Genomic DNA, 47600 nt, shown 5'->3' with positions numbered 1-47600 from the left:
GGAAATCGTCACCATCCTGGCCATCATCGCCTTCAGGGGAATCCGGGCGTCGTCCGACAGGAGTTCGACTTCGACGCGGAAGCAGCGGGAGACTTCTTCGCGCGCGGTCATCCGGTTCGGCAGGAGGATGGCATCCGGTCCGTCACTTTGGGGGAAGTCCAGGCGCATGAGGCGGTCGTGCTGCGCATCGAGACTGAACACCGACAGCGCAGCGCCCGCCGCGATCGCTTGGCTACCATCCATGCAGCACCTCCGATGGTTTATCAGGTATCAGATTTCCGTCGGTTAAGGTACTCAACAGGACGGCGAGTGACCTTGATCAACAGCAAGAAGGCGCCGGGGAGAATGAATGCTGCAACAAGCGCTGATTTGCCCGGTTCGATGGTTCTCGATGCAGACCGGTAGGTGCGTTCAAACAATTACAGTCGAACCGCCGGCGCTTGTGCGTCCCGATTCTGCCGTCCCGTCGATCCTCGGCCCATTGTGAGCCGCAGCGCAGATCGAATATCCGGCCGGCTCGCCTTGCCTTCCGTGCCCGTCAGGAAGGAATTCCAACCGAGGCGTTTCCGGTCCTGCCCCTTGGTCCGCAAGGTCAGCGGCTTGAGACACGGCTTGTCCAGCAAGAGCCTGACTTCATACTGGATGGAGGGCACGGCAAACAGGCTGACCATGTCCTTCAATGCCGCGTGAGACCGGCCATGCGGCAGGAAAGCCTTCGCCGTTTCCTCATCCAGCGGGCCGATATGGAGGCGGACACGCAAGTCGTTGCGCCACGTGCGCGTACCCAGCGCGGCGCCGAAGCCGAGGGTGGGATCGGTGACGCCAAGCGTGCTGCGGATCGCCGCCGGCAACGGGTCCCAGGCGCCGACGAATTCTTCGAGGCGCACGGGAACGCCGAAATAGTCGCCCAGCACACGTTCCACGGTCGAGGCGGCGATCGGGCGCGTCCGGAGCAATCCAGCGTAGAAGGCGGCGGCTTCCGAAGGAATCGAATCGAAGGGCCGCGCTGGCCCGAAACTGGTGGACCGTAGGCCGCCCAGTGCGGTCAGCAGCGGCAGCAGATCGTCCTGGGCGCGCGTATTCAGGCCATGTTCGACACGGTATTTGCCCCACGCCTCGTAGAACAGGCCGACGGCCCGATTCGAAAACAGATCGATGAACGGCTTCCAGCTTTCGTCGGTGCCCGGGCCCGTCCTCGCGGCGGCGCGTTCGGTGTCGTGCAGGGGCAAGGTGCCGTTTGCGCCAAGCAGTCCGATGAATGCGGAGGTGATGTGAATGCGAGGTGTCCCGGCAGCCTGCGCCGATTCGACCCGCATGCTTTCGATCTCGCTCGCCGGAAAAGCCAGCGACAGGCTGTTACGAAAGCGCAGCACCTGGTCGAATGCCTGGCGGTACGGGATGCCCTGTTGGCGCAGCGTCCGCACGAGGATGTTCAGCAGTTGCGCGAACCGGTAGCGGTACGGTGCCGCGATGAGGCGCTCGATCATGACAGGGGCATGCTGCCGCTTCGCGGTTTGCATCGGAACAGCTCCTCTCCGGTGTGGTGTGACAGGATCACCAGCTCGATAAAACTGTTCATCTGAACATACAGCGCAAAGAACTGGTCGATGACCTGCACGAACAGGTGCAGGCCGGCGCCGACGAAAGCTTCTTCGTCGATCGTCAGGCGCACCTCGGTTCCGTGCGCGAGGGACGACCCGCGCTTGTGCCTGATCCACGCGGTCGCCTCGGCATGTTCAAGTCCGACGACGCCGGCGATCTGCCGCCGCGATACGGCGGACCCGGTAACGTCGTACAAGGCGAGCATCTCGCGCAGGCCGTCGGCCCCTTCTTGCGCCAGTGAGTGATGGTTGAGCGTCAGGTGCGAGATGAGGCGCCAGTGGATGCCCTGGCCATTTGCCAGGCGATGCGGACGCGTGGGCCGGCGCAGGAAACGTATCCGCACGCCCTGCGTCGTGCCGGGAATGGACAGGTCGCCGTCCACCGCTCCGCATTTCAACAGGCAGGGCAGGTCGCGGTTGGTGCAGGTGAGGTCGATCGACAGCGTCGCCTGCTCGACCGCGAGCGGCGCACCGTCGGTATCGACGAGCGAGATGACTTTTTCGTGGCCGGGGCTGGTGACTGCCAGCGTATCGTCATGGCGCACTATCCAGTAGCGTCCCTTGTGCGCATCGCTTTCGCCATGCCGGAGCGCATAGAACGGGCGAAATTCGATCGGCGCGATGTCCTTGCCCTGCTGCCGCACCATGTGGACCCGGTCGACCGAATACACTTCATACCCCGCCGCATGGGCGGAATGCGCAAGCACGCTGTATTCCGCAGTCCGCTGGTCGTACCGGATCGGGACCCCGGGCTGGCTGAACAGGTTGACGACCGGGGTGCAGCCGGTGAGCAGGCTGTGCGCCGACAGGCCGGCGAGCATCCTGGCCTGGTCCGAGCCCGGCGCTACGCCCGCCAGCGCCAGGTGCAGCGTGAAGCGCGTGCAATCCGGTGGAAGCCGGGCGCGGAGGGCGGCCAGGTCGACGTCGACGAAGTTGAATTTCTCCGGAAAGGCGAAATACTCGGCAAGAATCCGGTAGGCGCGGTGCGAGCGGGCATCGAACGGGATCAGGGCATCATCGTCGGCAAAGCCGACCGCGGCGATCGGTATCGCGGCGAGCGGTATCCATGCCCCGTCCGCTCCTGCCTGGACGCAGGCCGACACCGTGCGCATGAACAGCGCATCGCGCAGCGCCGCGCGGAACGAAGCGTCGCCGTCGAGATAAATCCTCAAGGGCGCCGGCGTGCCGGTGGAACCGGCGGACGTGAATTCGATACCGATGGCCGCCGCCGCGCCCGGCGGGAGCCGGGTCGACGCCGGCGCATGGATCACCGTATCGAACCAGGCCGACGCAATCGCTGCCGGAGACGGCGCGACGTCATAGGCGGTCTGGAATTTGCAGTTCACGCCGCGGACCGGCGCCGACTCGAGCAGCGTCCCGCGCGGGAATGTCGCGGTGCCGGGGTCGGCGTCGTCGGTGGCCGGGAGGACGCGCACGATCGCGCAGGACGGAAACGGCCTGAGATAGTGCGGAAACAGGAGATTGAGCAGCGCCTCCGTAAATTGCGGATACGAGTCGTCCAGCCGCTTCGACACCCGGGCGCACAGCAGGGCGACGGACTGGATCAGCCGTTCGACATGCGGATCGTCGCAGGCTTCTCCGCCGAGCTGCAGCTTGGCCGCGACCTTCGGATAGCGCTCGGCGTATTCGCGGCAAAGCTGCCGCATGGTGACGAGCTCGCGTTCGTATTGGGCAAACAGTTCATCCATGGTGGCGGACCTAAGGCGCGCTGCGTACGCTCTGGATCGAATAGCGCTGGAGCGATGGCTGGAACACGGCGTTGAAATGCATCGGATCGGCCACCGGCGCGTTCTTCAGTTGGGCCGTGATCACGAAGTCGACCCGGTTGATGGCGCCTTTCCTCGGCTGCAGCGTCGCCGTCACCTTGTCCAGCCGCGGCTCATGCCGTTCGATCGCCTGGCGGACCGCGGTGCAGATGCGTTTCTGGTCCGTGTCGCTCGTCATGCACATGCCGGCGAAATCGATCAGGCCATAGTTCACGATGGATCCGCCGACCTCGGGATAGCCGGTGAGCGCATCGGGGAGCAGGGCGGAGCGGGTGTTGAGGAGCGCTTCCAGGTCGCGGGTGATGCTTTCCTTCCAGTCGTCGCTCTTCCTGGCGGGCGCGCGGGATGCGCGCTGGGGGGCGTCGTCGTCGGCATCCAGACGGTCGAACAAGCCTGGCGTGAAACTCTGCATGCTGTTTCCTTTCAAGCCGTCTCGAAGCTGAGGAAGCGTTCATTATTGCCGTCTTGTCGAAAACAAAGTTGCGTCCTGTCAACGGACCCGGCGAGGACAAGCGCGGTCGCGGTTGATGCGCCAGATCAACAATCTCCGCGCAATGCCCGCCATGCTTTCTGGAATGAACGTTGAACGAGGAGGAAGCGATGAGCTTGGGAGCGAAGATCTTGTGGTCCGAAGGGCTGACGCTGGGCCCCCAGCATTTCCAACGACAGGACCTGTACCACGAGACGCGGCTGCTCAGGATGGCGTCGGCGCTCAATCCGAACTTCTGGGGTGTCCGCCTGCTGCAATGGAATATGGATGGCCTCGGCCACAACCTGCTCGAAGCCCAGGCCATGTCGCTGATTTTCCAGGACGGGGAAGTCTACGAGGCGCCCGCGACGGACCTGTTGCCGGTCCCTGTCGACCTGACCCAGCTGCCCCCGGAAACCAATACCTTCACGATCTACGCCGCGCTCCCGACCATCCGGCCGCACGGCGCCAACGCGGAAGAGGGCGGCCGCTACGCATTGGCCGAGTCCGAGACATCCGACCTGTTCAGCGACGCGGTGCCGATCGACGTGCCGTTCCTGAAAAAGCGGATCCGGCTCCTGACGCACGCCGAGCCGCGCGATGGACACGTCAGTTTTCCCGTGCTGCGCATCCATCGCGACCCGCGCGGCGGTTTCGAGGTCGATCCGGCGTTCGTCCCGCCGTGCCTGGCGATCGGTGCCGCCCGCCCGCTCCAGCAGCTGCTCGACGGCTTGATGAGCGCACTGACTGCCAAGACCGTATCGCTCCATAACGCGCACCGGAAGACGAATGCGTCCACCTTCGAGGTGCATGCGGGCGATATCACCTCGTGGTGGATGCTGAACATCATCGGCACCGCGAACGCGTCCCTGCAGCATTGCGCGCGCTCGCGCGTGCAGCATCCCGAAGCCCTGTACGAGAAGCTGCTGGCGCTCGCGGGTGGATTGATGACGTTTTCGGACAGGTACGCGACGGTGGACCTGCCGGCCTATGTCCACGCCGATCCCGGCGTCACGTTCGCACAGCTCGATACCGTGATCCGCGACCTGGTGGACACCGTCATCTCGGCCAGGTACTTCACCATTCCGCTCATCGCGGAAGACAATCGGCGCACTCACTACCGGGGCACGCTGGATGCGTCGAAACTGACCCAGGACACGCAGCTCTGCCTCGCCGTGAGCGCGGACATGCCGGCGCTCGAACTGGTGGCGGCCGTACCGATCCGGTTCAAGATCGGGTCGCCCGACGACATCGAACGGATCGTGGCATCGGCACTGCCCGGCATCGCGCTGACGCACATGCCGCAGGTGCCGGCGGCGGTGCCGGTCCGTCCCGACACCTATTATTTCTCGGTGTCGACCAAGAACGGACTCTACGAAAATGCGCTGAAAGCGGAAGCGATCGCGATCTATGCCCCGGCCGGGATGCGTGAACTGAACATCGAATTGATCGCGTTCACGCAGTAGTCCCGGTGCTTCGTCACCCGCGCATGCGCTTGTGCAGGCGCGCGAAGCTGATGGCCGCGCCCAGCAGGGCGATGGCCGCCGCCGCCGCGAGGGCGTAGCTGGTGCCGTGGTGCTCCGACAGCACGAGGCAGCCGGCCACCAGCGCGGCGCCGCTGGCCTGGCCCGTCAGGCGCGCCGTCGCGACGATGCCGCTCGCGCCGCCGGCCCGTTCGCGCGGGGCGCTGCCCATGATCGCTTTCATGTTCGGCGCCTGGAACAGGCCGAATCCGGCGCCGCAGACGGCCATGCGCCATGCGATGCTGAACGTGCTCGGCGCATCCGGCATCCACAGCAGCGCCAGCATGCCGGCGCACAGCACGAGCAGGCCGATCCCGGCCATCAGGCCGGACGGGTAGCGGTCGGACAAGCGGCCGGAGATCGGTCCCATGATGCCGACCAGGACCGGCCAGGGCGTCAGCAGGAAGCCCGTCTCCACGGGCGAACGGCCGAGTACCTGCTCGAAGTGGAAGGGCAGGGCGACGAAGGCCAGGCTCTGGACGGCGAACGTGCACACGGCCGTCAGCGCGGACAGCGCGAACAGCGGCCGCGCCAGCAGGTCGGTCGGCAGGATCGGCGCCGCATGGCCGCGCTGGCGCCGCAGCAGCAGCGCGAAGCACGTGAACGTGCCGGCGGCTTCCAGGGCCAGGCGGACGGGCGCCGCGCCGTGGGCCGCATCGCCCAGCAGCAGGATCAACAGGCCGAAGGCGCCGGCGTTGCACAGTGCCGCGCCGGCATCGAAGTCGTGCGCGGCCCGCGCATTGTCGGGCAGGACGCGCCGTGCGAGCAGGAAGGCAGCCGCGCCGATCGGGACGTTGATGGCGAACAGCCACGGCCACGACGCGAACGCCAGGATCATCGAGGCGACCGTGGGCCCGACGGCGAACGCCACCGCGACGACGAGGGCGTTCAGGCCGAAGCCCTGGCCCTGCTGGCGCGCGGGATAGATGGCGCGCATCATGGCCGTGGTCACGCCCATCAGGGCGCTCGCGCCGAGACCCTGCAGCAGGCGCGCGGCCACGAGCAGCGGCAGGTTCGTCGCCAGTGCGCAGAACAGCGACGCCAGCGTGAACAGCGCCAGGCCGGACGTCGCGACGCGCCGGTAGCCGATGCGTTCGCCCAGCGCCGCGAACGGCAGCAGGGTGGCGACCATCGCCAGCTGATAAATGTTCACGATCCAGACCGAGGCGGCGGCGCCGGCATGCAGCTGGCGGGCCAGTTCGGGCAGGGCCGTGTTGGCGATCGCCGTGTCGAGCGACGCCATCGACACGCCCGTCATCAATGCCGTCATCGCCCAGCGGCGGCGCGCCGGCGGCAGGCCGTCGGCGGGGACGGCGGCGGGTTGCGGCGTCACGCCGGGGGCGGCGCCGCGGGCAAGTACAGTCTCGCTCATCTCAATCCCTGACGACGCCCGACGGGCCGACGCGCTCGGCGTTCGGCACGTCCGAGATGCGGATGCGGATCAGGTGGCGGCGCTCGTCGGTGTAGGTCGTGCGGCCGTGCAGCATGTTGTGGTTGTCGGCCAACATCAGGGTGTCGGTCGGCAGCTGGTCCTTGAAGCGCACGGCCTGGTGCTCGGCCACGTCGTTCATCAGCGCCAGCGCGGCGTGCAGCTCGGGCGTGCCCAGGTCGGGGCGGGCAGCGAGGCCCTTCATGATGGAGTCGTAGCGCCAGCGCATGGTGAAGCGCGTGCCGGGACGCGTGGCCGGCCCGAACACCAGCGCCACGTTCACCTCGACGTTGTTGTCGCCGGCCGCGTAGATGGCCGGCACGCGGAACGGCACCGGCGTCGTGCTGAGCAGGTCGAACGCCTTGCGGCCTTCCTCGGTCTTCTGCAGCGCCAGGTAAATGTCTTCGCCGTCGACCAGCAGCGAGTGGCCGCCGTCGCAGCGCGCCGCGTTCACCACGTACAGGATGAACTGTTCTTCGGGCATCGGATAGAACGACGAATCCGTGTGCATGTCGGCGCTGCCGATGCGCTCGGAAAACGTGGTGAAGCGGCCGTCGATTTCTTCGAGCGGGCGGGCGCGGACGTCCCAGGCCACGCGGCCCGTGCGCTGGTCCGTCGAGGTCGGGTAGCCGAGCATCAGCGTGATCGCATACAGCGCGGCATTGCGGCGGTCTTCCGGCAGATGCGCCAGACCCAGGTCGTACAGCACGACGCCGTGCGCGTTCAGGCCGCGAATGCCTTCCGCCAGATGGGCCAGGGTCGGGACGCGGGCCAATTCCTTGCGCAATTCGATTTCGTCGGGATGCGCATAAAAGCCGTTGTTATTAAATCCATCGAAACGATTCGACAATATTTCGAAAATGGAATCGAGATCGGAATCCCACGAGAAAGCCAGTTTTGCAAATGCAATCTTGCCAAGATGAGAAATGGACGTAAGCATCAGGAGCTCCAGAAGTTGCCGGAAGGAAAGGTCCGTATTCTAAAAGATATCAGGGCTACACATCGTTGTTTTTGTGTCTTGAAATAACTTTATTTCAAAAATATAAGTAACGATCGGACTGTCGCAAAAACTCGACAAGAATGGAAAAGGAGGATGTGTAGACATCTCTCGTCGGGTATCATGGTTGATGTGGGGAAACATTGTAACATGAAAGTCAACATTTCAAACGGTAACCATGAGATATTTATCAAGCCTGCGTCTCGCTACGAAATTGGGAATTGCATTTGCCGTCGTGCTGGCGCTGACGGCACTCGTCGGTGCTGTCGCGATCTGGCAGCTAACACAAGTTAATGACACGTCGATGAAATTGTCGGAGCACTGGATGCCGAGCATCCGTGTCATCGAAGACATCAAATCGCAGCTCGCCCGTATTCGCACCCGCGAATTGCAATACATCATTTCCAACGAACAGTCGGAAATGGATAAATACGACAAGGTCATCGCGAAAGACCTGATCGATCTGCACAAGATGCAGGACGACTACGTGAAACTGCAGGAATCGGCCGAAGAAAAGCAGATGTACGCGCAGCTGCTCGAGATGTGGGACCGCTACATGATCGAGGACGGCAAGATCCGTGCGGCGGCGCGCGCCGGCGACGACGCGCTGGCCAAGAAGCTGATCCGCGGCGAGTCGAACAAGCTCATCGTCGCGCTGCGCGGCCACGTCGACAAGATCGTCGACATGTACACGGAAGGCGGCCGCGCGGCGGCGGTCGAGGGCAATGCGCGCTACACGGCGTCGCGCGTGTGGATCCTGTCGCTGGTGCTCGGCAGCGTCGTGCTGGGCGCGGCCGGTGCCGTGTTCATCACCGGCTGGCTGATGCGCCGCCTGGGCGGCGAGCCGGATTACGCCACCGAGATCGTCACGCGCATCGCCGCCGGCGACCTGTCGGTGCGGGTGGAGACCCGTGCCGGCGACCAGGCCAGCCTGTTGTACGCGATGAAATCCATGCGCGACAACCTGGCGAAGATCGTCGGCGACGTGCGCGGCGCGACGGCGACCATCTCGCAGGCATCCGACGAGATCGCCGGCGGCAACCTGGACCTGTCGTCGCGCACCGAGCAGCAGGCCAGTTCGCTGGAAGAGACGGCCGCGTCGATGGAAGAGCTGACGTCGACCGTGAAGCAGAACGCCGAGCACGCGGGCCAGGCGAACGCGCTGGCCGACACGGCGGCGGGCATCGCCCAGAAGGGCAGCGCCGCCGTGGCGCGTGTCGTCGACACGATGGGCTCGATCCACTCGTCGTCGCAGAAAATCGTCGACATCATCGCCGTCATCGACGGCATCGCGTTCCAGACCAATATCCTGGCGTTGAACGCGGCCGTGGAAGCGGCGCGCGCCGGTGAGCAGGGCCGTGGTTTCGCCGTCGTCGCGACGGAAGTGCGCAACCTGGCCCAGCGTTCGGCCGCGGCCGCGAAGGAGATCAAGGAATTGATCGGCAGCTCCGTGCAGCAGGTCGAGGCGGGCAACCTGCTCGTCAGCGAAGCCGGGACGACCATGAACGAAGTGCTGAAAAGCGTCGAGCGCATGCATGCGATCATGGCCGAGATCAGCCACGCGAGCCGCGAGCAGAGCGCCGGTATCGAACAGGTGAACCAGGCGATCACGCAGATGGACACGGTGACCCAGCAGAACGCCGGTCTCGTGCAGCAGGCCGCCCACACGGCCCAAAGCCTGCAGGAGCAGGCAGCCGCGCTGGACCAGCTGGTCAGCGTGTTCCGCCTCGAAGCGTTCGATGCGCCGCGCGAGCCGGAGCATTATATGGGCCGGGCAATCACGCCGGCGCTGGCGCGCGCCTGATTCGGGACCAGTCATGAAAAACGGCAGCCCGCGGGCTGCCGTTTTTGTTTGCCGGAGCGGCGGAGCGGCGGAGCGCCGGCCGCCGGCCCGTGCGGATCAGCGCATCTCGCCGATCATCTTCTTCAGCTTGCCGGAATCGGCGCAGAACGCGCGGATGCCTTCGGCCAGCTTCTCGGTCGCCATCGCGTCTTCGTTCAGCATGAAGCGGAACGTCTTTTCGTCGAGTGCGATCTTGTCGATGTCGGCGTTCGGGTCCGTCACCAGCTTGCGCTCGACCGTGCCTTCGGTGTCGGCCAGCTTTTGCAGCAGGTCCGGCGAAATGGTCAGCAGGTCGCAGCCGGCCAGTTCCAGGATCTGCGACGTGTTGCGGAAGCTCGCGCCCATCACCTCGGTCTTGTAGCCGAACTTGCGGTAGTACTGGTAAATGCGCTTGACCGACTGCACGCCCGGATCGTCCGCGCCCTGGTAGTCGGTGCCGGTCGATTTCTTGTACCAGTCGTAGATGCGGCCGACGAACGGCGAGATCAGCTGCACGCCCGCTTCGGCGCAGGCCACGGCCTGGCACAACGAGAACAGCAGCGTGAGGTTGCAGCGGATGCCGTCCCGCTCGAGGATCTCGGCGGCGCGGATGCCTTCCCACGTCGACGCGATCTTGATCAGCACGCGCCCGCGCTGGATGCCGGCGGCTTCGTACAGGGCGATCAGTTCGCGGCCCTTGGCGACCGTCGCCTGCGTGTCGAACGACAGCGCGGCGTCGATTTCGGTGGACACGCGGCCCGGCACGAATTTCAGGATCTCGGTGCCGAACGCGATCAGGAGGCGGTCGACGATTTCCTCGGTCGACGCGTTCGGGAAGTCGGCGATGGTCTTTTCCAGCAGCGGACGGTATTCCGGCTTCTGGACGGCTTTCAGGATCAGCGACGGGTTCGTCGTCGCATCCTGCGGCGCATAGGCCTTGATCGACTGGAAGTCGCCGGTGTCGGCCACGACGGTGGTGTACTGCTTGAGCTGTTCGAGTTGGTTCATGATGCGGAGAGAGAAGGGTTCAGGCGGTTATTGTATCTGGAATCGTAGGGTGGGCACCCCGTGCCCACCAAACGCCGATACATCAACAATCGGTCGCATCCAGGAATGCCGTGACCATTTTTTCCAGCCCCGCCTTGTCCTCGTCCGAAAACCGGTCCAGCGACGGGCTGTCGATATCGAACACGCCGACGAGCCGGCCGTCCTTGACGAGCGGGATGACGATTTCCGAATTCGACGCCGAATCGCACGCGATGTGGCCCGGGAACGCGTGCACGTCCGCCACGACGATGGTCTCGCGCCGGGCGGCCGTCGTACCGCACACGCCGCGGCCGAACGGGATGCGGGCGCAGGCCGGCTTGCCCTGGAACGGACCGACGAGCAGGTCCTGGCCGGCGCCCGATCTGGCGGGCACGGTGAGATAGAAGCCGGCCCAGTTCAGGTCGGCGAGCGTGTCGTACACGAGTGCCGAGAACTGCGCCGCGTTCGCGGTCAGGTCGCGCTCGCCCTCGAGGATGCTGGCGACCTGGCGTACCAGCAGGCCGTAGTCGGGACGGGTGCTGCGTTCGGGATTGATGTGCATGGGGACGGATGCTGCGTTGTCGAAAACACGTATTTTACGGCAGCGTGCGCCGCCGCGCTGGCCGGAAAAATAGATGGCAGTTGACATCTATTTCGAAAAATGGATTATGATTGACATCCATATTAGGGGGAAATCATGCGAGTCAATCGAATCCAGGCGGAGGAAAACCGCCAGGCCGTCATCGATGCCGCCAGCCGCTTGTTCCGCGAACGGGGCTTCGACGGGGTCGGCCTCGCCGAGCTGATGGCCGCGGCCGGCCTCACGCACGGCGCGTTCTATAAACAGTTCAAGTCCAAGGACGACCTGATCGCCCAGGCCTGCGACCGCGCGCTGGAAAAAGGCATCGACGGGTGGCGGCGTGCGGCGGCGGACGCGGGGGAGAGCGCCTACGCGGCCCTCGTGCGCCGCTACCTGACGCCGGGGCACCGCGGGCGCCCCGGTTCCGGCTGCGTCATCGCCTCGCTCGGCCCGGACGCGGCCCGCCACGGCCCCGAACTGCCGCGCCACTTCGAGGCGGGCGTCAAGACCTTCGTCGACATCCTCGACGGCGCGCTGCGCAGGAAGAATCCGGACGCGACCCCGGACGACGCGCTCGCCGCCTTTTCCACGATGGTCGGTGCCCTCGTGCTGGCGCGCGCCGTCGAGGACGACGCCTACGCCCACCGTATCCTCGACGCGGCCACGGCCCGTCTTCTCGACTAAGGACTCCCATGCTTTCCACATCTGTCGCCCGGTGGATGGGCCGCCGCGGCCTGCACTACGGCTGGCTCGTCGCCGCCATCACCTTCCTGACGGCGCTGTCGTCGTCCGCCGCCCTCGGCCTGCCGGGCGCCCTGCTGAAACCCCTGAGCCATGAATTCGGCTGGAGCGTCGACCAGATCTCGACGGCGCTGGCCGTGCGCTTCGCGCTGTTCGGCCTGATGGGGCCATTCTCCGCCCTGTTGATGGAACGCTTCGGCCTGCGCAACGTGATGGTGACGGCGCTCGCCGTCATCGCGGCCGGCCTCGGTCTCGTGCGCCAGATGACGGACTTCTGGCAACTCGTGCTGCTGCTCGGCGTGATGCTGGGCGTGGGGTCCGGCATGACGGCCCTCGTGCTCAACGCGGTCGTCGCCAACCGCTGGTTCGAGCGGCGCCGCGGCCTCGTGATGGGACTTCTGACCGCCAGCTCGGCGACGGGGCAGCTCGTGTTCCTGCCGGTCGGCACGTGGCTGATCGAACATGGCGGCTGGCGCACGGCGCTGCTGCCGGTGATGGCCAGCTGCGCGCTCGTGGCCGTCATCGCGCTGCTGTTCGTGCGCGACCATCCGCAGGAACTGGGCCTCGTGCCGTACGGCGGCGACACGTCCGTAACGCCCGTCGTGCCGGCGCGCGCACCGGTGTCGATCCGCACGCCGTTCACCACGCTCGCCAGCGTGCGCGGCGACCGCGTGTTCTGGGTCCTGTTCGGCAGCTTCTTCATCTGCGGCCTGTCGACGAATGGCCTGATCCAGACCCACTTCATTTCGCTGTGCGGCGACGCGGGCCTCGGCGCCGTCCCCGCCGCGTCCGTGCTGGCGATGATGGGCACGTTCGACCTCGTCGGCACGATCCTGTCCGGCTGGCTGTCCGACCGCTACGACAGCCGCTACCTGCTGTGCTGGTACTACGGTGTGCGCGGGCTGTCGCTGGCCTGGCTGCCGTCGGCCGATTTCACGCTCACGGGCCTGTCGCTGTTCGCCATGTTCTATGGTCTCGACTGGATCGCGACCGTGCCGCCGACCGTCCGCCTGGCCGCGCAGGCCTGGGGCAAGCGCGCGCCGATGATCTTCGGCTGGGTGTTCGCCGGCCACCAGCTCGGCGCGGCCGTGGCGGCGTACGGCGCGGGCCGCATCCGCACGCTTGCGTTCACCTATTCGCCGGCCGTGTACACGGCGGCCGCGGCGTGCGGCGTCGCCGCGCTGATCGTGCTGGCGGGACGGCGCCGCGTGGCCGCCCCGGTGCCGGCGGCCGAGGGTGCCGTCAACTGAGCGCCATGCGCGCGCGTCCGGCGGCGTCCAGCTTGACGGTCGCGAGCCGCGCACCGATCCGCACCTTCACCGACTGGCCCGGCTTGCCGCGCAGCGCGAGCCGCGTGGCGCGGCCGCCGGCCCAGTCGACATCGACCTCGATGCCGCCGCGGGCGCGCACGCCGTGAACGGCACCTTCCGGCCACGCGCGCGGCAGCGCGGGCAGGATGCGGATCTCGCCGCCCCACGATTGCACGAGCATTTCCAGGATGCCGGCCGCACCGCCGAAATTGCCGTCGATCTGGAACGGCGGATGCGCATCGAACATGTTCGGATACGTGCGTTCCGGGGCCAGCAGGCCGCGCAGGATGCCGTACGCGTGCTCGCCGTCGCCCATGCGCGCCCACAGCGCGAGGCGCCACGCGGTGGCCCAGCCGGTCGACATGTCGCCGCGCGTGTTCAGCGATACCTTGGCCGCCTTGATCAGGTCCGGCGTGTCGCGTACGTTGATCTGCTCGCTGGGGTAGACGGCGTACAGGTGCGACACGTGGCGGTGATGCTGTTCCGGCGCCTGCGCATCCCAGTCGTCGAGCCATTCCTGCAACTGGCCCTGGGCGCCGATGCGGTCGGGCGCGAGGCGTGCGCGCTTGTCTTCCACCGCCTTGCGGAAGTCCGCATCGGGGTCGCGCAGCCGGTCGTGCGCGGCGAGGGTCCACGCGAACAGGTCGCGCACGATCTGGCGGTCCATCGCCGGCCCCGCGCACACGGCCACGCCCGGATGGTGCTCGTTCTCCGGCGAGATCGACGGCGACGTGACGAGGCCGCGGCCATGCGGATCGTCGACGAGCACGTCGACGAAGAACAGCGCCGCGCCTTTTAGAACGGGATAGATGCGGGCAAGGAACGCGTCGTCCGGCGCGTACTCGTAATGGTCCCACAGCGTCTTGCACAGCCACGCGCCGCCGCAGGGCCACATGCCCCAGTTCGGGCCGTCGATGGGCACGGCCGCGCGCCACAAGTCGGTGTTGTGGTGCGCGACCCAGCCGCGCGCGCCGTAGGCGTCCTTCGCGACGTCCGCGCCGCTGACGGCCAGCTCCTCGACCATCGCCACGAGCGGCTCCACGCACGGCGCCACGTTGGCCGCTTCCGCCGGCCAGTAGTTCATCTCGGTGTTGATGTTGATGGTGTACTTGCTGCCCCAGGGCGGATTCGTCCCCTCGTTCCAGATACCCTGCAGGTTGGCGGGCTGGCTGCCCGGCCGCGACGACGAGATCAGGAGATAGCGGCCGTACTGCAGGTACAGCGCCGCCAGCGTCGCCAGCGACGCATCGTCGGCCCGCGGGACGGCGGCGATGCGCGCATCGGTGGGACCGGCGCCCGCGTCGTCACGGCCGAGGCGCAGGGACAGCCGCGAGAACAGCGCCCGGTGCGCCTTGACGTGGTCGGCGCGCAGGCTGGCGTACGTCTTGCGCGCGGCGGCATCGACGCGCTGGCGCACGGCCTGCACGGGGTCGCCGTCGAGGGCGCGGAAGTTCACGAAACTGGTGGCGGCGCCGACGAGCAGCGTGATCTCGCGCGCGCCGCGCACGCGCAGGCGGTCGCCCGCGGCGTCGACCTTGCCGTCACCGACCGCCAGCACGCGCACGGCGTAGCGCAGGGCGCCCGCGACGCCGGCGTTGTCCGCGTTGCGGCCTTCGACGAGCAGGGCGCGCGGGCCGTCCGGACGGATCGACAGGCTCGCGGGGCGCTGCGCTTCCAGCAGCTCTTCCTTCACGTCCCAGGCGGCGCCCACAGGGGCGGCCTGCTGCGCGTTCGAGCCGTCGTACGTGGTCTCGCCATACTTGACTTCGCGCGGATGGCGGTAGCCGACGTCGAAGTCGAGTGTGCCGCCGGTGGCTTGGAGATGCAGCACGATCACCTGGTCGGGCGCGCTCGAAAAAACCTCGCGCACGTGGCGCGCGGCGCCGCTCGTGAAGCGCGTCGTGGCGATCGCGGTGTCGAGGTCCAGCGAGCGGCGGTAGGCCTGCACACCATCGATGCCGTGAAAGTCGAACAGCAGGTCGCCGGCCGCGCCGTAGGGCATCTGCGTGGCCGGCTTCGCGATCATGTCCCGCGCCACCAGGTCGCGCGCCTGTTCGAATTTGCCGTCGTCGATCAGCGCCCGCACGCGGGGCAGCGCGGCCTTGAATCCGGGATTGTCGAAGCGGTACGGGCCGCCGGCCCACAGCGTGTCCTCGTTCAGTTGCAGGCGTTCCTGCAGCGGACGGCCATACACCATGGCGCCGAGCCGGCCGTTGCCGACGGGGAGAGCCTCGACCCATTGGCGCGCCGGGCGCTCGTACCACAGCGCCAGCTTGTCCTTGTCGCCTTCCGTGCGCGCCACGACGGTGGCGCCGGCCAGGCCGGGGATGCCGGCCGCGGCGGCCGCGAGGCCCAGCGTGCCGAGCACCCGGCGCCGGGCAGGGTTGACCTGTTGATGACCTGCCTTGTCCAATGTGATCTCCTGGTTATTATAGTGACGATTGTTTATTATAAATAAAAATCAATTCAGGAGATTTTTTTTTTCGTTACCGGGTGCTGGTCCGGTAGTGCGCGCGCGCTTCGCACACGTGCCGGTGATGCTCGTCGGCCCAGGCGACCAGTCCCTTCATCGGCACGAGGAAGGAGTGGCCCAGCGGCGTGAGGTCGTATTCGACGCGCGGCGGGACTTCCGGATACAGCGTGCGGCGCACGAAGCCGTCTTCTTCCAGGCGCTTGAGGGTCAGCGACAGCATCTGCTTGGAGATGTCGCCCAGTTCGCGCATCAATTCGTTGAAACGTTTCGTGCCGCCTTCGAGGGCGTCGAGCACGAGGAGGCTCCACTGGTCGCCGATGCGGTCCAGCACGTCGCGGATGGGGCAGGGTTGTTCGAAGCCGCCGTGCGCGGCAAGAAGATTCGTTTTGGCCATGGTGTGCAGAGGGTAGCGGTCAGTTCGCGCTGACCTGATCACGCCGCGCTGACTTCTTGTGCGGCACGCGCAGCCTAGCATAAGATGCCTCGTCGGTCTCGTTTTTAGACCTGTTCTCAACCACAGACTTAGGGAATCCCATATGGCACGCATCGCCCTCATCGGCGCCTCCGGCAACGTCGGCACGCGCATCCTGAACGAACTCGTCTCGCGCAACCACCAGGTCACGGCCATCGTCCGCGATCCGTCCAAAGTCCCGGCCCGGGCCGGTGTGACCGCGGCGCGCGGCGACGTCGCCGACCCCGCCGGCCTCGCTGAGGTGCTGAAGGGCCACGACGCCGTGATCAGCGCCGTGCGCTTCCTCGACAGCGAGCCGGACGCGCTGATCGACGCCGTGCGCGCATCCGGCGTAAAACGTTATCTCGTCGTCGGCGGCGCCGCCAGCCTGTTCGTCGCGCCGGGCAAGCGCCTGCTCGACCAGCCCGATTTCCCCGCCGCGTACAAGGACGAGGCGACGAAGGGCGCCGCATTCCTGGACGCGCTGCGCGGCGTGAGCGATCTCGATTGGACGTTCATCTCGCCGTCGGCGATGTTCGTGCCGGGCGAGCGCACCGGCACATTCCGCCTGGCCAAGGACGAGCTGCTGGTGAGCGAGAAGGGCAGCACGATCTCGTATGAAGACTATGCCGTCGCGCTGGTCGACGAGATCGAGAAGCCCGCGCACGTGCGCCAGCGGTTCACGGTCGGGTATTGAGATCGACGGCGACGGTCATCCGATACGGCCGGCTCGACCTCATCGATGCATGACAAGCGCATGATTTCATGGTGACGAGCAGATGACGGCGCCCCCCAGCTTCAGGCCCGGCCGGGGCCGTTCGACGTCGTGATCGTGGGCGGCTGACCGGGAGCGGTCACCGCCACTGTCTTCAAATGGTCGATGAGCCATCGGCCTGCCGGCCCTGGTGGGCTCGATGCCTGGTGGCAGGCGGAAATGGCAAACGCCGTTCCGGCGCTTGGCAGCTCGTCCACATCCAACACTAGCAATGTGCCATCGGCAATGTCCTTTTCTACCATGTGTAGAGGCATCCCTCCCCATCCGAGTCCGTCCTTGAGGAAGGCGTGCTTGGTCGACAAGTCGGCCAGCCGCCAGGTGTGCGGCGACACGACGCCGTAGTCCCGTCCGGCCAGCAGGTCGGACCTGTCCGTGAGCACAAGCTGAACGGCTTTCGCCAGCTCCTCTCGCGGTATCCGGTGACCGAATCGTGCCAGCGGATGGCCCGGCGCGGCCACCGCGACGAGGGTGATTGTCCCCAGCCGCTCGCTGACAAGCGACGGGAACGCCATCGGCAGGGCCGAGAGAATGCCCAGGCTGCACCGGCCATCGAGCACGGGTTGATAAGCGGCGCCAAGGCCTTCGACGAAAATTCGTAGCGGGGTGAGCGGAAATTTGACCGCGAATGCCTTTGCGGCGCCGCTGATGACCGCTGTCGGGAAAAACACGTCGACGACGACCGTTAGTTCGGGCTCGAGACCGGACGCCATCAATTTCGCACGCGCCTTCAGCGTATCCACGCCGGCGACGATGTTGCGCGCGTCGGCGAGCAGCAGGCTTCCCTCGGGCGTGAGTCTGGGGAACCGGCCGGAGCGGTCGAACAGCACCACGCCGATCCGGGCTTCCAGGCTGCCCACCCACCCGCTCACCGCCGACTGGACGCGATTGAGCTTTCTTGCTGCGGCGGAAAAGCTTCCCTCATCCACAGCGGCAATAAAGGTCCTGAGCTGGTCCAGGGAGACGCCATCGAGCATGTATTTTCCCATCTCAAAAATAGATAGATTGCATCTCAATATACCGTCTTCTCACGATCGCTTCCAGTCTTCATGATTCAGTTCGATGCAGCACGGTGCGGGTACGCGTCGGCTGCTTATCCATCGGAACGACTCCACGGAAGAATGCACGACATGAACAGATTGAATGGAAAGACCGCCGTCATCACGGGCGGCGCGACCGGCATCGGCCGCGCGGCGGCCAAGCGTTTCATCGAGGAGGGCGCCTTCGTCTTCATCTTCGGCCGCCGGCGCGAAGCGCTCGACGCGGCCGCGGCCGACCTCGGACCCAATGCCCGCGCGGTGGCGGGCTCGGTCTCCGATCCGGACGACCTCGACCGGCTGTACGCGGCGGTGAAGGCCGAGCGCGGCACCCTCGACATCGTCTTCGCCAACGCCGGGGCGGGAAGCCAGCTTCCGCTCGGCCGGATCACGGCCGCGCACATCGACGACATCTTCGACACCAATGTGAAGGGGACGATCTTCACGGTCCAGAAGGCGCTGCCGCTGATGGGCGCCGGCGGTTCGATCATCCTGACCGGTTCGAGCGCCGGCACCACGGGCGCCCCTGCGTTCAGCGCCTACAGCGCGAGCAAGGCGGCGGTGCGCAACCTGGCGCGGACCTGGGCGGAGGACCTGAAGGGCACGGGTATCCGGGTCAACGTGCTGTCGCCCGGGCCGACGGCGACCGAACTGGCGAAGGAAGCGCTGGGCGCGGAAGGCATGAAGGTCTTCGCCTCGCTGACGCCGCTCGAGCGCATGGCCGATCCGGCGGAGATCGGCGCGGCCGCCGCCTTCCTGGCGTCGCAGGACAGCAGTTTCATGACCGGCAGCGAGGTCGCCGTCGACGGCGGCCTCGCGCAAATCTGACGCGCCCGCAGGCGTGATACACCCAAGGAGAATATATGAGCTACGCAATTATCGGTTTCGGCAAGATCGGCCACGCACTGGCCAGGGCGTTTGCGCGCAAAGGCATTGACGTGTCGGTTGCGACCACGCGGGACCCGGAAAGCTTTGCGTCCGATGCGGCCGCGATCGGACCCGGGGTCATTCCCAAGAAACTGGAGGATGCCGTCAAGGCGGACGTCATCTTTTTGGCCGTCCGTTTCGGAGCGCACCAAGACGTCGCGAAGGCGCTCCCCGACTGGCAGGGGAAGACCATCGTCGATGTGACCAATGCCTACGGCGTGCCCCCCGAGGAACTGGGAGGTGTGCCTTCTTCCAGCTTCGTTGCGCAGGCCTTCAACGGCGGGCGACTGGTCAAAGGCTTCAACCATCTGGGCGCTACCGTCCTCGGGCAGGATCCGGCCGTACATGGTGGAAGGCGCGTCGTGTTCCTGGCCAGCGACGATGACGCCGCCGCAACCGGGATCGCTTCGCTTGCGGAAGATCTCGGTTTCGCACCGGTCAAACTGGGTGCGCTGGCGGAAGGTGGACTGCTGGTGCAGGGACGCGGAAACAGCTGGGGTCAACTGATCTTCAAGGACCTCGTCAAGTTCGACTGATGAAGCGCGGTCGCTCGTTCGACGCGATCCTGCGTCAAAGCCAGCAATACGGCGCACATCGCCTTGACGGCGCCGCAGATGCTGTCAGGCGTTCCTGGCCGGCGCCCACTCGTCGAGCCGCCGCCCCTCCGCGCACGCCGCGATCAGCCGATCGAGCCGCGCGGCCCGCGTCTCCGGCTTTTTCGCGCTCGTGACGACGTGCAGCATGCGCTTGCGGTAACCGGGCGGGCACGCTTCGAAATAGGCCCACGCGGCCTTGTGGCGCTTGAAGCGGGCGAGGTCCGCGGGCGCCAGTTCGGCCGGAGATTCGCGCTCGTGCGAATACACGCGCGAGCGGTCTTCCGAGCGCAGGGCGAACGCCGCTTCGCCCGCGGGCGTCATCAGCCCGAGTTCGCGCAGCCGTGCGACCTTGTCGATGTTCACCGCGCTCCAGATCGAGCCCGGTTTGCGCGGCGTGAAGCGGATCGTGTAGGTCGCATCGTCGACGCCCTTGCGCACGCCGTCGATCCAGCCGTAGCACAGCGCCTGGTCGACCGAGTCGGACCAGCGCATGCACGGCTTGCCCGTGCCGACCTTGTGAAAGCCGACGAGCAGTTCGCGCGCCTCGTGCGCGTGCGCCGCGAGCCAGGCGCGAAAAGCGGCTGCGTCCTCGAAGAAGACGGGGGCCGTCATCCGATGAAGGAATCGAATTGCAGGTCGAATTCCTGCAAGGCCTTCTGCGCGTTCTGCATCTTCTTGCGGAATTCGGGTCCGCGCTGCAGCGCGAGGCCGACCGCGAGCACGTCGATCACGACGAGGTAGGCCAGGCGCGCTGAGATCGGCGTGTACGGGTCGATCGCGAACACGAGGTCGATGGGAATCAAGAGGCTCGCCATCTCCGCGAGCGGCGTGCCGGACGGCGCCAGCACGATCACTTCCGCGCCGCCGCGGCGCGCCAGCTTCGCCGAGCGCGTGAGCGACGGGTTGTTGCCGCGCTGCGAGATCGCGACGAGCGCATCGCCTTCGCGCAGCAGCGCGGCCGCGATGGCGTGGATCGCCGGATCGGTGTACGCGACGGTCGGCACGCCCGAGCGGAAGAATTTGTGCTGCGCGTCGGCCGCAACGAAGCCCGACGTGCCCTGGCCGTAGAACTCGATCTTGTTGGCGCGCGACAGGATGTCGAGCGCTTTCTGGATCAGTTCCGGTTTCAGGTTGTTGCGCAGGTCGAGCAGGGTGTTGATGGAGCGGCTGCAGATCTTGTTGACGAGGTCCGCGGCGAGGTCGTCCTGCGCCGGCTGCTCGGTCGCGCCGGGCAGCGCGAGCGCGAGGCCTTGCGCGAGCTTCAGCTTGAACTCGTGCCAGCCGTCGTAGCCGAGCGTGCGGCAGAAGCGCACGACGGTCGGCTCCGACACCTGCGCGCTGCGCGCCAGCGCCGTGATGTTCTGGCTCACGGTGGCGCTGGGCGCGGCCAGCACGGCGAGCGCCACCTTGCGCTCGGACTTCGACAGCGAGTCGAGCTGGGTACGGATCGAATCGAGCAGCACGGTGCGTCCTCAGTCTTCCGGCAGCGCTTCTTCGCGCCACTGCAGGCCGTCGCGGCCGATCAGCGCGGAAGAGGAGGCCGGGCCCCACGTGCCGGAGGTGTACGGGACCGGCGTCGTGTCGTCCTGTTCCCAGTATTCGAGGATCGGCTCGACCCATTCCCACGCGGCTTCCAGCTCGTCGCCGCGCATGAACAGCGTGAGCTGGCCGCGCAGGACGTCGAGCAGCAGGCGCTCGTACGCTTCCATGCGCGGGGACTTGAACTGTTCGCGGAAATCCAGTTCGAGCTCGGCCTGTTTCAGGCGCATGGAGTCGCCCGGCGTCTTGGCCATCAGGTTCATCGACAGGCCTTCGTCCGGCTGCAGGCGGATCACGAGGCTGTTCGGCTGGAAGCTCGACGTCGGCTGGTTGAAGATCGAGTGTGGAATCGGCTTGAAGCGCACGACGATCTCGGCCAGGCGGTCGGCCATGCGCTTGCCGGTGCGCAGGTAGAACGGCACGCCGGCCCAGCGCCACGTGTCGATTTCGGCCTTCATCGCGACGAAGGTTTCCGTCTTCGACTGCTTGGGCGCGCCCGGTTCGTCGCGGTAGCCAGGCACCGCCTGGCCGTCGACATAACCCGAACGGTACTGGCCGCGCACGATGTTCTGCGACAGCGTCGTCGGCGTGAAGCGCTTCAGCGAGCGCAGCACCTGCAGCTTGGCGTCGCGCACGGCATCCGGCGCGATCGACGTCGGCGGTTCCATCGCGACGATGCACAGCAGCTGCAACAGGTGGTTCTGCAGCATGTCGCGCAGGGCGCCCGAGTTGTCGTAGTAGCCGAGACGGTTGCCGACGCCGATCTTTTCGGCGATGGTGATCTGCACGTCCGAGATCCATTCGCGGCGCCACAGCGGCTCGAACAGGATGTTACCGAAGCGCAGGGCCAGCAGGTTCTGCACGGTTTCCTTGCCGAGGTAGTGGTCGATCCGGTAGATCTGCGATTCGGCGAAGACCTTGCCGACGTCGGCGTTGATCTGCTTGGCCGACGCGAGGTCGCGGCCCAGCGGCTTTTCCAGCACGACGCGCGAATCCGGCGTTGCCAGGCCCACGGCGGCCAGGTTCTCGCAGATTTGCGCGAACAACTGGGGCGGCGTGGCCAGGTAATAGACGCGCGTGATGCCGGCATCCTCGCGCAGCGCCTCGACGAGCCCCGCATAGGTCGCCACGTTGCCGGCATCGACGGCGACATAGGTGATGCGGTCCAGGAAGGTCTGCCACGCGGCGGCGTCGACGTTTTCCTTCACGTGCGGCTTCGCATGGGTCTCGACCATGTCGATGAACGCTTCCTGCGACATGGCATCGCGGCCGACGCAGATGATGCGCGCCGTCGCGGGCAGGTCGTTGCACACGTCACGGGCATACATCGCCGGCAACAGCTTGCGCATCGCGAGGTCGCCGCTGCCGCCGAAGAAAACGAGATCGAAATCGGAAAGAGCCATGGTGTTTGTCGAGGAGTGAAATGCTGTAAATTTACTACACAATTATTGGCTGCGCAAGAAAATTTACTACGTAAAGGGAGGGATTTGAAACTTATGGTGCCACATCTGTCCGGAGGTGGGCGCGAGGGATTTGGTGGGCTCGGGGAGCCCACCCTACGGCTACGAACCTGGTAGGGGGGCTCCCCGAGCCCACCATGCGCAGCCGAAAAATCAGCCGCGGTATTCGGCCTGTTCGATGCCGGGCACGTCCACGGCAAACGCGAGCACCTTGCCGCTGTGCGGATACTTTGCCAGCTCGTCGTTCGAGCGGCCCTTGCTGGCGCTGGTGACGTACAGCGTGCGCAGGTCCGGTCCGCCGAACGCGACCGACGTCGGGCAGCGCACCGGCAGTTCGATTTCCTGCAGCAGCTCGCCCGTCGGCGACAGCTTGACGATGCGGCCGCCTTCGAACATCGCGGACCAGTAATTGCCCTCGCTGTCCACGGCCGCGCCGTCCGGACGGCCGCCGTAGTCGGCCGCCTTCTTGTCGTCCGAGAAGGTCACGAGGTTGCGGCGGTTCGATGCCGTACCCGTCCTGATGTCGTAATCGTAGGCGTCGACGCGGTGGCTCGTCGTGTCGGAGTGGTACATCGTCCTGCCGTCCGGGCTGAAGGCCAGGCCGTTCGAGTTCGTCATGCCGCCGGACCAGGCCAGGCGCAGCGCGCCCTTGTCCAGCACGTACATCTCGGCCTTCGGCTGGTCGCGCGGCTCGTACATCGTGCCGACCCAGAACCGGCCGGCGGGATCGACGCGGCCGTCGTTGAAACGCACGATGGCCGGGTCGTACGGCGCCGGCGCGATGTCCGAGAGGTCGCCCGTCGTCGTGTTCAGGTAGACGAAGCCGGCGCGCGTGGACAGCACGAGGTTGTTGTCCTGGTCGACCGCGATGGCGGACGGCTCCGTGTCCGTGTTCCAGCGCGAGTACTTGCCGCTCGACGGATGCAGGCGGTGCACGGACTTGCCGTCGATGTCGACCCAGTACAGCGCGGATTCGATCGCATGCCAGACGGCCGATTCGCCGACGAGCATCGGCTCGTCATGCACGATGTGGAATTTTTCGCTCTTCATGGAACGCTCCTCAGACGGCGGCCTTGGCGCGCGCGATCAGGCCGTTGGTCGAGCCGTCGTGCTGCGCCGGCTGCGCGGCGCCGTTCAGTTCCGCTTCGATCTTCTTGGCCAGCACCTTGCCCAGTTCGACGCCCCACTGGTCGTAGCTGTTCACGTCCCAGATCGCGCCCTGCACGAACACCTTGTGCTCGTACAGCGCGATCAGCGCGCCCAGCGTGGCCGGGGTCAGGTATTCCATCAGGATCGTGTTGCTCGGACGGTTGCCCGGGAAGGTCTTGTGCGGGACCAGGCGCTCGATCTCGGCGGCATCCTGTCCGGCCAGGTCCGCACGTACCTCGTCCGTCGTCTTGCCCTTCATGAAGGCTTCCGACTGCGCGAAGCAGTTGGCGAGCAGCGCCGCGTGGTGGTTCTGGAATTCGTGCGCCGGACGCAGGGCGGCGATGAAATCCATCGGCGTGACGTCCGTGCCCTGGTGCAGCAGCTGGAAGTAGGCGTGCTGGCCGTTCGTGCCGACGTCGCCCCAGATCACGGGGCCGGTCGCATAGTCCGTGATGGTGTCGCCGGCGCGCGTGACGCGCTTGCCGTTGCTTTCCATGTCGAGCTGCTGCAGGTAGGCGGGGAAGCGGTTCAGGTCCTGGTGGTACGGCGCGATCGACACCGACGGGCAGCCCAGGAATTCGCGGTTCCAGAAGCCGACGAGGGCGAGGATCATCGGCAGGTTCTGCTCGATGGGCGCGGTGCGGAAGTGCTCGTCCATCGCGTGCGCGCCCGCGAGGAAGTCGGCGAAGTAGCCGTAGCCGACGCACAGCGCGACGGGGAGGCCGATCGCCGACCAGACGGAGTAGCGGCCGCCGACCCAGTCCCAGAACGGGAACATGTTGTCCGGATCGATGCCGAACTTCTTGATCGCTTCGACGTTGGTCGAGACCGCGACGAAGTGCTTCGCCAGCGCCTGTTCCGGTGCGTGCCTGAGGAACCACGCGCGCGCCGTGTTCGCGTTCATCATGGTCTCGGCCGTCGTGAACGTCTTGGACGCGATGATGAACAGCGTCGTTTCCGGATTCACGCGCGACAGCGCCGCGTCCATGTCGTGGCCGTCGACGTTGGAGACGAAATGCATGGTGAGGCGCGGATGCGCGAACTGGCGCAGCGCCAGGCAGACCATCTTCGGGCCGAGGTCGGAACCGCCGATGCCGATGTTGACGATGTCCGTGATTTCGCGGCCGGTGTGGCCGAGCCACTGGCCGTTGCGCACGGCGTCGCTGAACGTCCTGATGCGGGCGAGTACGGCATGCACGTCGGCGGTGATGTCCTGGCCGTCGACCGTGATCTGCTTGTCCTGCGGCGCGCGCAGGGCGGTGTGCAGGACGGCGCGGTTTTCCGTCAGGTTGATCTTGTCGCCGGCGAACATGGCGTCGCGCAGGCGCTCGACGCCGCGCTCGCGCGCGAGGCTTGCCAGCAGTGCAAGCGTGCGCCCGTCCAGGCGGTTTTTTGAATAGTCTAGGAACAGCCCGGCCGCTTCCGCAGACAGGCGCTCGAAGCGCTGCGGGTCTTGCGCGAACAGGTCGCGCATCTGCCATTGCGTGGCGTCTTGGGCGTGGGCCTGGAGGGCCTGGTAACTGGCGATGCTGGTCAGGGATGGTTGGCGCATGATGATGGACTTGGACGGTATGATGTCATTTTGTGCAGGTTATCGAATCATACAGGAAGCAGGCGTAAATTCACTACACAAATCCATCGTGCCGCGAAGGCGCGGATGAGCAGGCGCCGCCAGGACGCGCGCGTGCACGAGGCGTTTATCTCCCAGAAGCCAAGCGAATAACGAGCGGTAATCCGCATTTCGTAGTAAAATTTCAGAAATCCAATTCACAAGGAACAGATCATGGCGCTGCACCCCGTAGTAGAACAGGTCACCAACCGGATCATCAAGCGTAGCCGGCCGTCGCGCCAGGCCTACCTGGCGCATCTCGATGCGGCGCGCGTGAAGGGCGTGCAGCGCAGCGTGCTGGCATGTACGAACCTGGCGCACGGTTTCGCCGCGTTCCCGGCCAACGACAAGCTCAAGCTGCGCGAGGCCAAGCAGCCGTCGGTCGCCATCGTCTCCTCGTACAACGACATGCTGTCGGCGCACCAGCCGTTCGAAGCCTACCCCAAGGTCATCAAGGATGCCGTGCGTGAAGTCGGCGCCGTGGCCCAGTTCGCCGGCGGCGTGCCCGCCATGTGCGACGGCGTCACGCAAGGCCAGCCGGGCATGGAGCTGTCGCTGTTCTCGCGCGACACCATCGCCATGTCGACGGCCATCGCGCTGTCGCACAATATGTTCGACGCCAGCCTGTATCTCGGCATCTGCGACAAGATCGTGCCGGGCCTGCTGATCGGCGCGCTGCACTTCGGCCATATCCCGGGCATCTTCGTGCCGGGCGGCCCGATGGCGACCGGTATCTCGAACAAGGAAAAGGCCGCCGTGCGCCAGCGTTACGCGAAGGGCGAAGCCACGCGTGAAGAGCTGCTGGAAGGCGAGGCCAAGGCTTACCACAGCGCCGGCACCTGCACGTTCTACGGCACCGCCAACAGCAACCAGATGCTGATGGAGATGATGGGCCTGCACCTGCCGGGCGCCGCGTTCGTCCATCCGGACACGCCGCTGCGCGAGGCGCTGACCCGCGCCGCGGCGCAGCATGCCGTCAAGATCTCGCAGCAGGGCGGCGAGTACATGCCGATCGGTCACATCGTCGACGAAAAATGCATCGTCAACGCCATCGTTGCGTTGCACGCGACGGGCGGTTCGACGAACCACACGCTGCACCTCGTCGCGATCGCGCGCGCGGCCGGCATCGTGATCGACTGGAACGACTTCGATGAACTGTCGAAGGTCGTGCCGTCGCTGACGCGCGTGTACCCGAACGGCGACGCCGACGTGAACTACTTCCAGGCCGCGGGCGGCCCGACCTTCGTCATCCGCGAACTGCTGGACGCGGGCCTCGCGCACGACGACGTCAACACCATCCTCGGCCGCGGCCTGCGCAACCACTGCAAGGAACCGTTCCTCGACGGCGACAAGGTCGTCTGGCGCGACCTGCCGGCACAGAGCGGCGACGAGTCCGTGCTGCGCAAGCATACGAACCCGTTCAGCGACAATGGCGGCATGGTGCTCGTGCAGGGCAACCTGGGCCGCGCCGTGATGAAGGTCTCGGCCGTCAAGAAGGAACATCACATCGTCGAAGCGCCTGCGCTGACGTTCGATTCGCAGGAAGATTTCATGCACGCCTACAAGGCGGGCAAGCTGAACCGCGATTTCGTCGCCGTGATCCGCTTCCAGGGCCCGCGCGCCAACGGCATGCCGGAACTGCACGCGCTGACGCCGGCGCTGGCGAACCTGCAGGACTCCGGCTTCCACGTCGCGATGGTCACCGACGGCCGCATGTCGGGCGCGTCGGGCAAGGTGCCGGCCGCGATCCACGTGTCGCCGGAAATCCTGGCCGGCGGTCCGCTGGGCCTGGTGCGCGACGGCGACATCATCCGCGTCGATGCCACGCAAGGTTCGCTGGATGCGCTGGTGCCGGAAGACGTGTGGGCATCGCGCAAGATGGCGACCGCCGACCTGAGCTCCGGCCACATCGGCATGGGCCGCGAGCTGTTCGACGTGTTCCGCAAATCGGTCAGCGCGGCGGAAGAGGGCGCCGCCCACTTCCCGCTGCCGTCGCCGATCGATACGACCGTTCCCCTGCATGAAGGCACCGACAGCGGTGAGATCATGCCGGGTTCGGATGAAGATTTCCTGTTTCGCAAATCCACCGCCAAGTGAGCACAACGATGAGTAACGATATGACCCTGCTGGACATCATGAAATCGGCCGTCGTGATCCCCGTGATCGCGATCGACGATCCGGACCATGCGGTCCCCCTCGCCAAGGCGCTCGTCGCCGGCGGCATCCGCGTGCTCGAAGTCACGCTGCGCACCAAGCACGGCCTGGAGGCGATCCGCGCGATGGCCCAGGTGGAAGGCGCGATCGTCGGCGTCGGCACCCTGACGCAGCCGGAAGAACTCGCCGCGTCGCGCGATGCGGGCGCCGTGTTCGGCGTGTCGCCGGGCCTGACCCCGGCCCTGATCGATGCCGCGAAAAAGAGCGGCCTGCCGATGCTGCCGGGCTGCATGACCCCGTCCGAAGTGATGGTGGCGCGCGAAGCCGGCTTCAAGCAGCTGAAACTGTTCCCGGCCGTGCCGGCGGGCGGTGTCGGCATGCTGAAGGCGCTGGGCGGTCCGCTGGCGGACATCACGTTCTGCCCGACGGGCGGCATCTCGATCGAGACCGCGCCGCAATTCCTCGCGCTGAAGAACGTCGCGTGCGTGGGCGGCTCCTGGCTGACCCCGGCGGACGCGATGAAGGCCGGCGACTGGGACCTGATCACCGAGCTGGCCAAGTCCGCAGCGGCCCTCGGCAAGGCAGCCTGAGCCTCACCGGATGCAGCGACGCCTGCTGCGTGGCCTGACCCCGGGCGAAATACGCATGGCGTCGCTGCTGTTCGGCAGCGCCATCGATTGGGCGCGCGTGCACGTGCACGGGCGCCGCTACCTGCCGCTGGTGCAGCCGAAAAACTGCGCCATGACGCCCAACGGCAGCATGTATTTTCACCCCTCCTGCTTCCTGCCCGACTATGCCGCGGGCGATCCGCACACCATCCACTGGTTCATGCATGAGATGGTGCATGTGTGGCAGTCTGCACACCAAGTTTCAAAGTTGCTTGTGGGGATGCACTTTTTGATGCAATATGTCTCCATATTTGATGCATGGAGCAAGCAATGCGAACCACGGTGACCATCGACGATGCATTGTACGAAAAGGCCTTGGAAATGGCCGACCCGGAAATGGACAAGGCCGATCTGTTTCGGGAAGCAATCAAAACCTTCGTGCGCGTTCAGGCTGCTCGGCGCCTTGCCAGCCTCGGCGGTGCGGCACCCGACATGGCAGGTGTTCCGCGCCGGTTGGGCGAGCTGGCGGAATGAATGCTGTTCTGGTCGATACGTCGGTGTGGGTAGACCACTTCCGCAACCGCAACGAAGGTTTGGTTAGCCTCCTGATGCAGGACTTCGTTTTGTCCCATCCGCTCATCGTGACCGAACTCGCTTGCGGCACGCCGCCGGCACCTCGATCCCGTACGCTGGCCGATATCGCGACATTGCCTCAAGCACGGCAGGCAACGTTGGATGAGGTCCGGATATTCATCGAGCGCGAAAAGTTGTATGGCCTCGGATGTGGCGTCGTCGACCTTGCTCTGCTGGCTTCAACACTGCTGACGCCGGGATCGCGCCTGTGGTCACTGGACAGACGCCTGACACAGTTGGCGCAACGGTTCGACATCGCTTTTCTCCCGGCCCTTCAATAGGCTTTCGAAACTTCCGCTGTAGCCGAAAGCGGTCTTATCCATCATCCAGTCAAACCAATGTCAGGTGAGCACGGAGGCCGAAGTAAAAGCATCGACCGATGTATCCTACCCCGAGCGATCCACTCTGTGGCGTCAGCTATTCGACATCCTTCGGAAGGATGTCAGGCTGGTAGATTCCCCCTGATCAATCACATGTTTCGCCTCTCACTCTCCCAAAAGTAACCGATGGATGCCGTACCTGCTCATCGTCTGCTTTCGCCTCGCTGGCGCGCTCTCACCGCAGGCGAAATCGCCATGGCATCCCTGTTGTTCGGAGATGCTATCGACTACAAGCGCGTTCGCATCCATGCCCGCCGCTACATGCCTTTTCAACCTCGCAATTGTGCGATGACGCCGAACGGGAGCATATACTTTCACCGCTCCTGTTTTCTTCCTGACTACACCCGCGGCGATTCGGCCGTGGTGCATTGGTTCCTTCATGAGATGGTGCACGTGTGGCAGCACCAGCTCGGCTATCCAGTGCGGCTGCGCGGCGCCATCCGCATCGGCCTGTCGTACCGCTACGAACTGCGCCCCGGCGCCACCCTGGCCGACTACAACATGGAAGCGCAAGGCGACCTGCTCGCCGATTATTTCGCGCTGAAATACATGCGCAATCCGCACGTCATGCGCCAGCGCCGCCATGCGCACCAGCTCGATCTGTACGAACAGGTGCTGGCCCGCTTTCTCGCCGATCCGCGCGACCCGGACAACCTGCCGCGCGGCGGCGCGCGCCGGTTCGCGCGGATGGTAACGTCCGTCTCTGCCTGAATTTGCGCGACCTCAAAATTTGACGGCGGCACCGACGTAGGCTGTCGCCTTGCGTTCCTCTCCCGCGATCCGGCCATGTCCATAGCCTTCCGCACCCGAATTCCGGTCTTACTGGTATGCGCCTGGTTGCCGGCGGCGGCCGTCGCACGCGTCGGCGAGGCCGAAGTGCGCGAAGGCCCGCGGGGCGGCCCGTGCTTCACGATCACGCCGCGCGAAGAGCGCCTGGGCACGCCGGATTTCCAGGCGATCATCGTGTGGGAGGGCGCGCGTCCGGTGTGGAAGATGGCGATGCCGAGGGAACGCACGTTCCCGCTCACGTTCGGCATGTGCGTGCCGTACGGCGGCAGGGTGGCGTCGCTGCCGCGCACGGCGTCGACGCCGCTGGCGCCGGGCCGGGTCTACAGCCTGCGCATCGAGGCGCGGCCGGGGGCCAACGGCCGGGCCGCGTCCAGCTACGAGGCCCGGTTCTGCCTCGCGCGCCAGCATGACGGCAGCGCCGTCGTGCACCAGATCTGGAATGGCGAGCGGGAAGGGCGGCGGATGTACGGCTGCCTGCCGCCCGACTGAGACCGCCGCGCTTACTGCAGCAGCGACATGACCATCGACGACATGCTGTTGGTCTGCTTCAGCATGGCGGTGCCGGCCTGCATCAGCATCTGGTTCGACGTCATGCTCGACGACTCGGTCGCGAAGTCGACGTCCATGATGCGGCCCGTCGCGGCCTGCGTGTTGCTCGAGATGTTGGCCAGGTTGTTGTAGACGTGGTCCAGGCGGTTCGAGATCGCGCCCAGCTTCGACCGCAGGGCCGACACGGCGTCGATGGCGCCGCTCAGGTTCAGGATCGCCGACGTCGCATCGGCGGCGCCGTTGTTGGCGAGATTGGCATCGCCCGTGTGATCGGCCAGCGCATGGCCGATGGTCGCAATCGTTGCGGAGCCGTCGCCCGCGAAGCGCCCGGCGACGGCCGGATTGCCTCCGGTCGCGTTCTGGATGGCGGTGTTGACGGCGCCCAGTTCGGTGGAAAAGCTCGCGGTCATGGTTTCCGAATCGTCGGCGCCGATCTGGAACGTCACCGAGCCGTTCAGCTTGCCGGCCTTGGCCGCCTTGACCGGATTCACGTCCGCCGGGTCGTTGGTGTTCAGCAGACGGGTGCCGCCGAACTTGGTGTTGCTGAAGATATTCGAGAGTTCATCCGTCAGCGAATCGTATTCGGCCTGGAGCGCCGTCTTGTCGTCGGCCGAGGCGGAGCCGTCGGCGGCCTGGGTGGCCAGGTCTTTCATGCGGGTCAGGACGTTGTTGACTTCGTTCAGTGCGCCGTCGGCCGTCTGCAGCATGGAAATCGAGTTCTGGGTGTTGCGCATCGCGACCGACATCCCGCTGCTCTGGGCTTTCAGGCGGGTGGCGATCTGCAGGCCGGCCGCGTCGTCCATCGACGAATTGATGCGGTAGCCGGTCGACAGGCGGGTCATCGAGGTCGACAGGGTCGCCTGCGTGCTGCCCAGCGAATTTTGGGCGGACAGCGAGGCGACGTTGGTATGAAGGCTCAGCATGGTCGGAATCTTGTTGTTGTGAAGGTCATGGGATGTTCAATAACTATCCCTTGATACAGGACGACCGGATTGCACTTTTCATTAAATTCTTCAGAGAAATTTTTTCGGATTTGCTGATTTATTCCTTGGCCGCGTTCGCTCCGCGCAAAAAGCCTTTGACATTCTACCTACTAGAAGGTAGGGTGTGCGTCATGAACAAATCCTCTACCACGGCCGACGACATTCTGGCCTGTGCACGTGCCCTGATCGTCACCGGCGGCTATAACGGTTTCAGCTACGCCGACATCGCGGCGGCGGTCGGTATCCGCAAGGCGAGCATCCATCACCATTTCCCCGCCAAGGCCGACCTGGTGAAGACGCTCGTCGTCCGCTATCGCGAAGCGGCCGAAGAAGGGCTCGGGAATCTCGAACGTGGCGTCGCCGGTCCGCTCGACCAGTTGCGTGCGTATGTCCAGTACTGGAAGAGCTGCATCGGGGATGCCAGCGCACCGTTCTGCGTGTGCGCCTTGCTGGCCGGCGAATTGCCGATTCTGCCGGATGACGTGGCCGTGGAGATCCGGGCGTATTTCCGCTTCCTGTCGGGATGGCTGACGTCGGTGCTCGAGCGCGGCGTACGGCAGGGGACCGTCGCGCTGACCCATCCGCCGCGCACGGAGGCGGAAGCGTTCATGGCGACGGTGCACGGCGCGATGCTGTCGGCCCGTGCCTATGGCGATAGCGCCATGTTCGGCACCATCATGGATCCGCAGCTGGAGCGCATGGCGGCAAAAAACTAGGGTGCACATCGGTGCATTTTTTTAACCGATCTGCCTACCAACTGGTAGGTAGGCAAATTCGAAGGAAGACCAATGAACGACTCGCACGCAGTGCCGGACCGCGCCGCCCAGGAACGCTGGCTGAAGACGTACTACTTGACCCGGGCGGTATTCTCGTTCGTCTGGGTCGCCGCCGCCGTGGGCGTGGCGCGGCATTCGATGGGCTTCGCCGCCGCGTTGCTCGTGTGCTATCCCGCCTGGGACGCGCTGGCCAACCTGGCCGATGGATCGCGGAGCGGCGGCCTCGCCGCAAACCGCACGCAGGCCGCGAACGCAGTCGCCAGCCTGGCGGTGGCGGCCGCCGTTGCCGTCGCGCTGCCCGACATGAACCGGGTGCTCGGCGTGTTCGGCGCATGGGCCATCCTGTCCGGGATGCTGCAACTCGGCACGGGGCTGCGCCGCTGGAAGGCCTGCGGCGCGCAATGGGCGATGATCCTGAGCGGCGGACAGTCGGCCCTGGCGGGCGCCGTCTTCATCTTCCAGGCGGGGACGGCCGTCGTGCCGACGATCACCACCGTGGCCGGCTATGCCGGCTTCGGGGCGTTCTACTTCCTCGTGTCGGCCCTGTCCTTGCAGGCCGGAGCGTGGCGCCGCAAGGGCGCCGTGAGCCGCTAGACGCCGGCCAGCTTGCAGTGCAGCACGACGTCGGGATCGATGCGGCAGGCCGCGCAGATCCGGTGGAAGCCATCCGCGACGATGACTTTCTTCAGCGCGGGCACGCGCACGAGGAGCACCGGGGAGACGGGTTCGCCGCGCTTGATTTTCTTGATCTGCTCGCGGGTCGGGCGGTCGTCGGCCTTGGGCACGGCAAGATGCGCGGCGCGCAGCAGGTCCGTCGCCTTGTAGTCGACGATCGTTCCGGCCCTGAGGTCCGCCACGGCTTTATCGATGTTCTTCTGATTGTCGACGAGGGCCAGGTAATGGCCCGCGGCGTCGTAGTCGGACGGCGTCGCGTCGTCCAGCCACGTGATCGACGGGGTCTGCTGTTTCGGCACGCTGTTCTCCGGCTGTGATATTGGAACTCATTCTACACAGCCGCAGCCGCCGCATCGCGCACGACTATCGGCCGGGCGGGGGCTCCCACAGCTCGACCTTGTTGCCTTCGGGATCGATGACCCAGCCGAACTTGCCGTACTCGCCGTCGTCGGTCTTGTCCAGCACGTCGCAGCCTTCGTCGCGCAGCGCCTGCAGGAGCGCGGCGAGGTCGTGGACGCGGTAATTGATCATGAAAGGCGCGCGGCCCGGCGCGAACGGATCGCTGCCGGCGGCGAACACGGACCAGGCCGTCGTGCCGCCGCCGGGATTGCCGGCGTCGTCGCTCCAGTCGAAGGCCGCGCCGCCCCACGGTTGCACATCGATGCCGAGGTGGCGCTTGTACCAGGCGCCCAGGGCGGCCGGGTCTTTCGCCTCGAAGAAGATACCGCCGATGCCAGTCACGCGTTTCATCACTGTTCCCCCAGCGCGCCCAGCCGCTCGCGCGCATGCATCTGCCCCGGCTCCAGCGCCAGCGCCTGCCGGTAATTGGCGATGGCCGCGTCGCGCTCGCCCGCCGCCTCGCAGGCCTGGCCCAGGCCGTCGTAGAGGAAGTCGAAGCGTTCCGGATACAGCTTCACGCCCAGGCGGAACACCTGCAAGGCGTCCGCCGCGCGCCGTTCGCGCAGCAGCTTCATCCCCCAGTCGTGCGCCTGCAGCGGGTCGAGGGTCAGGTCCGGGTTTTGCGCGTGCAGGCGGTCGTAGATGGCGCCGATGTGCTCGAAGCCCTGCTGGCCCAACTGGTCGAGGAAGGTGTCGAGCGTCGGCGGCGCGCTCGCGGCGCGGTGCACGGCGAACGACACGAAGCCGGGCGGCGGGCGCTGCGCGGCGAGGGCATCGTCCAGCTGGCGGCGCGCGGGGGCATCGTTCTTCAGGCGCGCGTCGAGGAAGCGTTCCACCATGCGCGCCATCGCGCCGTACGATTGCGCAAGCTGGGCGCGCGTGCGGCCGGCGTAGGCGACGTCCGGCGCCATGCGCTGCGACCAGGACGAAAAATCCATGTGGTTCGCGGCAGCGAGCGTGGCGAGGTAGACGTCGGCATAGCGCACGCGCGCCAGCAGTTCGGCGCCCACGGTGCCCTCGTCCTGCAGGCGCGTCATGTACAGCAGCGGGATGCCCAGGCGTTCCGGCGTGACGTAGCGGGCGGCGCGCGGGCCGCCGTTCACGTAGTCGTAGGCGGCGCGCAGCGAGCCGTCCAGCGTGACGAGGGCGCGGATGCGATCGTCGCGGGCCGCCGCCAGCACGCTTGCCAGGCTGCCCCAGCTGTGGCCGACGACGGCGATGCGGTTCGTGTCCGCCTGCGCCAGCGTGGAGGCGTAGCCGACGAGGAAGCCGATGTCGTCGGCCTGGGCTTCGGCGCCTTCCAGGTCGGCCGTCATCGTGTGCGAGCGCGGGCCCAGCGACGGCGTGGCGAGCACGATATAGCCGTGGCTCGCCAGGTATTCGCACAGGTCGGTGTTCTCGATCGCGTAGGCGCTGTGGCTGGGCGCGTAGATCACGACCGGGAACTTGCCGGGACGCTCGGGCGCGTCGCGCAGGGCGTGCATCGGGTTCGTGAGTTCGCGCTGGACCTGCGCGCCGCGCGTCTCGACGAGCGCGTCGGTGGCGCGCCGCACCTGGTCGGGCATGCGACTGAATTCTTCCTCGGTCGCGACGGTCGCCACGTAGTCGCGCCAGGTCATGGCGCCGCCGGTGCCGATGGCCGGATACCAGACGAGCGTCTGCAGCGGCCGCGAGCGGTCGCCGCTCGTGGCCTGCGCCGTGACCGGATTGCGCGGGTGCTGGTAGACGCGCGCCCGGTCGTACTGTTGGCGGACGTGGAAGCCGACGCGGTACGGGCCGGATGGCGCGGACGGCGAGAAGTCGGCGGCCGTCGCGGCGTGCGCGAGGACGAGGGCGAGCAGGAAGGTGGTCAGGGTCCGGAACATGGGTCGTTGGCGTGGTGGTGTCCGAGGCTGAGACAGGTGTTTCTTTGGTTGCAAGATTATATGCTGAATTGGCATGAAAACTGTCGCGAAAGCGTGGTGCATCATGGCCGTTGCGGCGAGGAGGGCCGCCGAATCCGCTAAAATGTCGGATTCTTCACCTCTTACCAACATCATGACTCAGGACGAACTCAAGCAGGCAGTGGCCCGCGCCGCCATCGATCACGTGGTCGACGGCGAAATCATCGGCGTCGGCACCGGCTCCACCGCCAACTTCTTCATCGACGAACTCGGCAAGATCAAGTCGCGCATCAAGGGCGCCGTGGCGTCGTCGGAAGCGACGGCGGCCCGCCTGCGCGGCCACGGCATCGAGGTGTTCGACCTGAACGACGTCGCGGCGATCTCCGTCTACGTCGACGGCGCCGACGAGATCAACGCCACGGGCGCCATGATCAAGGGCGGCGGCGCGGCGCTGACGCGCGAAAAGATCGTCGCGTCCGTGTCGGGCAAGTTCGTGTGCATCGCCGACGGCTCCAAGCTGGTCGAGACGCTGGGTAAATTCCCGCTGCCGGTCGAAGTCGTGCCGATGGCCGCGAATGCCGTCAGCCGCAAGCTGGCCGCGCTGGGCGGCCAGCCGCGCCTGCGCACCAAGCCGGGCAGCACGGACGCCTTCGTCACCGACAACGGCGGCTACATCCTCGACGTGGCCGGCCTGTCGATCACGGACCCGGTGGGCCTGGAATCGGAGATCAACCAGATCGTCGGCGTGATCGCCGTCGGCCTGTTCGCCCGCCGCGGCGCCGACGTCTGCCTGCTGGGCACGGGCGACGGCGTCAAGTCGCTGACGTTCTGAGCGGAGCGGACATGAAGCGCGCTCCGGCTCTGTTGTCGATCGCCCTGGCGGCCGCGCTGGGCCTGGGCGGTTGCTCCATGTTTCATCACACCATGCCGGCACCGGCCGCGCCGGCCGCACCCGTGGCCGCCGCCTCGCCGGCCGTCGAGACGATTCCGTTCCACACGGGCGTGTCGTCGGCCACCGTCGAGAAGATGGCGAAGCAGCAAGGTTGTACGGGCGGGCAGGGCGCCGGGCTGATCACGCAGCCGGGGCCCGTCGAGGTCTATCGCATGCGCTGCGAAAGCGGGACGATGAGCGGGAAAGTGTTCATGGCGCGCTGTGAATTGCGCCAGTGCAGGCAGATGTAGGGACAGGCGGCGCTGTCCCCGTGCATCGTCAGGCGGTCGGCGGCACGTAGCCGGCGGCCTCGTCGGCACCTTCGCCGAAGAAATGGCGTTCCATCTGCGTGGCCAGGTATTTGCGGGCGCGCGCGTCGGCCATGTTCAGGCGGTTTTCGTTGATCAGCATGGTCTGGTGCTTGAGCCAGCCATCCCACGCCTCTTTCGACACGCTTTCATAGATGCGCTTGCCCAGTTCGCCCGGGTACGGCGGGAAGGCGAGGCCTTCGGCTTCCTTGTTCAGTTTGATGCAATGGACGGTGCGGGCCATGTTCTTGCTCCTGGTTCGGTATCGGAAAAACGTGATTATAAGGCGGCCGGGGAAAAGCTACCGGCCGTGAACAACGTCGCCCCTGCGAAGGCAGGGGCCCAATTTGCGCGCGTGGCCGCAATGGACTTGGCGGAATAGTGCCGGGGCACTATTCCGCCTCCGCGGGAACGACGGCGTTTTCACAGCTGCTTGATCAGGATCTGCGACCGTCTCTGCCAGTTGTACATATGCGCCCGATCCTTGGGCAGGTCGTCGACGGTCGCCAGCACGAAGCCGCGCTTCTTGAACCAGTGCGACGTGCGTGTGGTCAGCACGAACAGCTTGGTCATGCCGGCCGCGCGGGCGCGGTTTTCCATGTGCTTCAGGATGCGCTCGCCGTCGCCCTGGGTCTGCGCATCCGGACTCACGGTCAGGCAGGCCATTTCCGCCATCTTCGATTCGGGGAACGGGTACAGCGCGGCGCAGCCGAAGATGACGCCGTCGTGCTCGATCACGGAGAATTGCTCGATCTCGCGTTCGATCAGTTCGCGCGGACGTTTTACCAGCGTGCCGTCCGCTTCCAGCGGTTCGATGAGCTTGATAATGCCGCCGACGTCCTCAATTGAAGCCTGGCGCAGGCTCTCGAGGTTGTCGTGCGTGATCATCGTGCCCACGCCGTCGTGGGTGAACAGTTCCAGCAGCGCGGAGCCGTCCAGCGAGTAGGGCACGATGTGGGCGCGGTCGACGCCGCTGTTGCAGGCCTTGATGGCGTGCTGCAGGTAGAACGACGCGTCGTTCGGCAAAAAGCCCGCCTGCAGCACGGCTTCGGCCTGGTGCGACGACAGTTCGCGGATGTCGCCGCCGCCGGCGTCCTTCATCAGCGGCGTCTCGGTGATGAAGACGAGTTTTTCGGCGTGCAGGGCGATCGCGGCGGATACCGCCACGTCTTCCATCGTCAGGTTGAACACCTCGCCCGTCGGCGAAAAGCCCAGCGGCGACAGCAGCACGATGTTGTCCTCGGTGTTGAGGATCGGCTGGATCTTGTCGGCCGCGACCTTGCGCGTGACGCCCGTCAGCTCGTGGTCGACACCGTCGATCACGCCGAGCGGGCGCGCCGTGACGTAGTTGCCGGAGACGATGCTGATATGGGCATTCGACATCGGCGTGTTGGGCAAACCCTGGCTGAACGCGGCCTCGATGTCCAGGCGCAGTTCGCCCGCGGCTTCCTTGGCGCATTCCATCGCCGCGCTGTCCGTGACGCGCACGCCGTTGTGGAAGCGGCCCTCGACGTTGCGCAGCGCCAGCTGTTCGGCCACCTGCGGCCGCGAGCCGTGCACCAGCACGACGCGGATGCCGAGTCCGACCAGCAGCGACAGGTCCTGCGCGAGCACGGGCAGTACGCCGTCCGCGACCAGTTCACCGGGGAAAGCGACGACGAACGTCTTGCCGCCGAAGGCGTGAATATACGGCGCGACAGAGCGCAGCCACTGGACGAATAGGGTAGGGTTTTCCATTTGCCGCATTATAATTCGCTGCGCGACTTGCGCACCAAATCCTCGTAAAAATCAATGTCTGAACAGAGTAACAAGCCCGCGCCGAAGCCGGCGCGCGCACCTTCTCCCGACCGTTCTTCGCAACCGCGTGGTGAAGGCCAGCCCGCGCGCCGCGGCCCGCGCCCGCCTGCGCGCGAGGGCGCGCTCGCGAGTGCGCTCGCGCAGGCGCAGGTGCGCCCGCCGCGCGACGACGCCGGCGCGCAGGAGCGCCCGGCCAAGCCGCGCGACGGCGCATCGCGTCCGCGCGAAGATCGCGCCGCGCGCGGCGATGGACGCAAGCCCGCGGTTCGGAATCCCCTGCCGCCCATCGTCTTCCCGGAAGAGCTGCCCGTCTCGGGCCGGCGCGCGGAAATCGCGAAGGCGCTGATGGAGAACCAGGTCGTGATCGTGTCCGGCGAAACCGGCTCGGGCAAGACGACGCAGCTGCCGAAGATCTGCCTGGAGCTGGGCCGCGGCGAGAAGGGCATGATCGGCCACACGCAGCCGCGCCGCATCGCCGCGTCGTCGACGGCGAAGCGCATCGCGCACGAACTGGGTTCGCCGCTGGGCGAGCACGTGGGTTATAAAGTCCGCTTCAACGACACGCTGTCGGCCGGCGCCTGGGTCAAGCTGATGACCGACGGTATCCTGCTGGCCGAAACGCAGACCGACCCGCTGCTCAAGGCCTACGACACGATCATCATCGACGAGGCGCACGAGCGCAGCCTGAACATCGACTTTTTGCTCGGCTACCTGAGGGAGATCCTGCCGCGCCGGCCGGACCTGAAGGTGATCATCACGTCCGCGACGATCGACGCCGACCGCTTCGCGCGCCATTTCGGCACGCCGGACAAACCGGCGCCCGTCATCGAAGTGTCGGGCCGCCTGTACAAGGTCGAGGTGCGTTACCGCCCGGTGGAGCGCGACCAGGAATTCGCGGCCGCCGACGGCAAGGCGGCGTCCAAGGCGCAGGCGGCGCGCGACAAGCGCGACCTGATGGATGCCGTCGTCGACGGCGTCGACGAATTGTGCCGGCTGGGCCAGGGCGACGTGCTCGTGTTCCTGCCCGGCGAGCGCGAGATCCGCGACTGCGCCGAGGCACTGCGCAAGCACCATCCGCCGCACGTCGACATCCTGCCGCTGTTCGCACGCCTGTCCGTCGAAGAGCAGGACCGGGTATTCAAGACGACCAACGCGCGCCGCATCGTGCTGGCCACGAACGTGGCCGAGACGTCGCTGACGGTGCCCGGCATCCGCTACGTCGTCGATGCCGGTTTGGCGCGCGTAAAACGCTACAGCTATCGCAACAAGGTCGAGCAGCTGCAGGTCGAGCCGATCGCGCAGGCCGCCGCCAACCAGCGCGCGGGCCGTTGCGGCCGCGTCGCGGACGGCGTCTGCATCCGCCTGTACGAGGAAGCCGATTTCCTGCAGCGGCCGAAATTCACGGACCCGGAAATCCTGCGCTCGTCGCTGGCGGCCGTCATCCTGCGCATGAAATCCCTGCACCTCACGGACGTCGAGACCTTCCCGTTCGTCGAGCCGCCGCAGGGCCGCGCCATCGCCGACGGTTACCAGTTGCTGCAGGAACTGGGCGCCGTCGACGACGCCAACGAGCTGACGCCGATGGGCCGCAAGCTGGCCAAGCTGCCGCTCGATCCGCGCGTGGGCCGCATGATCCTGGCCGCCGTCGACAATGTGTGTCTCAGCGAGATGCTGATCATCGCGTCCGCGCTGTCCGTGCAGGACCCGCGCGACCGGCCGATGGAATACCAGCAGCAGGCCGACGAGAAGCACAAGAAATTCGCCGACGAGAAGAGCGAGTTCCTGGGCTTCCTGAAGATCTGGCGCTGGTTCGAACAGGCCATCGAGCACAAGAAGACGAACCGCCAGCTACAGGACAACTGCCGCGAGAATTTCCTCTCGCAGGTGCGCCTGCGCGAGTGGCGCGACGTGCATTCGCAATTGCTCACCATCGTCAAGGAGCAGGGGTGGCGCCTGAACGAGACGCCGGCGACCTACGACCAGCTGCACATGGCGCTGCTCACGGGCCTGCTGGGCAACATCGGCTACAAGATGGAAGAGGAAGGCGGGGCGCAGTCCGGCGGCGCCTACCTGGGCGCGCGCGGCATCAAGTTTCACATCTGGCCCGGTTCGACGCTCGGCAAGAAGGCCGGCAAGTGGGTCATGGCAGCGGAGCTGGTCGAGACGACGCGCCTGTACGCGCGCTGCATCGCGCAGATCCAGCCGGAGTGGATCGAGAAGATCGGCGGCCACCTGCTGAAGAAATCGTGGGGCGAGCCGCGCTGGGAAAAGCGCACGGCGCAAGTCACGGCGAGCGAGCGCGCGACGCTGTACGGCATCGTCGTCTACAGCCAGCGCCGCATCAACTACGCGCTGCACAATCCGGGCGAGGCCCGCGAGATCTTCATCCGCGACGCGCTGGTCGGCGGCGACTACGAGACGCGTTCTCCGTTCTTCGCCCACAACCACAAGCTGATCCGCGAGATCGAGAACCTCGAGCACAAGTCGCGCCGCCTCGACGTGCTCGTGGACGACCAGCTGATCTTCGCGTTCTACGACAAGGAGATCCCGACGGACGTCGTGAACGGCGCGGGTTTCGAGAAGTGGTACAAGGACGCGGCGCGCGACAACCCCAAGCTCCTGTACCTGAACCGCGAAGAGCTGATGCGCCACGAAGCGGCGGGCGTCACGACGGAGCTGTTCCCGAAGACGATGAACGTCACCGGCATCGAGATGGGCCTGACGTTCCACTTCGAGCCGGGCAGCCCGCGCGACGGCGTCACCCTGACGGTGCCGCTGTTCGCGCTGAACCAGATCCCGCGCGAGCGCGCGGACTGGCTCGTGCCGGGCATGCTCAAGGAGAAGGTGCAGCTGCTGTTGAAATCCCTGCCGCAGAAGCTGCGCCGCCACTGCGTGCCGCTGCCGGACTACGCCGCGCGCTTCATCGAGCGCAACGAGGACCCGGTGCGCTTCGGCCGCGGCGACCTGATCGACGCGCTCATCGCCGACATCCACGCGCAGACGGGCGTGCGCGTGATGACGACGGATTTCAAGCTGGAGACGCTGCCCGCGCACCTGTTCATGAATTTCAAGGTCGTCGATGAACACGGCCGCCAGCTCGACATGGGACGCAACCTGGCCACCTTGCAGGCGGAACTGGGCGGCCAGGCGCGCCAGAGTTTCCAGCGCATGGCGGAAAGCACGCCGGCCGCCGCGCAATCCGGGGCGAAGCCGCTCGCGCAGCCGCTGGCCGCCAACGCGCCGGCGCCCGTGCCGTCGCATGCGAAAGGGAAGGCGGCGCCCGCGCCGGCGGCCGCCGCCGCGCCGAGCGCCCACACGAATATCACCGGCTGGACCTTCGGCGAACTGCCGGAACTGCTGGAGATCACGCAGGGCAAGATCACGCTGATCGGCTTCCCGGCGCTCGTCGACAAGGGCACGCACTGCGACCTGGAGGTGTTCGACGACCCGAACGTGGCGGCGCGCACGCACCGCGTCGGCCTGCGCCGCCTGTTCGCGCTGCAGTTCAAGGACCAACTGAAATTCGCCGAGAAGAACGTGCCGGGCCTGCAGCAGATGGGCATGCAATTCATGTCGGTCGGCACGCCGGACGAGCTGCGCGAGCAGATCGTCAACAAGGCCATCGAGATCGCCTGCCTGCAGGACCCGCTGCCGGTCGATGCCGCCTCGTTCAACAAGCGCCGCGACGAGGGCAAGGGCCGCATCGGCCTCCTGATCAACGAGACCGCGCGCCTGGCCGGCCAGATCCTCGCGGAGTTCCACGGCCTGCCCAAGCGCCTGCAAGGCTTGCCGCCGGCCGTCGCGGGCGACATGCAGGCGCAGTTGCAGGGCCTCGTCCACAAGCGCTTCATCGCCGAGACGGAATACAGCCAGCTCGCGCACTTCCCGCGCTACCTGAAGGCGATGAACGTGCGCCTGGAAAAACTGCGCGGGAATCCGGCGCGCGACGCACAGTTGATGGCCGAGTGGCAGGCGGCGGCGACGCAGTTCCAGCGCACGGTGAAGAACCAGCCGCTGAAGAACCTCGATCCGCGCATGATCGAGTTCCGCTGGATGCTGGAAGAGCTGCGCGTCTCGCTGTTCGCCCAGGAGCTGCGCACGCCGATGCCGGTGTCGTCCAAGCGCCTGCAGAAGGTATGGGAGTCGATGCTTCGCTGAACCGGGGTCAGAGCCCGATTTTTGGCAATTTCCTGAATTCGGGCTCTGACCCCGGAGTTTGCTACAGTTGACATTCCTTCACTGTCAGCGACCGCATCATGACCGACCTCCTGCTCGCCATCGTCCACCACCTGATCGTGTTCGGTCTCGCGGCCGTGCTGGCCGCCGAACTGGCGCTGATGCGGCCCGCCGCGATGTCGCCGCACACCGTGCGCCTGCTGGGGCGCTTCGATGCGGCGTATGGCGTGCTGGCGCTGGCGATCCTCGTGGTCGGCTTCCTGCGCGTGAAGTACGGCGCGAAAGGTCCCGCCTTCTACATGCACAATCCGGTGTTCTGGGCGAAGATCGCCGCCTTCGCCGTCGTGGGCCTGATCTCGATCCGGCCCACCCTGCGCATCCTCCGGTGGCAAAAACGGGCGAAGGCGGATGCGGCGTTCGTCCCGGCGCTGGACGAGGTCAATGCGCTGCGCCGGACGATGCTGCTGGAGATCCACGTGTTCGCGCTGATCCCGATCTTCGCGGCCATGATGGCGCGCGGCGTCGGGTACAGCTGAACCTTACGCGGCTGCCGCACCCGCCGGCAGCAGGCGGTACGACGCCAGGTCGCGCGCCAGGCGGCCGACGAACCAGCCGTTGAACACGCCGAACAGGCCGCACACGGCGCAGGCGAACAGCGTGTCGTGGCGCAGCTGCGGCGCGACGGACAGCGCCACGGACGCCACGTACTTCGTGAAGAACACGGCCATCATCATGACGAGCGGCAGGCGGCTGCCGCGCACGCGCACGCTGCCCGGCACGTTGCTGGCCCCGATGCGCCCGGTGCCGGCCAGTCCGGCCGGCAGCGCCATGGCGGCCGCCGCCAGCGCCCATGCGGCCAGCGCCGGGCCGCCGAGGCCGAACTTCGCGTTCATGTCCTGCAGCGACAGCACCAGCATCACGGCGGGAATCATGACCAGCTTGCGGAGTTCCACGTCGCGGTCGCGCATGGCGATCATGCCGCGCTGGACGAGGAAGGCGAGGATCGCCCAGACGTAAATCGGGGTGTGGGTCAGGATCTGGATCAGCATGGCGGGCTCCTTGAGTGCGTTAAGTGGTGCCACTTTGCCGGGATGCCGGTTCGTCCGTGCGCCCATGCGACGAGATACCGGAGCGCGGCGCGAAATGCGGTTGGACGGCGCGAAGTGCGGGCGGCGCGCGCGTCTTTACGCGGCTTTACAGTGGTTGACGGCGCTTAACGTTTCCCCATCCGACAATGCGTCGCGCGCCTGGCATGCCGCATCCATATCGATAAGCCGGGCCGGATACTCGTTTCGTAACCCAGGGGGACCCATGGATCATTCACATCACAGCCTTGCCGAAGACCTCGAGCGCATGCTCGCCACCGAGACGAGCCGGCGCCGGTCGCTGCGCTGGCTGCTCGCGTCCGCGGCCGCCGTGCCGCTCGCGGGCTGCGGCGGCGGTTCGAGCGCCGACACGACGGCATCGACGGCGGCGTCGACGTCCGGCAGCACGACCGGCAGCACGGGCAGCACGGGCAGCACGGGCAGCACGGGCAGCACGACGACCACGACGACGGGCACCTGCGCCGTCATCCCCGAGGAGACCGGCGGCCCGTACCCGGGCGACGGCACCAACAGCAACGGCAGCGGCGTCGCGAACGCGCTGACCCTGTCCGGCATCGTGCGCAGCGACATCCGCAAGAGCGTGTCGCCCGGCAGCGCGACGGCGGCCGGCATTCCGACGACCTTGAAACTCCAGATCGTCAACGTGGGCGCAAGCTGCGCCAGCGTGGCGGGCGCCGCCATCTACCTGTGGCATTGCGACCGCGACGGCAATTACTCGATGTACGCGAGCGCTCTGACGAACGAGAACTACCTGCGCGGCGTGCAGGAAGCGGACAGCACGGGCACCGTCACGTTCACGACGATCTTCCCCGGCTGCTACTCGGGCCGCATGCCGCACATCCACTTCGAGGTCTACCCGAGCCTCGCGAAGGCGACGAGCGCGTCGAACCGCATCAAGACGTCGCAATTCACCTTCCCGATGACGACCCTGAACGAGGCCTATGCGACGACTGCCTACGGCGCCAGTTCGCGCAACCTGGCCTCGATGAGCTATGCGACCGATAATGTGTTCAGTGACGGCACGTCGCTGCAGATGGCGTCGGTCAGCGGCAATGCGGTCGATGGGTATGTCGTCACGCTGACGGTCGGCGTATCGCTGTGATGGCTCGACCGGCGTACTAGGCGGGTTTGCCGCCGTTCAGGCCCAGGTAGCGCCCGTCCGGGTCGACGTGCGCCGGATCGACGTCCATCGCGCTGTCCGACATGGGCGTCAGCTTGTTGAGGATGATGAATTCCATCGTTGCGTAGCCATGCGACAGCGTCTCGTCATGATCGTCCGGGTACTGCGCGTAGCGGTAGACTTTTACGGTCATCGATGCCTCCAGTTCAGCGTTTGGCGTCCATTCTGCCCAAGGTTCAGTCACCGAGCACCGTGACGACGACATTGCGCCGGTGCTCGGCCACCCGGTGCTCCCACAGATAAATGCCCTGCCACGTGCCGAGCAGCAGCCGCCAGTCGCCGACCGGCACGGTGACGCTCGTGGACGTCAGCATCGTGCGCGCGTGCGCGGACATGTCGTCCGGACCCTCCGTGTCGTGGCGGTAGGCCGGGTCGCCGTCCGGCGCGAGGCGCCTGAGGATGGTTTCCAGGTCGTGGCGGACGTCGGGATCGGCGTTTTCCGTGATCAGGAGGGAACAGCTCGTGTGCTGGACGAACACGTGTGCGAGCCCGCAGCGGATGCCCGAGCGGGCGACGGCGTCGGCGACGGCGGCCGTGATGTCGCGGCTGCCGCGTCCGAACGTATTGATTTCGAGGATGGATTGATGCGGCATGGTCGGCTCCTTGCGTTGCCGTCCATGCTACACGAGGTTCAGGGCGCGGCGGAGAATGCGTCGTGCGCCGGGAAGCGTGCCGTCATCCATTCGCGCGACAGGCGCAGCGTGTCGATCACGTCGGCCGGCAGCGTGTCGAGGATGGCCGGGTCGTCGCTCGGCGTGTCGGCCAGCAGGCTGGCCAGGTGGATGATGCCGCCCAGCTGGCAGAACGGGTGCGCCGCCATCGGGTCGGACGAATTTTCCAGCGCACGCACGATCTTGTCGGGGAAGTTCCAGCGGCGGCCCAGTTCGGCCGTGATCTGGCCTTCGGACAGGCCCAGCAGGCGTTGCTCGCGCTCCCAGCGGCCGCCGGCGAGGTGCGGCAACTGCTCGATCTCCGCGAACGTCGTCGGCGCCACCTGGTAGATCAGCAGTTCGCCCAGGCGCAGCATCATGCCGGCAAGCCAGGCTTCGCTGCCGTCGATGCCGAGGCCGCCCGCCAGCCATTTGGCGTAGCCGGCGCAGGCCATGCTGCTTTTCCAGAACTCGTCCGAATCCAGGCCGGGCAGGGACGGAAAGGAATCGGCGAAGCACGTGGCCAGCGCGAGCGTGCGGATGTGGGCCATGCCCGCGAGCGCGATCGCTTCGTCGAGCGAGCTGACGTTGCGGCGCGAACCGAAGCGGGCGCTGTTCGCCAGGCGCATCAGCTTGGCCGTCAGCGCCGGGTCGCGCGCGATGACGGCCGCTACCTTTCTGGCGGACGCGTCCTCGTCGTCGAGGGTCGCGATCAGGGCGTGGGCCACTTCGGAAATCGTGGGCAGTTTGACGTCTTCAAAAAATTTCGCAAGGCTGATCATGGGCATCTTTCATCGTACGGCGCTGGGTTCAGTGTAAGCCTTGACGGTATTGCCTTAGCGAATTATTTTATGTTTCCGAGAAAATTGTTGCGGGGGCGTCTTCGCATACGATTAACTTTGAATTTGTAACAAATAAAAACAAATGTAAAGGCAACCTGAACGTGTACCTGCGGTAAGGTTGCCTGCCTTTACAAAACCTTACGCATCAGGGATCCAATGACATTCAAACCTTCCTTCGCCGCCTGCGCTGCCGTTCTTGTCGCCGTCCTGAGCCTCGCCGGCTGTGGCGGCGGCGGTGGCGGGTCTTCGTCCACGACGACCGCCGTGGCGAATCCGGCCCAGTTCAGCGCCACCGACGTCGTCCTCGGCACCGGCACCGAGGCGGCCAGCGGCAAGACCGCGACCGTGACCTATACGGGCTGGCTGTACAGCGACACGGCGACGGACCACAAGGGCACGCAGTTCGACGCCGGGACGTTTACGTTCACGCTCGGGCAGAACCAGGTGATCGCCGGCTTCGAGCAGGGCGTGCTGGGCATGAAGGTGGGTGGCAAGCGCACGCTGCTGATCCCGTCCAGCATGGGCTACGGCGCGACGGCAAACGGCGCGATCCCGGCCAATTCGGGGCTCGTGTTCGACGTGGCGCTGACGGCGGTGCAATAAAAAAGGCTGTGTTCGCGTTAAGTCCGTGAACTGAATCTGGTTGCAGAGGTCATACGCATCGTCGAGTTAACTCATGAGGAGTGACGATGCGCAGCCTACCCTTCGACGAAGTGCTCAGCCTGTTGTCGGCGGCGCAGCTCTCGGCTGCCGACCTGGTCCGGCTGCGCGAATGGATCTCCNTATCGCCCTGATCGAACAGGCCGCCAGAGGCCGGCCGTGTCCGCGCTGCGGTTGTGGTCGCGTGCACCGCTGCGGCCAGGCGAGCGGCTTGCAACGTTTTCGTTGCCTCGGGTGCGGACGCAGCTACAACGCACTGACCGGCACGCCGCTCGCTCGTCTTCGCAAGAAAGAGTGCTGGCTACCGTTCCTGCAATCTATCCTCGAATCGCGCACGGTGCGCGACGCTGCGCGCGTGACCGGTGTGCACCGGACGACCAGTTTCAGGTGGCGCCATCGGTTCGTTCCCGGCGCGATGCGCGACCGTCCGGCAATGTTGACGGCCATCGTCGAGGCGGACGAGACCTATCGCCTCGAATCTCAGAAGGGTTCGCGCAACCTGACGCGACGGCCGAGAAAGCGCGGCGGCGTGGTCAGGCAGCGCGGGATCAATCGCGAATACGACTGTCTGCTCATCGCGCGCGACCGCAACGGGCAAACGCTGGACTTTCACACGGGCCGAGGACAAGTGACGGCCGCGCAATTGCATGCGTGCCTCAAGCCGGTATTGCCGGCCGACGTGTTGCTGATCAGCGACGGGGCCGCGGCGTATCGCCGATTCGCCACGCAAGCGGGCATCACGCACGAGGCGGTGAACGTGAAGGCCGGCGTGCGGCCGCGCGGCGCGATCCACGTCCAGAACGTCAACAGCTGGCACAGCCGC

Annotated in this window: 48 protein-coding genes and 1 pseudogene; 23 read left to right on the top strand and 26 right to left on the bottom strand. The window is 66.2% G+C overall.

Features of this window, described 5'->3' with window-relative positions; genetic code table 11:
• From ASC93_RS32155 to tssE, 4 genes and pseudogenes are all read right to left on the bottom strand, one after another.
• A pseudogene (locus tag ASC93_RS32155) lies at positions 1 to 243 on the bottom strand (phage late control D family protein); the annotation flags it as partial.
• Between the two features lie 176 nt (positions 244 to 419).
• Positions 420 to 1520 carry a type VI secretion system baseplate subunit TssG gene (tssG, locus tag ASC93_RS14820; RefSeq protein ID WP_082548052.1) on the bottom strand — a complete coding sequence of 367 codons (1101 nt, stop codon included), beginning with the start codon at positions 1518 to 1520 and terminating at the stop codon, positions 420 to 422.
• Positions 1484 to 3310, bottom strand: a complete 1827-nt coding sequence (gene tssF, locus ASC93_RS14815) for a type VI secretion system baseplate subunit TssF (protein WP_056443380.1) — start codon at positions 3308 to 3310, stop codon at positions 1484 to 1486. Before tssF ends, tssG begins: the two co-directional genes overlap by 37 nt.
• 10 nt (positions 3311 to 3320) lie before the next feature.
• Entirely contained in the window at positions 3321 to 3800 is a 480-nt protein-coding gene (tssE, locus tag ASC93_RS14810) for a type VI secretion system baseplate subunit TssE (RefSeq protein ID WP_056443378.1), read from the bottom strand.
• A gap of 188 nt (positions 3801 to 3988) precedes the next feature.
• Between tssE and tssK the strand changes: the two genes are divergently transcribed.
• Positions 3989 to 5323, top strand: coding sequence for a type VI secretion system baseplate subunit TssK (gene tssK / locus ASC93_RS14805; RefSeq protein WP_056443962.1), 1335 nt, complete (start codon positions 3989 to 3991; stop codon positions 5321 to 5323).
• 13 nt (positions 5324 to 5336) lie between these two features.
• Here the strand turns inward: tssK and ASC93_RS14800 are convergent, their stop codons facing one another.
• Positions 5337 to 6650 carry an MFS transporter gene (locus ASC93_RS14800; RefSeq protein WP_229412747.1) on the bottom strand — a complete coding sequence of 438 codons (1314 nt, stop codon included), beginning with the start codon at positions 6648 to 6650 and terminating at the stop codon, positions 5337 to 5339.
• A gap of 103 nt (positions 6651 to 6753) precedes the next feature.
• Positions 6754 to 7596 (bottom strand): TauD/TfdA family dioxygenase, encoded by an 843-nt coding sequence (locus ASC93_RS14795; RefSeq protein WP_162251883.1) that lies wholly within the window; start codon positions 7594 to 7596, stop codon positions 6754 to 6756.
• A 388-nt stretch (positions 7597 to 7984) separates the two neighbouring features.
• Between ASC93_RS14795 and ASC93_RS14790 the strand changes: the two genes are divergently transcribed.
• Entirely contained in the window at positions 7985 to 9610 is a 1626-nt protein-coding gene (locus ASC93_RS14790) for a methyl-accepting chemotaxis protein (RefSeq protein WP_200958340.1), read from the top strand.
• A 96-nt stretch (positions 9611 to 9706) separates the two neighbouring features.
• Here the strand turns inward: ASC93_RS14790 and tal are convergent, their stop codons facing one another.
• Both tal and ASC93_RS14780 read right to left on the bottom strand, forming a co-directional pair.
• Complete coding sequence (gene tal / locus ASC93_RS14785; protein WP_056443372.1) at positions 9707 to 10636, bottom strand: transaldolase; 930 nt, start codon at positions 10634 to 10636, stop codon at positions 9707 to 9709.
• A gap of 82 nt (positions 10637 to 10718) precedes the next feature.
• A complete protein-coding gene (locus ASC93_RS14780; protein WP_056443368.1) occupies positions 10719 to 11216 on the bottom strand; it encodes a GAF domain-containing protein in 498 nt (165 codons plus the stop codon).
• A gap of 135 nt (positions 11217 to 11351) precedes the next feature.
• Between ASC93_RS14780 and ASC93_RS14775 the strand changes: the two genes are divergently transcribed.
• Both ASC93_RS14775 and ASC93_RS14770 read left to right on the top strand, forming a co-directional pair.
• On the top strand, positions 11352 to 11918 hold the full coding sequence (locus ASC93_RS14775; protein WP_056443365.1) for a TetR/AcrR family transcriptional regulator: 567 nt from the start codon (positions 11352 to 11354) through the stop codon (positions 11916 to 11918).
• An 8-nt stretch (positions 11919 to 11926) separates the two neighbouring features.
• A complete protein-coding gene (locus ASC93_RS14770; RefSeq protein ID WP_056443360.1) occupies positions 11927 to 13225 on the top strand; it encodes an MFS transporter in 1299 nt (432 codons plus the stop codon).
• On the opposite strand, the gene ASC93_RS14765 is transcribed toward ASC93_RS14770, so the two are convergent.
• On the bottom strand, positions 13218 to 15698 hold the full coding sequence (locus ASC93_RS14765; protein WP_200958339.1) for a glycoside hydrolase N-terminal domain-containing protein: 2481 nt from the start codon (positions 15696 to 15698) through the stop codon (positions 13218 to 13220). The two genes, ASC93_RS14770 and ASC93_RS14765, sit on opposite strands and share 8 nt — an antisense overlap.
• A 73-nt stretch (positions 15699 to 15771) precedes the next feature.
• The gene (locus ASC93_RS14760; protein ID WP_056443353.1) at positions 15772 to 16152 is read right to left on the bottom strand and encodes a helix-turn-helix domain-containing protein; all 381 of its coding nucleotides are present in this window, start codon (positions 16150 to 16152) and stop codon (positions 15772 to 15774) included.
• Between the two features lie 142 nt (positions 16153 to 16294).
• Here ASC93_RS14760 and ASC93_RS14755 point away from each other — a divergent pair, with 142 nt between their 5' ends.
• On the top strand, positions 16295 to 16906 hold the full coding sequence (locus ASC93_RS14755; protein ID WP_056443350.1) for an NAD(P)-dependent oxidoreductase: 612 nt from the start codon (positions 16295 to 16297) through the stop codon (positions 16904 to 16906).
• A 101-nt stretch (positions 16907 to 17007) separates the two neighbouring features.
• Here the strand turns inward: ASC93_RS14755 and ASC93_RS14750 are convergent, their stop codons facing one another.
• Positions 17008 to 17958, bottom strand: a complete 951-nt coding sequence (locus tag ASC93_RS14750) for a LysR family transcriptional regulator (RefSeq protein ID WP_082548078.1) — start codon at positions 17956 to 17958, stop codon at positions 17008 to 17010.
• A 153-nt stretch (positions 17959 to 18111) separates the two neighbouring features.
• Between ASC93_RS14750 and ASC93_RS14745 the strand changes: the two genes are divergently transcribed.
• Positions 18112 to 18846 carry an SDR family NAD(P)-dependent oxidoreductase gene (locus tag ASC93_RS14745; protein WP_056443956.1) on the top strand — a complete coding sequence of 245 codons (735 nt, stop codon included), beginning with the start codon at positions 18112 to 18114 and terminating at the stop codon, positions 18844 to 18846.
• A 35-nt stretch (positions 18847 to 18881) separates the two neighbouring features.
• A complete protein-coding gene (locus tag ASC93_RS14740; protein WP_056443345.1) occupies positions 18882 to 19481 on the top strand; it encodes an NADPH-dependent F420 reductase in 600 nt (199 codons plus the stop codon).
• An 84-nt stretch (positions 19482 to 19565) separates the two neighbouring features.
• On the opposite strand, the gene ASC93_RS14735 is transcribed toward ASC93_RS14740, so the two are convergent.
• The 5 genes from ASC93_RS14735 to pgi all read right to left on the bottom strand — a co-directional run bounded on the left by ASC93_RS14735 (position 19566) and on the right by pgi (position 25241).
• Positions 19566 to 20153, bottom strand: coding sequence for a YdeI family protein (locus ASC93_RS14735; RefSeq protein ID WP_056443343.1), 588 nt, complete (start codon positions 20151 to 20153; stop codon positions 19566 to 19568).
• On the bottom strand, positions 20150 to 21004 hold the full coding sequence (locus ASC93_RS14730; protein WP_056443340.1) for an SIS domain-containing protein: 855 nt from the start codon (positions 21002 to 21004) through the stop codon (positions 20150 to 20152). Before ASC93_RS14730 ends, ASC93_RS14735 begins: the two co-directional genes overlap by 4 nt.
• Positions 21005 to 21013: 9 nt before the next feature.
• The gene (gene zwf / locus ASC93_RS14725) at positions 21014 to 22483 is read right to left on the bottom strand and encodes a glucose-6-phosphate dehydrogenase (RefSeq protein WP_056443338.1); all 1470 of its coding nucleotides are present in this window, start codon (positions 22481 to 22483) and stop codon (positions 21014 to 21016) included.
• Positions 22484 to 22693: 210 nt separating this feature from the next.
• Positions 22694 to 23590, bottom strand: a complete 897-nt coding sequence (locus ASC93_RS14720) for an SMP-30/gluconolactonase/LRE family protein (RefSeq protein ID WP_056443335.1) — start codon at positions 23588 to 23590, stop codon at positions 22694 to 22696.
• Positions 23591 to 23600: 10 nt separating this feature from the next.
• Positions 23601 to 25241 carry a glucose-6-phosphate isomerase gene (gene pgi, locus ASC93_RS14715; protein WP_056443332.1) on the bottom strand — a complete coding sequence of 547 codons (1641 nt, stop codon included), beginning with the start codon at positions 25239 to 25241 and terminating at the stop codon, positions 23601 to 23603.
• Between the two features lie 231 nt (positions 25242 to 25472).
• On the opposite strand from pgi, the gene edd reads away from it, so the two are divergent.
• The 7 genes from edd (at position 25473) to ASC93_RS14680 (ending at position 30351) form a co-directional block, all read left to right on the top strand.
• Positions 25473 to 27395: a phosphogluconate dehydratase gene (gene edd / locus ASC93_RS14710; protein WP_056443330.1), complete on the top strand. Its 1923-nt coding sequence runs from the start codon at positions 25473 to 25475 to the stop codon at positions 27393 to 27395.
• A gap of 20 nt (positions 27396 to 27415) precedes the next feature.
• On the top strand, positions 27416 to 28042 hold the full coding sequence (gene eda / locus ASC93_RS14705) for a bifunctional 4-hydroxy-2-oxoglutarate aldolase/2-dehydro-3-deoxy-phosphogluconate aldolase (RefSeq protein ID WP_056443327.1): 627 nt from the start codon (positions 27416 to 27418) through the stop codon (positions 28040 to 28042).
• Positions 28043 to 28052: 10 nt separating this feature from the next.
• A complete protein-coding gene (locus ASC93_RS14700; RefSeq protein WP_200958338.1) occupies positions 28053 to 28406 on the top strand; it encodes a hypothetical protein in 354 nt (117 codons plus the stop codon).
• Positions 28391 to 28594 (top strand): type II toxin-antitoxin system VapB family antitoxin, encoded by a 204-nt coding sequence (locus tag ASC93_RS14695; RefSeq protein ID WP_056443324.1) that lies wholly within the window; start codon positions 28391 to 28393, stop codon positions 28592 to 28594. Before ASC93_RS14700 ends, ASC93_RS14695 begins: the two co-directional genes overlap by 16 nt.
• Positions 28591 to 28974, top strand: a complete 384-nt coding sequence (locus ASC93_RS14690) for a hypothetical protein (protein ID WP_056443321.1) — start codon at positions 28591 to 28593, stop codon at positions 28972 to 28974. The genes ASC93_RS14695 and ASC93_RS14690 overlap by 4 nt, the downstream gene beginning before the upstream one ends.
• 294 nt (positions 28975 to 29268) lie before the next feature.
• Complete coding sequence (locus ASC93_RS14685; RefSeq protein WP_056443318.1) at positions 29269 to 29784, top strand: hypothetical protein; 516 nt, start codon at positions 29269 to 29271, stop codon at positions 29782 to 29784.
• 75 nt (positions 29785 to 29859) lie between these two features.
• On the top strand, positions 29860 to 30351 hold the full coding sequence (locus ASC93_RS14680) for a hypothetical protein (RefSeq protein WP_157201932.1): 492 nt from the start codon (positions 29860 to 29862) through the stop codon (positions 30349 to 30351).
• A gap of 11 nt (positions 30352 to 30362) precedes the next feature.
• On the opposite strand, the gene ASC93_RS14675 is transcribed toward ASC93_RS14680, so the two are convergent.
• Positions 30363 to 31334 (bottom strand): flagellin, encoded by a 972-nt coding sequence (locus ASC93_RS14675; RefSeq protein ID WP_056443313.1) that lies wholly within the window; start codon positions 31332 to 31334, stop codon positions 30363 to 30365.
• Between the two features lie 32 nt (positions 31335 to 31366).
• On the opposite strand from ASC93_RS14675, the gene ASC93_RS14670 reads away from it, so the two are divergent.
• Positions 31367 to 32110 carry a TetR/AcrR family transcriptional regulator gene (locus ASC93_RS14670; RefSeq protein ID WP_307189004.1) on the top strand — a complete coding sequence of 248 codons (744 nt, stop codon included), beginning with the start codon at positions 31367 to 31369 and terminating at the stop codon, positions 32108 to 32110.
• A gap of 72 nt (positions 32111 to 32182) precedes the next feature.
• Positions 32183 to 32764, top strand: a complete 582-nt coding sequence (locus tag ASC93_RS14665) for a hypothetical protein (protein ID WP_056443307.1) — start codon at positions 32183 to 32185, stop codon at positions 32762 to 32764.
• Here ASC93_RS14665 and ASC93_RS14660 read toward each other — a convergent pair.
• From ASC93_RS14660 to ASC93_RS14650, 3 genes are all read right to left on the bottom strand, one after another.
• Positions 32761 to 33144, bottom strand: coding sequence for a hypothetical protein (locus ASC93_RS14660; RefSeq protein ID WP_056443304.1), 384 nt, complete (start codon positions 33142 to 33144; stop codon positions 32761 to 32763). The two genes, ASC93_RS14665 and ASC93_RS14660, sit on opposite strands and share 4 nt — an antisense overlap.
• 64 nt (positions 33145 to 33208) lie before the next feature.
• Positions 33209 to 33595 carry a VOC family protein gene (locus ASC93_RS14655; RefSeq protein WP_056443301.1) on the bottom strand — a complete coding sequence of 129 codons (387 nt, stop codon included), beginning with the start codon at positions 33593 to 33595 and terminating at the stop codon, positions 33209 to 33211.
• The gene (locus ASC93_RS14650; RefSeq protein ID WP_056443298.1) at positions 33595 to 35109 is read right to left on the bottom strand and encodes an alpha/beta hydrolase; all 1515 of its coding nucleotides are present in this window, start codon (positions 35107 to 35109) and stop codon (positions 33595 to 33597) included. Before ASC93_RS14650 ends, ASC93_RS14655 begins: the two co-directional genes overlap by 1 nt.
• Before the next feature lie 172 nt (positions 35110 to 35281).
• Between ASC93_RS14650 and rpiA the strand changes: the two genes are divergently transcribed.
• Positions 35282 to 35959 carry a ribose-5-phosphate isomerase RpiA gene (gene rpiA / locus ASC93_RS14645; RefSeq protein WP_056443294.1) on the top strand — a complete coding sequence of 226 codons (678 nt, stop codon included), beginning with the start codon at positions 35282 to 35284 and terminating at the stop codon, positions 35957 to 35959.
• 11 nt (positions 35960 to 35970) lie between these two features.
• Positions 35971 to 36309 (top strand): hypothetical protein, encoded by a 339-nt coding sequence (locus ASC93_RS14640; protein WP_056443291.1) that lies wholly within the window; start codon positions 35971 to 35973, stop codon positions 36307 to 36309.
• 28 nt (positions 36310 to 36337) lie between these two features.
• Here ASC93_RS14640 and ASC93_RS14635 read toward each other — a convergent pair whose 3' ends face one another.
• Together ASC93_RS14635 and argA are read right to left on the bottom strand one after the other, a co-directional pair.
• Positions 36338 to 36610, bottom strand: a complete 273-nt coding sequence (locus tag ASC93_RS14635; RefSeq protein ID WP_029756863.1) for an oxidative damage protection protein — start codon at positions 36608 to 36610, stop codon at positions 36338 to 36340.
• A 179-nt stretch (positions 36611 to 36789) separates the two neighbouring features.
• The gene (argA, locus tag ASC93_RS14630; RefSeq protein ID WP_056443288.1) at positions 36790 to 38103 is read right to left on the bottom strand and encodes an amino-acid N-acetyltransferase; all 1314 of its coding nucleotides are present in this window, start codon (positions 38101 to 38103) and stop codon (positions 36790 to 36792) included.
• Positions 38104 to 38157: 54 nt separating this feature from the next.
• On the opposite strand from argA, the gene hrpA reads away from it, so the two are divergent.
• Positions 38158 to 42321 (top strand): ATP-dependent RNA helicase HrpA, encoded by a 4164-nt coding sequence (gene hrpA / locus ASC93_RS14625; protein ID WP_056443285.1) that lies wholly within the window; start codon positions 38158 to 38160, stop codon positions 42319 to 42321.
• Between the two features lie 98 nt (positions 42322 to 42419).
• Positions 42420 to 42875, top strand: coding sequence for a DUF2214 family protein (locus ASC93_RS14620; RefSeq protein WP_056443282.1), 456 nt, complete (start codon positions 42420 to 42422; stop codon positions 42873 to 42875).
• A 3-nt stretch (positions 42876 to 42878) separates the two neighbouring features.
• Here the strand turns inward: ASC93_RS14620 and ASC93_RS14615 are convergent, their stop codons facing one another.
• Positions 42879 to 43454 (bottom strand): DUF6622 family protein, encoded by a 576-nt coding sequence (locus ASC93_RS14615; RefSeq protein WP_307189003.1) that lies wholly within the window; start codon positions 43452 to 43454, stop codon positions 42879 to 42881.
• Between the two features lie 196 nt (positions 43455 to 43650).
• Here ASC93_RS14615 and ASC93_RS14610 point away from each other — a divergent pair, with 196 nt between their 5' ends.
• Positions 43651 to 44547, top strand: a complete 897-nt coding sequence (locus tag ASC93_RS14610; protein ID WP_056443276.1) for an intradiol ring-cleavage dioxygenase — start codon at positions 43651 to 43653, stop codon at positions 44545 to 44547.
• Positions 44548 to 44563: 16 nt separating this feature from the next.
• Here ASC93_RS14610 and ASC93_RS14605 read toward each other — a convergent pair whose 3' ends face one another.
• From ASC93_RS14605 to ASC93_RS14595, 3 genes are read right to left on the bottom strand one after another with little or no spacing between them, the layout of a single operon-like run.
• Complete coding sequence (locus tag ASC93_RS14605) at positions 44564 to 44758, bottom strand: hypothetical protein (protein ID WP_056443273.1); 195 nt, start codon at positions 44756 to 44758, stop codon at positions 44564 to 44566.
• 43 nt (positions 44759 to 44801) lie between these two features.
• Positions 44802 to 45218 carry a secondary thiamine-phosphate synthase enzyme YjbQ gene (locus ASC93_RS14600; RefSeq protein ID WP_056443268.1) on the bottom strand — a complete coding sequence of 139 codons (417 nt, stop codon included), beginning with the start codon at positions 45216 to 45218 and terminating at the stop codon, positions 44802 to 44804.
• 38 nt (positions 45219 to 45256) lie between these two features.
• Positions 45257 to 46057 carry an HDOD domain-containing protein gene (locus tag ASC93_RS14595; protein ID WP_056443265.1) on the bottom strand — a complete coding sequence of 267 codons (801 nt, stop codon included), beginning with the start codon at positions 46055 to 46057 and terminating at the stop codon, positions 45257 to 45259.
• A gap of 216 nt (positions 46058 to 46273) precedes the next feature.
• Between ASC93_RS14595 and ASC93_RS14590 the strand changes: the two genes are divergently transcribed.
• Together ASC93_RS14590 and ASC93_RS14585 are read left to right on the top strand one after the other, a co-directional pair.
• On the top strand, positions 46274 to 46720 hold the full coding sequence (locus ASC93_RS14590) for an FKBP-type peptidyl-prolyl cis-trans isomerase (protein WP_082548049.1): 447 nt from the start codon (positions 46274 to 46276) through the stop codon (positions 46718 to 46720).
• A 268-nt stretch (positions 46721 to 46988) separates the two neighbouring features.
• Positions 46989 to 47600, top strand: a 612-nt coding sequence (locus ASC93_RS14585) for an IS1595 family transposase (RefSeq protein ID WP_307189002.1), incomplete at its 3' end; no start/stop codon positions are given.

The organism is Massilia sp. Root335, assembly GCF_001425685.1.
Lineage (GTDB): Bacteria > Pseudomonadota > Gammaproteobacteria > Burkholderiales > Burkholderiaceae_D > Telluria > Telluria luteola.
Note: the sequence above shows the minus strand (reverse complement) of the source record. Positions and strands in the feature narration are given on the sequence as shown.

Excerpts from the sequence above, each read along its gene's own strand:
- tssG (WP_082548052.1), bottom strand. The coding sequence starts at position 1,520 with ATGCAAACCGCGAAGCGGCAGCATGCCCCTGTCATGATCGAGCGCCTC.
- tssF (WP_056443380.1), bottom strand. The coding sequence starts at position 3,310 with ATGGATGAACTGTTTGCCCAATACGAACGCGAGCTCGTCACCATGCGG.
- tssE (WP_056443378.1), bottom strand. The coding sequence starts at position 3,800 with ATGCAGAGTTTCACGCCAGGCTTGTTCGACCGTCTGGATGCCGACGAC.
- tssK (WP_056443962.1), top strand. The coding sequence starts at position 3,989 with ATGAGCTTGGGAGCGAAGATCTTGTGGTCCGAAGGGCTGACGCTGGGC.
- ASC93_RS14800 (WP_229412747.1), bottom strand. The coding sequence starts at position 6,650 with ATGACGGCATTGATGACGGGCGTGTCGATGGCGTCGCTCGACACGGCG.
- ASC93_RS14790 (WP_200958340.1), top strand. The coding sequence starts at position 7,985 with ATGAGATATTTATCAAGCCTGCGTCTCGCTACGAAATTGGGAATTGCA.
- tal (WP_056443372.1), bottom strand. The coding sequence starts at position 10,636 with ATGAACCAACTCGAACAGCTCAAGCAGTACACCACCGTCGTGGCCGAC.
- ASC93_RS14780 (WP_056443368.1), bottom strand. The coding sequence starts at position 11,216 with ATGCACATCAATCCCGAACGCAGCACCCGTCCCGACTACGGCCTGCTG.
- ASC93_RS14775 (WP_056443365.1), top strand. The coding sequence starts at position 11,352 with ATGCGAGTCAATCGAATCCAGGCGGAGGAAAACCGCCAGGCCGTCATC.
- ASC93_RS14770 (WP_056443360.1), top strand. The coding sequence starts at position 11,927 with ATGCTTTCCACATCTGTCGCCCGGTGGATGGGCCGCCGCGGCCTGCAC.
- ASC93_RS14760 (WP_056443353.1), bottom strand. The coding sequence starts at position 16,152 with ATGGCCAAAACGAATCTTCTTGCCGCGCACGGCGGCTTCGAACAACCC.
- ASC93_RS14755 (WP_056443350.1), top strand. The coding sequence starts at position 16,295 with ATGGCACGCATCGCCCTCATCGGCGCCTCCGGCAACGTCGGCACGCGC.
- ASC93_RS14750 (WP_082548078.1), bottom strand. The coding sequence starts at position 17,958 with ATGCTCGATGGCGTCTCCCTGGACCAGCTCAGGACCTTTATTGCCGCT.
- ASC93_RS14745 (WP_056443956.1), top strand. The coding sequence starts at position 18,112 with ATGAACAGATTGAATGGAAAGACCGCCGTCATCACGGGCGGCGCGACC.
- ASC93_RS14740 (WP_056443345.1), top strand. The coding sequence starts at position 18,882 with ATGAGCTACGCAATTATCGGTTTCGGCAAGATCGGCCACGCACTGGCC.
- ASC93_RS14735 (WP_056443343.1), bottom strand. The coding sequence starts at position 20,153 with ATGACGGCCCCCGTCTTCTTCGAGGACGCAGCCGCTTTTCGCGCCTGG.
- zwf (WP_056443338.1), bottom strand. The coding sequence starts at position 22,483 with ATGGCTCTTTCCGATTTCGATCTCGTTTTCTTCGGCGGCAGCGGCGAC.
- ASC93_RS14720 (WP_056443335.1), bottom strand. The coding sequence starts at position 23,590 with ATGAAGAGCGAAAAATTCCACATCGTGCATGACGAGCCGATGCTCGTC.
- pgi (WP_056443332.1), bottom strand. The coding sequence starts at position 25,241 with ATGCGCCAACCATCCCTGACCAGCATCGCCAGTTACCAGGCCCTCCAG.
- edd (WP_056443330.1), top strand. The coding sequence starts at position 25,473 with ATGGCGCTGCACCCCGTAGTAGAACAGGTCACCAACCGGATCATCAAG.
- eda (WP_056443327.1), top strand. The coding sequence starts at position 27,416 with ATGACCCTGCTGGACATCATGAAATCGGCCGTCGTGATCCCCGTGATC.
- ASC93_RS14700 (WP_200958338.1), top strand. The coding sequence starts at position 28,053 with ATGCAGCGACGCCTGCTGCGTGGCCTGACCCCGGGCGAAATACGCATG.
- ASC93_RS14695 (WP_056443324.1), top strand. The coding sequence starts at position 28,391 with ATGCGAACCACGGTGACCATCGACGATGCATTGTACGAAAAGGCCTTG.
- ASC93_RS14690 (WP_056443321.1), top strand. The coding sequence starts at position 28,591 with ATGAATGCTGTTCTGGTCGATACGTCGGTGTGGGTAGACCACTTCCGC.
- ASC93_RS14685 (WP_056443318.1), top strand. The coding sequence starts at position 29,269 with ATGGCATCCCTGTTGTTCGGAGATGCTATCGACTACAAGCGCGTTCGC.
- ASC93_RS14680 (WP_157201932.1), top strand. The coding sequence starts at position 29,860 with ATGTCCATAGCCTTCCGCACCCGAATTCCGGTCTTACTGGTATGCGCC.
- ASC93_RS14675 (WP_056443313.1), bottom strand. The coding sequence starts at position 31,334 with ATGCTGAGCCTTCATACCAACGTCGCCTCGCTGTCCGCCCAAAATTCG.
- ASC93_RS14670 (WP_307189004.1), top strand. The coding sequence starts at position 31,367 with ATGTTCAATAACTATCCCTTGATACAGGACGACCGGATTGCACTTTTC.
- ASC93_RS14665 (WP_056443307.1), top strand. The coding sequence starts at position 32,183 with ATGAACGACTCGCACGCAGTGCCGGACCGCGCCGCCCAGGAACGCTGG.
- ASC93_RS14655 (WP_056443301.1), bottom strand. The coding sequence starts at position 33,595 with ATGAAACGCGTGACTGGCATCGGCGGTATCTTCTTCGAGGCGAAAGAC.
- ASC93_RS14650 (WP_056443298.1), bottom strand. The coding sequence starts at position 35,109 with ATGTTCCGGACCCTGACCACCTTCCTGCTCGCCCTCGTCCTCGCGCAC.
- rpiA (WP_056443294.1), top strand. The coding sequence starts at position 35,282 with ATGACTCAGGACGAACTCAAGCAGGCAGTGGCCCGCGCCGCCATCGAT.
- ASC93_RS14640 (WP_056443291.1), top strand. The coding sequence starts at position 35,971 with ATGAAGCGCGCTCCGGCTCTGTTGTCGATCGCCCTGGCGGCCGCGCTG.
- ASC93_RS14635 (WP_029756863.1), bottom strand. The coding sequence starts at position 36,610 with ATGGCCCGCACCGTCCATTGCATCAAACTGAACAAGGAAGCCGAAGGC.
- argA (WP_056443288.1), bottom strand. The coding sequence starts at position 38,103 with ATGGAAAACCCTACCCTATTCGTCCAGTGGCTGCGCTCTGTCGCGCCG.
- hrpA (WP_056443285.1), top strand. The coding sequence starts at position 38,158 with ATGTCTGAACAGAGTAACAAGCCCGCGCCGAAGCCGGCGCGCGCACCT.
- ASC93_RS14620 (WP_056443282.1), top strand. The coding sequence starts at position 42,420 with ATGACCGACCTCCTGCTCGCCATCGTCCACCACCTGATCGTGTTCGGT.
- ASC93_RS14615 (WP_307189003.1), bottom strand. The coding sequence starts at position 43,454 with ATGGGCGCACGGACGAACCGGCATCCCGGCAAAGTGGCACCACTTAAC.
- ASC93_RS14610 (WP_056443276.1), top strand. The coding sequence starts at position 43,651 with ATGGATCATTCACATCACAGCCTTGCCGAAGACCTCGAGCGCATGCTC.
- ASC93_RS14605 (WP_056443273.1), bottom strand. The coding sequence starts at position 44,758 with ATGACCGTAAAAGTCTACCGCTACGCGCAGTACCCGGACGATCATGAC.
- ASC93_RS14600 (WP_056443268.1), bottom strand. The coding sequence starts at position 45,218 with ATGCCGCATCAATCCATCCTCGAAATCAATACGTTCGGACGCGGCAGC.
- ASC93_RS14595 (WP_056443265.1), bottom strand. The coding sequence starts at position 46,057 with ATGATCAGCCTTGCGAAATTTTTTGAAGACGTCAAACTGCCCACGATT.
- ASC93_RS14590 (WP_082548049.1), top strand. The coding sequence starts at position 46,274 with ATGACATTCAAACCTTCCTTCGCCGCCTGCGCTGCCGTTCTTGTCGCC.